The 50702-nt window shown below is 59.7% G+C and carries 41 protein-coding genes and 4 pseudogenes (1 of these 45 only partly in view); 14 read left to right on the plus strand and 31 right to left on the minus strand.

Annotated elements, in window-relative coordinates; genetic code table 11:
- Window positions 1-1218: the beginning of a UvrD-helicase domain-containing protein gene (locus tag A462_RS21075; RefSeq protein ID WP_008433793.1), read on the minus strand. 1251 nt of this gene lie to the left of the window's left edge; only the first 1218 of its 2469 coding nucleotides appear in the window; it begins with the start codon at window positions 1216-1218; its stop codon lies beyond the left edge, outside the window.
- Between the two features lie 218 nt (window positions 1219-1436).
- Here A462_RS21075 and A462_RS21070 point away from each other — a divergent pair, with 218 nt between their 5' ends.
- Window positions 1437-2132, plus strand: coding sequence for a pirin family protein (locus tag A462_RS21070; RefSeq protein ID WP_003217133.1), 696 nt, complete (start codon window positions 1437-1439; stop codon window positions 2130-2132).
- 121 nt (window positions 2133-2253) lie between these two features.
- On the opposite strand, the gene pgm is transcribed toward A462_RS21070, so the two are convergent.
- From pgm to A462_RS21050, 4 genes are all read right to left on the minus strand, one after another.
- Entirely contained in the window at window positions 2254-3900 is a 1647-nt protein-coding gene (pgm, locus tag A462_RS21065) for a phosphoglucomutase (alpha-D-glucose-1,6-bisphosphate-dependent) (protein ID WP_008433796.1), read from the minus strand.
- Window positions 3901-3999: 99 nt separating this feature from the next.
- Window positions 4000-5412, minus strand: a complete 1413-nt coding sequence (locus A462_RS21060; RefSeq protein WP_008433797.1) for an aminotransferase-like domain-containing protein — start codon at window positions 5410-5412, stop codon at window positions 4000-4002.
- Between the two features lie 24 nt (window positions 5413-5436).
- Window positions 5437-6858, minus strand: coding sequence for a hypothetical protein (locus tag A462_RS21055; RefSeq protein WP_032899197.1), 1422 nt, complete (start codon window positions 6856-6858; stop codon window positions 5437-5439).
- Between the two features lie 651 nt (window positions 6859-7509).
- A complete protein-coding gene (locus tag A462_RS21050; protein WP_003217140.1) occupies window positions 7510-8532 on the minus strand; it encodes a zinc-dependent alcohol dehydrogenase family protein in 1023 nt (340 codons plus the stop codon).
- Between the two features lie 248 nt (window positions 8533-8780).
- Here A462_RS21050 and A462_RS21045 point away from each other — a divergent pair, with 248 nt between their 5' ends.
- Window positions 8781-9695 (plus strand): LysR family transcriptional regulator, encoded by a 915-nt coding sequence (locus tag A462_RS21045; RefSeq protein WP_008433801.1) that lies wholly within the window; start codon window positions 8781-8783, stop codon window positions 9693-9695.
- Between the two features lie 263 nt (window positions 9696-9958).
- Here A462_RS21045 and A462_RS21040 read toward each other — a convergent pair whose 3' ends face one another.
- The 8 genes and pseudogenes from A462_RS21040 to A462_RS35205 all read right to left on the minus strand — a co-directional run.
- Window positions 9959-11011, minus strand: a complete 1053-nt coding sequence (locus A462_RS21040) for a hypothetical protein (protein WP_008433803.1) — start codon at window positions 11009-11011, stop codon at window positions 9959-9961.
- The gene (locus tag A462_RS21035) at window positions 11011-12501 is read right to left on the minus strand and encodes a hypothetical protein (RefSeq protein WP_008433805.1); all 1491 of its coding nucleotides are present in this window, start codon (window positions 12499-12501) and stop codon (window positions 11011-11013) included. Before A462_RS21035 ends, A462_RS21040 begins: the two co-directional genes overlap by 1 nt.
- Entirely contained in the window at window positions 12502-13308 is an 807-nt protein-coding gene (locus A462_RS21030) for a hypothetical protein (protein WP_008433807.1), read from the minus strand. It lies immediately after the preceding gene.
- Window positions 13308-14753 (minus strand): hypothetical protein, encoded by a 1446-nt coding sequence (locus A462_RS21025; protein ID WP_008433810.1) that lies wholly within the window; start codon window positions 14751-14753, stop codon window positions 13308-13310. Before A462_RS21025 ends, A462_RS21030 begins: the two co-directional genes overlap by 1 nt.
- A 541-nt stretch (window positions 14754-15294) precedes the next feature.
- Window positions 15295-15590 (minus strand): annotated as a pseudogene (locus A462_RS34850) (type II toxin-antitoxin system HipA family toxin); the annotation flags it as partial.
- Window positions 15591-15604: 14 nt separating this feature from the next.
- A protein-coding gene (locus A462_RS21020; RefSeq protein WP_085984638.1) for an IS3 family transposase occupies window positions 15605-16659 on the minus strand; the annotation gives its coding sequence in 2 pieces (ribosomal slippage) (window positions 15605-16413 and window positions 16413-16659; 1056 coding nt in all).
- 699 nt (window positions 16660-17358) lie between these two features.
- Complete coding sequence (locus tag A462_RS32895) at window positions 17359-19161, minus strand: P-loop NTPase fold protein (RefSeq protein ID WP_008433818.1); 1803 nt, start codon at window positions 19159-19161, stop codon at window positions 17359-17361.
- A gap of 316 nt (window positions 19162-19477) precedes the next feature.
- Window positions 19478-19662: pseudogene (locus A462_RS35205) on the minus strand (IS5/IS1182 family transposase); the annotation flags it as partial.
- 101 nt (window positions 19663-19763) lie between these two features.
- Here A462_RS35205 and A462_RS35110 point away from each other — a divergent pair.
- A pseudogene (locus A462_RS35110) lies at window positions 19764-19980 on the plus strand (type II toxin-antitoxin system RelE/ParE family toxin); the annotation flags it as partial.
- 370 nt (window positions 19981-20350) lie between these two features.
- Here A462_RS35110 and A462_RS21010 read toward each other — a convergent pair.
- Genes A462_RS21010 through A462_RS35210 form a run of 4 tightly spaced genes read right to left on the minus strand, consistent with a single transcriptional unit; the run spans window position 20351 to window position 23532 of the window.
- Window positions 20351-20536: a hypothetical protein gene (locus A462_RS21010; protein ID WP_003217145.1), complete on the minus strand. Its 186-nt coding sequence runs from the start codon at window positions 20534-20536 to the stop codon at window positions 20351-20353.
- A gap of 20 nt (window positions 20537-20556) precedes the next feature.
- Entirely contained in the window at window positions 20557-22425 is a 1869-nt protein-coding gene (locus A462_RS21005; protein WP_008433821.1) for an FUSC family protein, read from the minus strand.
- Window positions 22425-23333, minus strand: a complete 909-nt coding sequence (locus A462_RS21000; RefSeq protein WP_008433823.1) for an efflux RND transporter periplasmic adaptor subunit — start codon at window positions 23331-23333, stop codon at window positions 22425-22427. Before A462_RS21000 ends, A462_RS21005 begins: the two co-directional genes overlap by 1 nt.
- Before the next feature lie 10 nt (window positions 23334-23343).
- A complete protein-coding gene (locus tag A462_RS35210) occupies window positions 23344-23532 on the minus strand; it encodes a DUF1656 domain-containing protein (protein ID WP_032899212.1) in 189 nt (62 codons plus the stop codon).
- Between the two features lie 127 nt (window positions 23533-23659).
- Here A462_RS35210 and A462_RS20995 point away from each other — a divergent pair, with 127 nt between their 5' ends.
- Window positions 23660-24454: an AraC family transcriptional regulator gene (locus tag A462_RS20995; RefSeq protein WP_008433826.1), complete on the plus strand. Its 795-nt coding sequence runs from the start codon at window positions 23660-23662 to the stop codon at window positions 24452-24454.
- Here the strand turns inward: A462_RS20995 and A462_RS20990 are convergent.
- Window positions 24451-25374, minus strand: a complete 924-nt coding sequence (locus tag A462_RS20990) for a LysR family transcriptional regulator (protein WP_008433827.1) — start codon at window positions 25372-25374, stop codon at window positions 24451-24453. The two genes, A462_RS20995 and A462_RS20990, sit on opposite strands and share 4 nt — an antisense overlap.
- A 110-nt stretch (window positions 25375-25484) precedes the next feature.
- Here A462_RS20990 and A462_RS20985 point away from each other — a divergent pair, with 110 nt between their 5' ends.
- Window positions 25485-25703: a DUF2790 domain-containing protein gene (locus A462_RS20985; protein WP_008433828.1), complete on the plus strand. Its 219-nt coding sequence runs from the start codon at window positions 25485-25487 to the stop codon at window positions 25701-25703.
- Here the strand turns inward: A462_RS20985 and A462_RS20980 are convergent.
- From A462_RS20980 to A462_RS20945, 8 genes are all read right to left on the minus strand, one after another.
- Window positions 25700-26947, minus strand: coding sequence for an OprD family porin (locus A462_RS20980; RefSeq protein ID WP_008433829.1), 1248 nt, complete (start codon window positions 26945-26947; stop codon window positions 25700-25702). The genes A462_RS20985 and A462_RS20980 overlap by 4 nt on opposite strands.
- Window positions 26948-26977: 30 nt before the next feature.
- The gene (locus A462_RS20975) at window positions 26978-28312 is read right to left on the minus strand and encodes an MFS transporter (RefSeq protein WP_008433830.1); all 1335 of its coding nucleotides are present in this window, start codon (window positions 28310-28312) and stop codon (window positions 26978-26980) included.
- A 55-nt stretch (window positions 28313-28367) separates the two neighbouring features.
- Complete coding sequence (locus A462_RS20970; RefSeq protein ID WP_008433831.1) at window positions 28368-29129, minus strand: 1,6-dihydroxycyclohexa-2,4-diene-1-carboxylate dehydrogenase; 762 nt, start codon at window positions 29127-29129, stop codon at window positions 28368-28370.
- A gap of 10 nt (window positions 29130-29139) precedes the next feature.
- On the minus strand, window positions 29140-30162 hold the full coding sequence (gene benC / locus A462_RS20965; protein ID WP_008433832.1) for a benzoate 1,2-dioxygenase electron transfer component BenC: 1023 nt from the start codon (window positions 30160-30162) through the stop codon (window positions 29140-29142).
- Between the two features lie 10 nt (window positions 30163-30172).
- A complete protein-coding gene (gene benB, locus A462_RS20960; RefSeq protein WP_008433833.1) occupies window positions 30173-30661 on the minus strand; it encodes a benzoate 1,2-dioxygenase small subunit in 489 nt (162 codons plus the stop codon).
- Entirely contained in the window at window positions 30658-32034 is a 1377-nt protein-coding gene (locus A462_RS20955; protein WP_003210841.1) for a Rieske 2Fe-2S domain-containing protein, read from the minus strand. Before A462_RS20955 ends, benB begins: the two co-directional genes overlap by 4 nt.
- Window positions 32035-32119: 85 nt before the next feature.
- Window positions 32120-33079, minus strand: a complete 960-nt coding sequence (locus tag A462_RS20950) for an AraC family transcriptional regulator (protein ID WP_008433834.1) — start codon at window positions 33077-33079, stop codon at window positions 32120-32122.
- 118 nt (window positions 33080-33197) lie between these two features.
- Complete coding sequence (locus A462_RS20945; RefSeq protein WP_003210844.1) at window positions 33198-34598, minus strand: DHA2 family efflux MFS transporter permease subunit; 1401 nt, start codon at window positions 34596-34598, stop codon at window positions 33198-33200.
- A gap of 263 nt (window positions 34599-34861) precedes the next feature.
- Between A462_RS20945 and A462_RS20940 the strand changes: the two genes are divergently transcribed.
- The 4 genes from A462_RS20940 to A462_RS20925 are packed head-to-tail and all read left to right on the plus strand — an operon-like array spanning window position 34862 to window position 38781.
- The gene (locus A462_RS20940; RefSeq protein WP_008433837.1) at window positions 34862-35707 is read left to right on the plus strand and encodes an ABC transporter substrate-binding protein; all 846 of its coding nucleotides are present in this window, start codon (window positions 34862-34864) and stop codon (window positions 35705-35707) included.
- A 16-nt stretch (window positions 35708-35723) separates the two neighbouring features.
- Window positions 35724-37232: an amino acid ABC transporter permease/ATP-binding protein gene (locus A462_RS20935; protein ID WP_008433840.1), complete on the plus strand. Its 1509-nt coding sequence runs from the start codon at window positions 35724-35726 to the stop codon at window positions 37230-37232.
- 17 nt (window positions 37233-37249) lie between these two features.
- Entirely contained in the window at window positions 37250-37915 is a 666-nt protein-coding gene (locus A462_RS20930) for a GntR family transcriptional regulator (RefSeq protein WP_003210850.1), read from the plus strand.
- A gap of 14 nt (window positions 37916-37929) precedes the next feature.
- Window positions 37930-38781, plus strand: a complete 852-nt coding sequence (locus A462_RS20925; protein WP_008433843.1) for an urea carboxylase-associated family protein — start codon at window positions 37930-37932, stop codon at window positions 38779-38781.
- A gap of 30 nt (window positions 38782-38811) precedes the next feature.
- Here A462_RS20925 and A462_RS20920 read toward each other — a convergent pair whose 3' ends face one another.
- The 4 genes from A462_RS20920 to A462_RS20905 are packed head-to-tail and all read right to left on the minus strand — an operon-like array spanning window position 38812 to window position 43283.
- Complete coding sequence (locus A462_RS20920; RefSeq protein WP_008433845.1) at window positions 38812-39786, minus strand: ABC transporter permease; 975 nt, start codon at window positions 39784-39786, stop codon at window positions 38812-38814.
- Entirely contained in the window at window positions 39783-40775 is a 993-nt protein-coding gene (locus A462_RS20915) for an ABC transporter permease (protein ID WP_008433847.1), read from the minus strand. Before A462_RS20915 ends, A462_RS20920 begins: the two co-directional genes overlap by 4 nt.
- The gene (locus A462_RS20910) at window positions 40762-42297 is read right to left on the minus strand and encodes a sugar ABC transporter ATP-binding protein (protein WP_008433849.1); all 1536 of its coding nucleotides are present in this window, start codon (window positions 42295-42297) and stop codon (window positions 40762-40764) included. Before A462_RS20910 ends, A462_RS20915 begins: the two co-directional genes overlap by 14 nt.
- Entirely contained in the window at window positions 42297-43283 is a 987-nt protein-coding gene (locus tag A462_RS20905; RefSeq protein ID WP_008433852.1) for a sugar ABC transporter substrate-binding protein, read from the minus strand. Before A462_RS20905 ends, A462_RS20910 begins: the two co-directional genes overlap by 1 nt.
- 265 nt (window positions 43284-43548) lie before the next feature.
- On the opposite strand from A462_RS20905, the gene A462_RS20900 reads away from it, so the two are divergent.
- The 5 genes from A462_RS20900 to A462_RS20880 all read left to right on the plus strand — a co-directional run bounded on the left by A462_RS20900 (window position 43549) and on the right by A462_RS20880 (window position 50488).
- Window positions 43549-43935, plus strand: a complete 387-nt coding sequence (locus A462_RS20900; RefSeq protein WP_008433854.1) for a cupin domain-containing protein — start codon at window positions 43549-43551, stop codon at window positions 43933-43935.
- A 65-nt stretch (window positions 43936-44000) separates the two neighbouring features.
- Window positions 44001-44414, plus strand: a complete 414-nt coding sequence (locus A462_RS20895; protein WP_177325571.1) for a DUF3757 domain-containing protein — start codon at window positions 44001-44003, stop codon at window positions 44412-44414.
- A 225-nt stretch (window positions 44415-44639) separates the two neighbouring features.
- Complete coding sequence (mexE, locus tag A462_RS20890) at window positions 44640-45881, plus strand: multidrug efflux RND transporter periplasmic adaptor subunit MexE (RefSeq protein WP_008433857.1); 1242 nt, start codon at window positions 44640-44642, stop codon at window positions 45879-45881.
- A gap of 15 nt (window positions 45882-45896) precedes the next feature.
- Window positions 45897-49076, plus strand: a complete 3180-nt coding sequence (locus A462_RS20885) for an efflux RND transporter permease subunit (RefSeq protein WP_003210869.1) — start codon at window positions 45897-45899, stop codon at window positions 49074-49076.
- Window positions 49073-50488, plus strand: coding sequence for an efflux transporter outer membrane subunit (locus A462_RS20880; protein WP_008433861.1), 1416 nt, complete (start codon window positions 49073-49075; stop codon window positions 50486-50488). The genes A462_RS20885 and A462_RS20880 overlap by 4 nt, the downstream gene beginning before the upstream one ends.
- Window positions 50489-50494: 6 nt before the next feature.
- On the opposite strand, the pseudogene A462_RS34860 reads toward A462_RS20880, so the two are convergent.
- Window positions 50495-50702: pseudogene (locus A462_RS34860) on the minus strand (hypothetical protein); the annotation flags it as partial.

Below are 50702 nucleotides of genomic sequence, written 5' to 3' on the forward strand. Positions count from 1 at the left end.
TGGCTTACGGCAGAAAGCTTGAAATAGGGTTCGCTTTACCGCCCATTCGGCACGTACTGACAGCTTGGACCCGGGTCGACTGACCTGGGCATTTTCCCGCGGGTCGAAGCCCAGTACGACCCAGGCATCCAGTTCGGCAATGTAGCCATGGCAGTGAAACTTCGCGCCGTTGATATCGAACGTCTGGCGATTGGGCTCGATGCCCTTGATCGGCCAGGCGCCGGCACGAAACCACAGGTCTTCGATCACATCGCAGAGTTCTTCATCGCGCTTGGCCGCCAGTTCGGTCACCGCCACGCGTTTTTGCACGTCCGGGTGATCGCGCTCCAGCTCCTTGAGTTGCAGGGCATGGCGCGCCAGCGGGGCGATCAGTTCGCGGAAGCGTTCATGGCGGCCATGCAGCCGGTGATAGCAGGCATTCAGTTGCTGGCGCTGGGCGTCGTTGATCCGCAATTCGAAGGGGTTGCTGTCGGCCTCATCAAAGCCCGCTTCGGTCCGCGCATTGAGGTTCTCGAACGCCTGCAGCCGTTCAAGGCCCGGCAGGCTGCGCACCATTGGCAGGATGCGTGAGTGAAAGGTCCGCACCACCGCTTGCGCTTCTTTCATACCAAGGGGTTGGCCCCACAAGGCGAGAATTTCCATGAGCTTGTTGATGAAGTCCTTGCGCGACTCACGGGTGAAGGTCACCACCGTCATCGAGCTCAGCTCGAAGCCCAGGTAATGGGTCAGCAGCAGGATACGCAGCACCAGCGAGGTGGATTTACCCGCGCCGGCGCCGGCGATCACCGAGGTGGACGGCGTGTCGCTGAAGATCATCTTCCATTGCGCCGCACTCGGCTGGGCATGGGCCGGCAGCAGGCGCGCCACATCAGCCTTGATGCGTTTTTTCAACTCGGCGGTCAGCGGCAGGCGCCAATCATCGAACAGATTGTCGTCAACACCCGGCACAGTGTGCTCATCCGGCCGGAAGTCACGAATCAGCAGGACCTGGCGGCCTTCTTCGATACCATCCGCCTTGCCTTCCTTATAGCCATACTCCACGCCGGCCGTGTGGCCACTGCGAAAGCCGTCGGCCTGGCCATGCAGCCATGAGAAACGGTGCTGTGCCCGCAGGCGCGTCAGGCCGTGACCGAATAATCGGGCGGCGAGCCGTTTCAACAGGGGCATTTCGGCCAGTGGCCGCAGTTCGGGAGGCAGATCGGGGGTGTGTTGCGGCACGCGGACTCCTGCGATGCTTTAACTCGGACAAGAGCCCTATGGTCGCCGCAAATGCCCCACAGTTCCAGCCAATTGCTTTGCGCTCATGCAGTTAGGCGATGAAGTGAAGACAAGTCCTGAGCATCGGCATCGAAGCATTCGATAGGAATCCAGCATTTTTTACGCTTTTTATCGATCTGGCGCTGCTGGATGATGGCTCCCATCCACAGGAGACGATCATGCTTGAACTTCGACCTTTCAACACCCTGGGCGGCGCCAATCACGGTTGGCTGGACGCTCACCACCACTTCTCGTTTGCCGAATACCATGACCCCAAGCGCATGCACTGGGGCAACCTGCGGGTGTGGAACGATGACCTCATCGCACCGGGCACCGGCTTCCCGCAGCACCCGCACCGGGACATGGAAATCATCACCTATGTGCGTGAAGGCGCCATCAGCCATGCCGACAACCTGGGCAACCAGGGCCGCACCGAGGCCGGCGACGTCCAGGTAATGAGCGCCGGCACCGGGATCGCCCACAGCGAGTACAACCTGGAAGCTACGCCGACCAAGATTTTCCAGATCTGGATCATTCCCAATGAGGCCGGTTTGCCGCCGTCATGGGGCGCGAAGCCGTTTCCGAAGGGTGACCGCGAAGGGTTTGTGACCCTGGCCAGTGGCAAGGCCGGAGACAGCGAAAGCCTGCGGATTCGGGCCGATGCACGCTTGGTAGCGGCAAACCTGAAAGCCGGTGAAAGTGCCGAGTATCGGCTGGACAACGGACGCCGGGCGTACCTGGTACCGGCCACCGGGGTGATTGAAGTCAATGGCTTGCGTGCACAAGCTCGAGACGGTGTGGCGGTTGAGGATGAGCAGGTACTGCGGGTGACAGCGGTTGAGGACAGCGAGATCGTCTTGGTCGACCTCGCCTGACCGAGCTTGAATGTGGTGAGGGAGCTTGCTCCCGCTGGGGTGCGAAGCGCCCCCAAAAATGGGACTGCTGCGCGGTCCGGCGAGCTCCCTCGCCACAGGTTAATCAGTCATAGGTTGGGTATCAGTTAGCCGAGATCGCCCCGTCCACCAACACCTGGGCCTCTTCCACCAGTTGCTTGAGGTGATCTTCGCCGATAAAGCTCTCGGCGTAGATCTTGTAGATGTCCTCGGTGCCCGATGGCCGTGCGGCGAACCAGCCGTTTTCAGTCATGACTTTCAGCCCGCCGATCGCCTGGTCATTGCCCGGCGCGTGGCTGAGGATCTGCTGGATGCTTTCCCCGGCCAACTGCGTGGACGTCACCTGGTCTGGCGACAGCTTGCCCAACAAGGCCTTCTGCGCCGGAGTCGCCTTGGCATCCACCCGAATGGCGAACGGCTCACCCAGTGCATCGGTCAGCCCGCGATAAATCTGGCTTGGGTCCTGGCCTTTGCGCGAGGTCATTTCCGCCGCCAGCAGCGCCGGGATCAAACCGTCCTTGTCAGTGCTCCACACGCTGCCGTCCTTGCGCAGGAACGAGGCGCCGGCACTTTCTTCGCCACCAAAACCCAGCGAACCGTCAAACAGGCCATCGGCAAACCACTTGAAGCCCACCGGCACTTCGTACAGGCGACGGCCAATGCGCTTGGCCACGCGATCAATCAAGCCGCTGCTGACCACGGTCTTGCCCACCGCAGCATCAGCGCGCCATTCGGGGCGGTTCTGGAACAGGTAGTCGATGGACACGGCCAAGTAGTTGTTCGGCGCCAGCAAGCCACCGGACGGCGTCACGATGCCATGGCGGTCGTGGTCCGGGTCGCAGGCGAATGCCACGTCATAACGGTCCTTGAGGCCGATCAACCCCTGCATGGCGTAGCTGGAGGACGGGTCCATGCGGATCTGGCCGTCCCAGTCGACGCTCATGAAGCGGAAGGTCGAATCCACTTCGGTGTTCACCACGTCGAGGTTCAGGCGGTGATGCTCGGCGATGGCCGACCAGTAGCGCACCCCTGCTCCGCCCAGCGGATCGACGCCCAGGTGCAAGCCAGCGTTGCGGATGGCATCGAAGTCGATGACGTTGACCAGATCGGCCACGTAGGTGTTGAGGTAGTCGTGGCGATGAGTGGTGTCGGCCTTCAGCGCCTGGGCATGGGTGATGCGCTTGACCCCGGCCAGCTTATTGGCCAGCAGTTCGTTAGCCTTGGCTTCGATCCACTTGGTGATGTGGGTGTCGGCCGGGCCGCCGTTGGGCGGGTTGTACTTGTAGCCGCCGCTTTGTGGCGGGTTGTGGGACGGCGTGATCACGATGCCGTCGGCCAAACCACTGGTGCGGCCGCGGTTGTAGCAAATGATGGCGTGGGAAATCGCCGGTGTCGGGGTGTACTCATCGCCTTCGGCGAGCATCACGTGCACGCCATTGGCGGCCAGCACTTCCAGCGCACTGGCGCCCGCCGGGGTGGACAACGCGTGGGTGTCGAGGCCGACAAACAGCGGGCCGTTGATGCCCTGGGCTTCACGGTACAGGCAAATGGCCTGGCTGATGGCAAGCACGTGCCATTCATTGAAGCTCAGGTCGAACGAGCTGCCGCGGTGCCCGGAGGTACCAAAGGCGACGCGCTGGGTGGAGATCGCTGCATCAGGCTGGCCGGTGTAATAGGCCGTTACCAGTCGCGGGATGTCTACCAGCAATTGAGCTGGTGCCGGCTTGCCCGCAAAAGGACTGAGAGTCATGCATAAACCTCGGAAAGAGAAGGATTCGGAAAAAAGTGCAGTTTACTGGGACTTGGACTGCTCCGCGACGTTATAAATCCTACAGCAATCAGCGAAATTTCATTCAGTGCCGGTCTGTGCCTGCCTGAGCGCCAGAGCCAGCTCATCCAGGGCATTCTCCAGGTTATGGGCGCCGTCAACGGCATGGCTCAGCCGCAGATGCTGGCAGTGCAGGCCACTGAGGCTGAACAACTCCCCCGGCGCAATCACCACCTGCCGGGTGAGCAGGCGCTGGAACACCTGGCGCATATCCACCGGGGCCTCTGAGCGCAACCAGAAGGTCGCGCCAGCGGCGGGCATTCGGTAGCTCACCTGGTTGCCCAGATGCGTGTCCAGCCGCAGGCCCATGAGCCGGGCCTGCTCTTTGAGTTGCGGGCGCAACTCCCGCAGATGCTGGTCGATGCGCCCGCTTTGATAGAGCCGCGCAATCGCGCGCTGGCGGATAGAGGACAACCGGAATGCGCGCAACAGGAACTGGCGCTGCAGCTCGCCGCTGAGGTGGCGCGACAGCAAATAGCCAAACGGCGCTTCCGGCCCGAGCATCTTCTCGAACGTGGAAAACACCATCAGCCGCTCGGGATTGGCCAGGTCCCGTAACGCGGTGATTGGCTGCCCGAAGCCGAGGTCACCATGGCTGTCATTTTCTAACAACCAACAGCCATGCTGGTCCAGCAATCGCACTAGCTGCAGGCGATCATGGGTGGACAGGACTACGCCGGACGGCAGGCTGACACCGGATGACAGCAACGCCAGCTGCACCGGCTCGGTGCTGAGCAAGTGCTCGAACAACGCCAGGTCCAGGCCGTCGTCCGCCGTGAATGGCAATTCGAGAACCCTCACGCCTGCCCCCTGCAACAACCGCAGGATCAGCCAGTCACACGGGGATTCGACGATGATCGCAGCGCCCTTGAGACCCAGCACCTCGATCAGGATTTCCAGTACCCCGCGCAAGTCGGCGCCGATGTATACCTCGTCCGCCTGCCAGCAACGGGTCGGCGACGAGGTATAGCGCGCCGCGAGCGTCGCCCGCAGTTCCCACACGCCACAGGGCTGCGACCATGGCTGCAGATGATGCGGGTAATGCCGCAACAGTTCGCGCTCGAGCAGCAACAGCGCTGCATCCAGTGACGCCGCAAGTGCCGGCTCATCGGCGCTGAGCACGCGCATTCCCGGACGTCGCGCACTGGCATAGAGGCGCTCCAGCAGGTCGCCACCGCTGCTACCTGGCGGTTTATTCAACACCGGCCAGGCGTAGTAGCCCGACTTGGGCACCGAGTACACCCGGCCCTCCTTCTCGAGCAACGAATAAGCGTATTGAATGGTCGAGATCGACACATTCAGGCGCTCCGCCAGCTGCCGCAATGATGGCAGTTTTACCCGGGCATCCGTGCCCACCTCGCCGATGAGGTTGATCATGTAGCGATACACCGCCTGGTAGGCGAAGTCGGTTTGCCGGTCGTCCCTGAGGTTCATCGCTGGTCACCCGCCGCCACCCGCTTAACGCCCCGCCAGTTGGTAGGCTGCCAGGGCGGGCGCACCTTGCTGTGGCGTCTCGGCCATGCCCGGCACGCCGGTGGCTGGCCGCTTGCGATAGAGATGTTGCAGCAGGTCGATCGGCAACCCGCTGGTGTCGATTGCCCATTGCACCAGCATCTCGGCCACCGGCTTGCCTTGCAGCGCCTTGTGCAGCTCGGGGAGCGCCACCAGCATGCCGGGGTGGCATTGGCGCAAAAAGCTTTCGAGGCGCTCGCCGTGACGGATAAACGGCGAAAACATCAGGCAGTTCAGTTGGCTTTCATCCAATCCGAACAGCGCCTGGGCGTAGTCGGCCGCCAGCGCTCGACCATCCTGGGTCGCTGCCTGGGCAATCAGGTGTTCGGGAATCTGCTTGCGCCGCATGAACAGCGCGGCCTGCTGCATGAAGCCCTGTGCGCCCTCCTCGTAATCCAGTTCCCGCAGGCACTCGTCCTGCAGGCCCCGCAGATGGGCCATCAGCAACGGGTTCGCATAGCTCGCGTGGCTGAAATGAAAGCCAAACTCGTCCGGTTCATAGCCCATGAACTGACGCAACAGCGCCCCGGAGGTGTATTCGGCCGCGTCCTTAAGGTCGGCAGCGCCGATATAGGCCAAGTGGCGATGGTTGTCCGTGTCGGACTTATCGGCGACGGCGTAACGCTCGCCGTAAAGGTCGCAGTAATAGGCGTTGCTCCACTCATCCATGCGCGCGAACAGCCCGCTGAGCACCAGGGGCTGGCGCGGCGGGATCTCTGCACCGCTCGCCAGCGCAGCCTTCTTCAGCCACGCCAGGTACTCCCGCTGCTTGCGCGCGGAGTCACCGCTGACCAGCGCGTGCACGCCCCCATTGCAGGTGGTGACGCGCTGGTAAAAGTCACCGAGGGCCAGGTAGGCGTCGTTGCACAGGGTTTGGCGAAGATCTCCCGAGGTCAGGTGCCCCACCATCAGCATATTGCGCCGGCTGGTATCGCGCGCCGCACTGGAGGCCGGCCGCAGGTGGTTGAACGGCAAGACTTCCTGATTCTCGACCATCAGCAATTCGACACGCGCATCGTCATGCATGAACAGCGCGCTGTAGCCGCGATGCAGCGTGTCCAGGGCATTTTGCGACATGCCGGCATGGCGCAAGGTCGCGACCCGCAGTTGAAACGTCCGCGGCGCCCGGCCTGCAAGCGTCAGCTGGGCTGCGCGCAACAACGCCAGGACATAGCTGCTGCCGGCGCCTGCGCCGTGAGCGACCAGCACCTTGTATTCACCGATCCGCTCCATGCCGCCTGCCGCTACCACGATTCGTTGAATCAATAACTGGAGCGAGGTACGTTCTGTTCGAGAGAAATGCCCTATCAAGCGTTGCAATACTTGTTGATAGACATAGTTCATGGCTTGTTCGTGAATAGCGCTCATAGTTCTACTACCTGAGTTGAAATATCAGTTTCGGGCAATCGTTGACGGCATTTGCCTGACCTGTTGTTTCTGTAGGGGCGTTACAACATGTGACATTCAATGGAGATTAGCACCGGGCCCTACCTGCCAAGCCTGCCTTTGGGGGCTTCCAGTCCCGAAAAGGCGCCAAGCCAAGGGGCACGCAGCCCAAACCGAAAGTCTTAGGAACGCTCTGACAACTTCCTACGCTGCTTTAACTTACAAACTAGAGAAGCATCCGACATAACCCACTTCAATATTGATGTTCCGGCAAAACAGCCATGGGAAACATTATTGGGCTTGACGGATGTACGGGGTGATTTCATATATTCAATCATTGCTCAATCCTTGAGATAAAAGTGACGGGGCAATTATCGGCACTTGAATAATGATTAACAGATACAGAACGCCGGCTAAAACCGGTTCAGATGGGGGCTTGCATGGGGTATCGAGTGTGCAGACACGACAACGCCGCGCTGGGATTCAGGGCGGCGTCAGGGGCATACATCTGGTTTATCGGGCTGAAGTGCTGAAATCCCGATTCAAGCGGTGGGCAGGTTAAGTCCTGTCAAATGGCGCATTTGCCCCATGCGCCCGGGGGCAGGAATACTCGCTTGAGAATATTCCCACAGATCAAACAGTTTCTACCTGCAAGGCAACCCGTTCACGGCACGGACATTCGTCCATATAGCGGTGCGCTTCAACGAACTGGCTGAACGGAAATACCGTGGTTTTCAGCGGTACCAGCACCTTGTCGGCGGTCAGTTGGTTGATGTCACGCAAGGCTCGCTGCAAGGCCACCTGGTCCTGGATGATGCCCAGTTCCGGTTTGCCGGTGAAGTTGCCGATGCAGTGCACAAAGAACTGAATGTTCTTCTGGAACGCCGCACAGGCCGGGAATGGCGTCTGGTTGCCACCTTGCAGGCCGTACAGCACCAGGCTGCCACGCGGCGCCAGCACATCACCCAGCAACGACATCTGCGGGCCACCCAAGCCATCGAACACCACGTCTACGCCGCGGTTGTCGGTGAACTTGTTGACTTGCATCAGCAGGTCCTGTTCTTCGGTAACGATCACCTTTTCCGCCCCGAGGGACAGCAGGTATTCGCGCTCATCACTGGTCTTGGTGGCGGCAATCACCCGCACCCCCAGGGCTTTGCCCAGTTGCACGAACGATGGGCCGGCACAGTGGCTGGCGTCCGTTACCAGGGCGAATTGCCCGGGTTTGACCCGCGCCAGGTCCATGTACGCAAAGTAGGCAATCAGCAACGGCGTGTAGTGCACGCTGGCTTCGATCGGGCTCAGGACATCCGGGTAGCGGGTCAGGGCCGAGCGCGGCAGGACGATCTGTTCGCCGTACACCGGGTAGTCATTCGGGCTCTCGGCCGGGAAGCTGGCGACCTTGTCACCCACCGCCAGGTCGTCGACACCCTCGCCAACGGCCACAACCACGCCGGCCATTTCATGGCCAAGGCCGGAAGGCAAGCGGGCATGGGACGACGCCAGGTTCTGGCGCCACAGAATGTCGTACCAGCTGATGCCAATCGCCTCGACGCGCACCTGCACTTCGCCCGGTGCGGGCTTAGCGGCTGCATGCTCTTCGCATTTGAGCACCTCGGCCGGACCAAACTTGTGAAAACGGATCGTGCGGGACATCGCAAACCTCGTCAAAGTAACCTCTATTGCCATGAACTCTATCTGGGCTTTCGGGGCAAGACCACCGGTCGCCGTTAATAGTCGACATGCCTGTCATTGATTCCGCACATACGGAAAAGGTGCCAAGCCATGTAGGAAAACTGAATTAGCCGGTGCAGAGTACCAGCCTTTCCCCGTAAGATTCATGCCGGTCATTGTTCTTATATGACCGCTCCCGTCAAGTTTACTGACGCCGCCTGGGACACAAGATGAACCGTAACGACCTGCGTCGTGTCGACCTCAACCTGTTGATCGTATTCGAAACCTTGATGCATGAGCGCAGTGTGACCCGCGCTGCCGAGAAACTGTTCCTTGGCCAGCCGGCCATCAGCGCAGCCCTGTCACGCCTGCGCGGCCTGTTCGACGACCCGTTGTTCGTGCGTACCGGACGCAGCATGGAGCCCTCGGCCCGTGCGGTAGAAATCTTCGCCCTGCTCTCCCCGGCCCTGGACTCGATCTCCACGGCCGTCAGCCGCGCCTCCGAATTCGACCCGGCCACCAGCACCGCGGTATTCCGCATCGGCCTGTCGGACGACGTCGAATTCGCCCTGCTGCCGCTGCTGCTCAAGCGCCTGCGGGCCGAAGCCCCCGGCATCGTGCTGGTAGTGCGCCGCGTCAACTACATCCTGATGCCCGGCCTGCTGGCCTCCGGCGAAATCTCCATCGGCGTGAGCTACACCACCGATTTGCCGGCCAACGCCAAGCGCAAGGTATTGCGCCGCAGCAAGCCGATGCTGCTGCGGGCCGACAGCATGCCGGGTTCCATGAGCCTGGATGACTTCTGCGCCCGACCCCATGCCCTGGTGTCGTTTGCCGGGGATTTGAGCGGGTTTCTGGATGAAGAACTGGAAAAACTGGGCCGCAAGCGCCATGTCGTGCTGGCTGTGCCGCAGTTCAATGGGCTGGGAACATTGCTGGCGGGCACCGATATTGTCGCGACCGTGCCGGACTATGCCGCTGAAGCGTTGACTTCAGCGGGTGGCTTGCGGGCTGAGGAGCCGCCACTGCCGGTGCGCACATTTGAATTGCACATGGCGTGGCGTGGGTCACAGGACAATGATCCGGGGGAACGGTGGTTAAGGTCGCGGATTCAGATGTTCTTTGGCGACCCTGAGAGCCTTTAGGCGTCGTCGGGAAGCTGTTCAGCCTGATCATTTCCGGCTTTTCATAGGCCATGGAAATCTACCCATTGCCAGAGTACGAGGCATTTGGGGGCATATCTGAGGGCATGCTATGGATGGTTTGAAAAGGATGCCCCCAGGTCTAAAACAGGCGGACACCATCGACCTTAATTCTGGCGTTCAGTAGGCGTATCTACCGTTTGCTCAGGTAACGCCTACGTAGATACCTGCGCGGACGCACACCCCCTTACTTCGCCAACACGCCCCTATCGCCTGACTTCAACCTTGTAAAACAAATTCTCAACCATAAGTCGGCGCCGATCAGAGGTAACCGCATCTTGAATCTGGCTCACCAATCGCACGTAGTACTTGCACTCTTTTTGTGTGCCCAAATCGGACACCGGCTTGGCCGCTTGAGAAAAGCTTTCATACGTACGCGTGGTATTGGCCATCAGTTCTGTAATACCTGGCAACGCCATCGCATCCTCCTGACGCGCTGGCGGCCATGCGGGTTCGAATGAGAGATTGTTTTCACTCAGTTTTACCGTGAGAAACATCTCCGCTTTACCGGTGACTTCATTCACCCAACACGGCGGAAGGTCACCTCCCCGGCCCTTATTCAAGCGGTTCTGCAAGAACTGAACCTGGCCTCGTAAGTCTTTATTGGCCTTCTGTAATTCAATTGGACTCGTACCGCTTTTTTCCGCCTGTGCGATGGCAACGGCGTGCTTGATCGCCTCTTGGAGCTGGTCCTTCGTTTGGTCGACGTTTGTCCCGAATGCAGCCGCTAGCATGTCGTCCTGAGCCTTGAGCGCCGCGACGCGTTTCACCACATCCGTAGGCTGTACGTCGCTTTCATCAGCAGGATCGACGACCAGCTTTTTTAGCTGCTCAAACGACATCATCGTTTCTAAAATGAGCTGTTTGGCGTCGGCGCCTTTTTTCTGCCCAGCAACCTCTATCAAGGCCTTTTCGATTGCCGCGAGTGCAGTCAGCTCCTGATCTTTTTGGGTCATGAGTACTTTCAAGCGATCCAGCTCTGCAGTTGCTTTCGATGCGTCCACCAGCTTGCTGATGATCTCATCGGGCTTACGCACGCCTAACGCAGTCATCCGCGCTTTCAGTGCCTCGGCCGCCTTGTTGATCGCATTCTCACGTACATCCAGATCCTGGAAGGCCAACATTTTTTCATTCAACGCCTGATTTTTATGGGTTAACTTAAAAATCTGGTACCCCATCAGCAGCAGCAATATGAAGCAGACGATGATAAAGATCTCGGTAAGCGAGAGCTGAAACACTTGATCATTCTTTCCGCTCATCAGGCGGATCTCGCTTCAGCCAGGCTCTCTGGCTCAACGTAGTGAGTGGATGAGCCCTGCTCTACCGCAGTGAGATCATCAATCTTGTTAATCAGCGCATCCAACTGGCTGTGAGCGGCTTGGACTGAACGATTACTCTCCTCCATCCTCGCTGCAACCCCCTGGTGTTTCTCGTTACTTTCAACCAGAGCCCGAACCAGCGGCGCCAAACTCTGCTCAAGACTCTCCGCCAAAATCTCCCGATTGGTTTGACTGACTTCGCGCACACCTTTCAGAGCATCGGCGATGTCCCTGCCCAGGCGCTCTACAGTATCGGCGCTTTCAATACGGATATTCAAAGCATCCAGCTTATCTGCAATGCGTTCTACCGATTGCTGACGAACCTTGATTTCGTTGAGGTAATCCTCTTGCTGGTCGTCCAGCGAGTCCAGGTACTCTTTCTGTACGCGCTCAACACTCTCCATAACCTCTTTGCTCTGTAGTCTCATCGCATCCACCAGGCGCTCCTGGCTCGTCACAATGGCACCGACGGCTACCAGGTTCTCATCGAGTGTTTGAGTCTTAGCATTCAAGCTACGAATGGCGGTGGTGACTTGACGCGTAGCGGTTTTAACATCTTCTGCCAAGGACGCAACGCCTTCATTCACGCTGTCCGTTGTGCCTGCCAATGTTTCGATTGAACCACCCAGTTTGCGGGTGAACAGGTCATCAGGAAAGATCATTTGCTCCACACGATCACGTGCCATCGTGCCAAAATCCAATGCGTTATCTTCCATCTGCCGTAGCGTAATCGCGCTCTTTTCGGTCAGCTCATTGATCGTGCTCAACAAGTTGTCGCTGGATTGCCGGGTGTTTTCAAGTATCAGAGCAAAGGCTTCATTGCTCTGCTGCGTAGCATTGGCAAAGTAAGCGTCAGTGGCACTGATGTTGTGTTCGTAAAGTGCCTTGACCTGCTCCTTCACACTCTGCGCTGCTTCGCGAGAAGCGACGTCTACCTTGTCCCGGAAGACTTCAAGCTGTTGAAAAGTGTTGTCAAAGGAGATAGCCAGGTTTTCGGCCGCGTGAATCGCACGTTCTTCGACACTTCGGACCGCATCATTAGCGTCGATACGAAACCCTGTGTGAATAATCCGCGCCAGCATACCCAACGCGGTACTAACCATCGCCGCACCGAATCGCGTTGCCATACCATTCAGGTTGTCACCCATGCTCTCAATGTCGAGCAAGCAGATAATGATGCTGGCGACAGTGAACAGGAAGCCCAAGTAGTAAACCGAATCGGCAAACTTAGCTACGGTGAGTTGCTTGTCCCATTTTTCTCGAACGAGATAGCCGACAATCCAATATGCAATCATTACCGCCAGAGGAAAGACCAACCCTAGCCAAAAGGGGTCATTTAACTTCAGGCTGGCGACGGACAAACTGATTTTCAGCAGCACCGCGAGCGCAAAGTAGGTGCTGACGCGCTTGATCGATTTATTGACGTCCACTTATAGCCCCTCGACCCGGGAAAAACCTTCCACAGATACGCCGTTATCTTGAAAGTATTGCTCCCAGAACATGGAGAGCTTGGTGTTCTGTAGGGCTTTCTGATCAGCTGCCAGCAGGTTGATGGCTACACTGCTGCCTTGCAGGCCCGGTGCCACTGCATTTTGCCCATAAGCGGTCTTACGAAAATCCGCGTACGGCGGCAGGTTGGCCTTATACATGCTGAACTCCGGCATGTTCGCCAGCATGTCAGAGTAAATCACCAGCCTGCGCTCGCCCGACACATGCGCGCGCTCAAACCCATTGATGCCAACTAGCTGCAGCATCTGGAAAATGGGGGAGTTCTTGCTACGTTCTTCGAGCGAGATTTTGTGCACGATGTCGTCAAACGGCTTTACGAATTTCTGGTTGAAGTCGCGCTCGACAAATTTCTTGTTGCTCATCTGCTGATTCCTGTCCTTCCACTGACCAGGATTGCAGCGCTCAAATAACGGCTTCTCATTGCTCTTAAAATCTTCACCGAGAAGAAACACGGAGAGCAGGTAGCCTTCGGGGAGTTCCTCATTGACCATCGTTTTAAGCCGTTGGCCTAAAGCGATTTTCTGAGTAAACGGGAAAGGTGAGGTGTTATCAATAAGCACCACGTATTGCCCTTTGGGACCTGTGGACGGGCAAAGCGTCTCCTTATCGAAGGTTTCACGCGTGGCATTGAAATAAAACATCAAGGCAGCCGCAGCTACAGCGACACCACCAACCAGCAACCCGAAAGTTTTACCGGAAAGCCCTTTTTTCTGGGCATAAATTGCCATCATGCTCTCCCTAAAACGATTTGCTGCAGCGGCTGTACTTGATCGTATTTCTGATTAAACGACGATTGAATTCGCGCCCTTATCGTCTCCAGGCTGGCGATCATTTCGTTCATTAAGCGTTCCTGCTCAGCGAGCTTGATCTCATCCTTCTCGGTGCCGAAGTCAGGCATAGTGACCTCAACAAATGTCACCGGCTCGTCGAAATAGGCCGGCGGCGGATTATCGCGAGGGCGGGCCATCTCGTTTTCAATCCGATACTTACGGACCAAGTTAGTGAGCGTTTCGTCGGCCAGTACCATCCGCTCATCCACGACTTTCTTGATGACCGTTTTCTGGCTCATGCTGCGCTTGAAATTCTGGATGGCTGCCGCTGCACGATCAACGTTCTGATCGATCAGGAGTAGGGATTCAAGCTTGCGCTGTTCCAGCACATGCCGCAGCGCCTCAATAGCAAAGACATAGCGGCGTTGAGCGTCTTCGTAAGCCAGGTAAACCCTCGCGTACCCTGGATAACGATCAGTCCAGGTGTAGCCCTTATAGACTGCTGCCACTCCAAAAATGACCGTCAGCGCAAATAAGCCGCATGAGCTGATGTCCTGAAATGGAAGGATCGAATCATGTAAATAAGCACGAATCAACTCGACAGCTGATTGCGATTCATCTTCAAGTTGAGGCAGGACAAAACGGAAATAGGCAGTTCCTAAGCCAACAGTGACCATGCTGAGAACAGCCGCACTGAACGCAAAATAGCCTGCGAACATCCAGGACGGTTTGACATGGTTTTTATAGGCGCTGGCTCTGCCCAGAAAGAAGCATACAAGCACGTTGAGCGCTGACAGCATTAATGCGGTGACAAACCCACCCACATATCCGCTGGCCATACCCTCAGAAAACAAAAAGGCGTTTCCAAAGCCTTCGGCCACCGTCATCGCAAACAGCAAGCCACCGCTCTTCCATTTGGCATCCCCATCAGCAGCATCAGCAGTCCTGTGCTGCAACTTGTTTTGCTCACGAAAGGTTTCGAGCGCATGGGCCTTGTCTTCGGCGGCTTGCTGAAGCTCCGTCAACTCGCCATCCATTTTGGAAATGTCCTGATCGGCGTTTCGCTCAAACTCCTCGCCAAGTGCGATAGTGCGTTTGATGTCGCGGGTCACGTCAATGGAGTCCAAGCGGTTGTCGGCGCTTTTTAGGGATCGCTCACCGTACTTGAGTATCTGTTCACGCATTCCGCCCAATTTGCCCCGAATGCTGTGCTCGACATCTGAAAGCTGCGTCGCAGTACTGGAGGGGACTCCGGCAGCTCCGCGAAGCCGCGCCAGCTCAACGACGCGCAGCTCTTTTTGGATTTTCTCAGGATCAATTTTCGGCAATACATCGCTATCAGGCTCATCCTTCCGACTAAATAGTTGGACAATGAAAGCCAAGAGCTTTCGAAAGAAACTCATTTATAGAACCGCAAAAGGTTAGACATTGGGGGGTATGCAGAGATAGATGAGCACTAGGCTGGCGCCAAATTAGGCGCACAGAAATAGGCAGCGTGTCGCGGCCATCCCTGCGCCGGCATCGAGTGATGGCTAAATAATGCCAATGCGCACAGGTAAGGGCAACAAGTCAGTACAAAATTGTATTATTTTGGACAAATGGTCAGCGCCGCGATTGGCACATTGGGATAGCCACCCTAGCGTGGCTACCCAAAGATGCAGGAACATACTATGTCGCAAGGCGTGTTTGAGGTTCGCTTCCGATCCAACATTCGTGACTTCGGATCAGAGCTGGTGTTAGCCAAGGAATGAAGCGTCAACGGTAGCGGCGACGCTCACTGTGTGTACCAAGGCGATATCCCAACCCAATCAGGTGAGTTTAATGCTCAAATCAATACCAAGCCTTGGTCATCCGGCAACACCCACGTCTTCGGCGGCACAGGACCCTAGGTGCTTGAAGCACACGGCAGCATTGATTATGGGAGTCGCCCGTTCCTCCCGATCTTCAGCGGCGACTGCTGCCCGCATGACCGTGGTGTAACTGAGCTACGTTCTGATCGATGCGGCCTTGGATCGTGCGCAAGGTGTCTCGAGTAATAACCTGTGGGTATAGGTTCTCGGCGATGCTTGCAAGCGGCTCGCCACATCGCAAATGCCGTCAATCATTCTGCCGGCAACGTCCGGGGGCACCTCGGCTTCCTCGGCAAGCCGAAACATTTGCGCGCGAGAAATCGACAGGGCTTCCCCCACCACATCCATCTGGTGATATCCACTCGGCCCGTCGCAGAAGGTCACGTTGAATCGCCCCGGATTCTCTAGACACCTTGCAAGCTCATTGCGTAACGCTTTTCAAACTCTACCGGTGACAGCTGATTGTTGAAACCATGGCGGCGTTTTACGTTGTAGAACATCTCGATGTAATCAAACACATCACTCCGAGCATCTTCCCGCGTGGTGTAGATTTTTCGCTTGATCCGTTCCCGTTTCAGAAGCTGGAAAAAGCTCTCCGCCACGGCGTTGTCATGACAGTTGCCTCGGCGACTCATGCTGGCAATCAAATTGTTTGCCTTCAAAAAGCTGCGCCAATCGGAGCTGCTGTACTGGCTGCCTTGGTCGGAATGAACCATCACCTCTTGCTTCGGTTTACGCCTCCAAACCGCCATCAATAACGCATCAATGGCCAAATCACTGGTCATTTGCGACTTCATTGACCAGCCAATGACCTGACGAAAAAACAGATCCAGCACCACGGCCAAATACAGCCAGCCTTCATACGTACGAATGTAGGTGATGTCGGTGACCCAAACCTTGTTGGGTTCCACAACATCGAGACGCATCAGCCTCGCAACACGATGACGACCACAATCCTCACCGACCTCGCGCAGATCGTCATGAATTTTGCGATAGCCATAAACGCCGCCGCTCTCCAGCCACGAATGCTTGATCAAGCCCAGCAATCGCTGGTCGTCTTTAGCGCGTGCAGATTGCGGTTCAGACAGCCAGGCGTAATAACCGCTGGGATGGACTTTAAGCGTCAGGCAAAGCCGTCGAATCGAATAGTCGCCCGCGCGCTGCTTGATAAATGCGTACTTCAGCCGCACTCCTTGGCAAAGTACGCGGCGGCCTTTTTTAATATGTCTCGCTCTTCAGTGACGCGCTTGAGTTCCGCTGGCAGACGACGCAGTTCAGCATGCTGATCTTCATCCTGCTGCCGTTCTTCTTGAGGTTTGCTGTAGCGCCTTATCCAGGCATAGAGGCTATGCGTCGACACGCCAAGACGGGCCGCTACCTCAGCGACAGGCAGCTTCTTTTCGGTCACTTGATTGACTGCTTGAATTTTAAATTCTTCGGGGTAACGCGGGTTGCTCATAGCACCTCCTAATTGGCTTCAGTTTAAGGCAAAGAGGTGTCTACGAAACCCGGGGCGATTCACCCGATTAGCGTTGCGGCTATGCAGGTGGCCGCACCAAATCTTCAACTGCGCTTAGCATTACTAAACACGTGCTTCTCTGGTTCAAGGTCATCGCGCAATTTCTAAAAGAGGTTTCGTACGAGTGACTCTGCTGCATTACCTAACCTCTTTTTGCTCAATCGAAAAGCCATCGCGCTGGCTGGAACCTGGAAGATATCTGACACTGCATGTTTCACACTTACATACCTGGTAGGCGAAGGGCTCAAGCTCGGGCTTGAGCCCTCCATTGCGGTGGCGAGGGCGGTTGCGAAAGTTCGTATGAGCACGCTTACATCTGTGACCAGTATCCTAATAAATAACCTCCCTGCATCGCTTCATGCTGAGGCTCTCAAGCGGATATCAGGCGCTCCAGAGGTTGGAATGCTCTCCAGCCCTTATGTCACAGCAGGTTTCACCATACACGGCCTCCTATGACAGCGTTCACGGTTGCCGACCGCATGCTTGTCGTTTGGAAGCATCCAGCCGTTAGACATCGGATACCAACGCCAACCGGGTACACTAGACACCGTCAAAAAAGAACGTATTTCCGGGACAGGCCACTAGTGAGAACTGGCTGTAACCGCGGCCTGCCATGGATATTTCAGAGTGTGTATAGGGTTACTTCAGGTCCTCAAGCAGATTGATCAGGCGGGAAAGTGTTTGCCTGCTGAACTCATGGCGAATATATTTCTGGAAGCGACAGTCGATCGACTCTAAGTGAGCTTCAAATGCCACAGAAACGTCGATCCAAAGAGTCAATTCGCCGATCAAGTTTTCTGCGTAGCTTTGCCTGTCAATAAAATGATTGAGTGCGTACCGCTCGAACAGAATGGTTGAAACGTCTTGCAGCGTGGCGTTTTTTGAGGACAGCAGTGCATTGGCTAAGTCTTCGGGGTTGAAAGTTGTAAAGAAATGCTTGTGCGCGTGCTTTTTATGAAGCTCATGCCGGACGTAGGGGATGTCGCCTTCTATCAATGCGTTGTAGAAATCGCGCTCGCGGGTTTGTATTAGCTCGGCGGCTCGGTCTTGCTGTGCACGCTCGTACACGACTTGATTGGCTTGGATCAACTGGCTTTTGATTTTGTTGAACATCTCGCTTTTCAGGTCAAGCCGTGAGCCGTAGTAACTGCTATCCGAAGTGAGGTGAGTTTTCCAGTATTCGGAGTTTTTGTGAGTCTCTGTGTACTCATTTGCAAAATTCGTGATCTGGCTGTTTCTGATGCTTATGATGTTTTTTTCAGCCAGGAAGCAAAGCAGCAGCAGTTTGTCTAGGTAAACGGGAAGTCGTTTTTCATGGTGGTTTGTAATGTCGTCAATGAGCTTTGGGAGCTCTGCGTTGAGCTGTGTATGTTCCAGCCTTTTAAAGTCGCTAAGCGTTTCCCAGTAATCTGGGGTATCGTCAGATGAGTCTCGGAAGTAATTAAGTTCCAATGTGCGCTCATTGAGATTCGCGGTGATATTCCTGAACAAGATGTCTGCCCAAAGCGCACCATCAAAGATGAGGCTGTGTTTAACGAAGTATTTTTTCTCGAGCCAAGACTCCTTGCCCTTGCTGTACAGCGTTTCGGAGCGAAGCTGCTCTTCTTTTAGGTTGCCTGAAAGTTGTTCCAGGCTAAGGGCAAAGTAGCTACGAATAAATATAGGAATAAACTGTGAGTTGTTTAGTATCCTGTTTTCTAAAGTGCGACTCAGAGGTTCGAAGCTCTCGATGGCGGATCGTATGTTTCGAATATTCTGCTGGCCGGAGGTCAGGTATACATCATGAACATGCTGGTGGTGATCGCGGAGTTGACTTGCAGAGGTTTTGCCCAGTAATTCTTGGACGATGGTGTCGCTGTCGTGGGTAATGTCAAATGTCTTGCCAATTACCTTTTCCTTGAAGGTTATATACGTTTCTTTTTCGGTCAGTTTTTCTTCGTTGGCAATGACGATCGTTTTAATCTTTGAAATTTCAACAGCATGGCTGATATAGCCAAGAATATCCTCGAGTGGTATGCGTGTTCGTTCAAGGTCATCCAGTATCAGGCAGATGTCATTGTCGTTTTTGAAAAGAAATTCCTGAAGACTGAAGCCATTCGCGCTGATCTTGAATTCGGTTTCTCGGTCGCCGTCTCCGAAAATATCAACTTTCAGAGTGGAGCTAAGTGCGCCTTTGACTGTTGCAGTCAATAGCCTGGCGGCTTTCGAACCGAGCACTGGATGAAGCTCCTGAAAGATGGATTCTTCAATGTCCGAGACTTTTGAAAGGCCAAAAAGGCTGACTTTTACGAGTGTGCGACCCTTGCCGGAACGATGTTCAATGTACTGGTTGATAAAGTGTGTTTTCCCACAACCCCACCTCCCTCTCAGTAGTACAGCGTAGTCGGGCTCCGAACGTTTCAGGTAAAGGTCCAGGTTTTGGGTGACGTGTCCGTTTGTCATACTCTCAACTTACAGATGTGATGATTTTTTTGGGGGGGGGACAGCCTCAATGGCGTCGCAATTTAGTGTCCTGTCTAGGAAATACGTTCTCTCTTGGCTAGTGGCTTGGGTGTTCGGCCAGGGCGACACGACGAGTCATAGCAGGGCTATGGCGAGAAGTGGCGACGCTGGCCGGGCCCCCAAGAGGCCAACAAAATTGAACAGCTTATTTCCGAGACAGGATACTAGAAACTACAGGCCGATACATGAATGCATCAAGTGATGCGAGACGAGCCTGCCCTGTTTCGCTGGTTGATAGAGGTTTACAGACTGATGTCTAGGCTCTGTACGAAAAGTAATGTCGTAAACACCGCATAGCACAGCCAGCGAAACCATCGCCCCGTAACTTTTCGCGAGCTTGTCTAAGCACGTTACGATGCGGCGGTTCTCCTTTAGCCGGCCAAACATACGTTCGATGTTATTGCGCTGCCGGTACTTGGGACGGCCAAACAGCCTCGGCACCAGAAGAGACTCGGGTTGCTCTTACGGCAGTGGAATCAGTCATCCAGGTTTCCAGATCGTATAACCCTTGCCCGTTGAGCTTGCTGTGAAGGCGCTTAAGCATCGGCAGCCACGACCGTGATGACCTCAAACCTCGTCTTCGCAGCTATCACCTCATCTATTCACGTCAGCAAGCGAGCCCCCCCTGGAATGGTCAAAAGCCCACGCCATATCGTGTTTTATCGCGTGGCAAGCGACGACGTGATTGAGGTCATCAGACTCCTTCATGACGCAATGGACGTGCATCGGCACTTGCCAAACGACTGGCCAGCGACCTAGCCAAAACGCTAACTGACCAGCGAAAGCAAAGGTAATACGCCTCCTCGCCTACGGTATCGACACATACCCATGCCCTTTTCTGAACGGCTAAGGATTTGCCAGATACGGGTTGTCTCTAGCATGAGGAGGCTCGCTGAATACCAGCCACCCCCCCCAAAAAAATCGCCATCCGCGATCGCTCGTCTAAGGCGCGCGAGTGGGGACAAAACTGGGGGCACATTTGAATTTTCTGCGCTTGAAAACACGGTGCTAGAGCCAAGTCAAAATGTTCTTCGGCGACCCGGACAGCCTATAAAGCAACAGCACCGCCGGGCATCACACCGAACTCGTCACTTCGCTCCGAATAGATTGCAATCGACCGGGAACCGGCTCATCGCTGGCGATCGGCCTTGGGCCTTGAATCACGGCCAGGCGCCCGATGCTCAGCGAGCTTTTTTTGCTCTTGTTTGAATTGCTGTTGCCAGCGGGCCAGCGCCTCAGCCCCGTCCGATGCCTGCACCGCCATTGGCACAGACACGATCATCCCGAAAAGCGTCCAGATAAGGAGTTGCTTCATTTCATCTCACCTTCGTTGTTTTAGCTGAAACTGGTTCGGATATCGGCACGCTGGTATTGGTCGAGCAACCCCGCCAAATCCCGGTAACAAGCAGCCAGGTCGAGGGCACCAAGGCGGAACAGTGATCTCGACGTACGCCGGGCCTGGGCCGCGCTGATCGCTGAATCGAAGGCATATCTGGCAATACGCCGATCGCCCGCTTGCACACACCTGGCGATTGACGAATCAGGCTTCAGGTCGCGTGTCTTGCGGTGCAGCAACCTTAACTGTCGACCCAGTTGAAGCGAGACGGCACCGGCCTCATCGGCGCCCGACAGCGCTTGCAGGGCAACCATCCGGTGCTGTTGCGTGGCCTGCCACTTCAGAAGATCCATGCGGTGCCCGTGACGCAGTAACCGTCGCGTGTCTTTGTGCAGCGCGGTCCTCAGGACGTCGGCGTGGCTGGCGGGTTTCCCCGGCAGCAACTGGAAGGCCAGCAGGCAGATAGCGAGCGTCACCATCCAGGCCAGGGCTTGATTCACGAAGTCAGCGAAGTCGTATTGGGCGGTCCCGGCGGTGCCGACCAGGGTGTTGAACGTAATCAGGTAGGCGACGCCTTGCAGGGCATGGCGCGGCCGGGTCGTGGCATGAATCCCGACCGCCCAGAACGCAACCAGCACCACCGTGAGCAACCCGAACCCGCTGATGTGCGGCAACAGCAGGAACTTGCACCCCGCCGCTGCCAGGATTGCGTAGAAGGTTCCCCTGGCAAGGCTCGCAATGCCTTGCTCGGGCGCCGCGCTGGTGGCCAGCAAGGTGCAGAACGGACCCAGTACGGCCAGCAAGGTTGGCCCCTGGTCCCAGCCTGTGAGGTACCAGACAGCACCGGTCGCCAGCGTGGCCAGCAACGCTCGCACACCGTTACGCAGTGCAGCGCCGTAGTGTCGGTGAAACCCCACGGCGCGGGCCGGCGGCAGGGGCGCGCGCTCAAGGCAGGCAAAACTCGACAAGGCGCTGGCCAGTTCGGCCAATGGTTCATTCAGACGCCGCTGGCTAGCGCTTGGTTCAAGGCTGGCTTGCAGCTTCCGGACACGATCGGCCGCCACGCAAAACCCGGGCATGGCTTCAGCCAGCTGGCGCAACTGCGCGCCGATTCCAGCGTGCGAAGGTATCGCGCATTCGTCGAGCACCACGGCATGCAGATACGCAAGTCCTGCCTGCAGGGTCGCCAGCCTGGCGCGGATCAGCACCGACTCGCCCCGACCAATCCCGAGAAGGTCGTCCACTTTGCTGATATCGATGGCCAGCGGGTCCTGCGCACGCGCCGGCCCGCCGTCAAACCGCACGGCCAATAACCGCAGGGTGCGCGACGAGACGTCGCGAAGTGCCATGGTCAGTGTGCGCTCGACGGTCTTGCGGCTGAATAATGTGGCCACCAGGCACAGGCTCAACACCCCCAGAACAACGGCCGTGCCCCGCCCGACGATATGTTCGAAACCTTGCTGTGGCGCGACGATGGCGGGCCCCAGGGCCAGGCACACGGTGTAGCCGGCGACCACCGCCGCCGTGGCCTGGTAGTGCCGAAACACGGTCATGGCGCCGACACAAAGGCCCAGCCATATCCCGATCCCGAGGATAAACAGCAGCATTTGCTGGGCGAACAGGCTGGTCAGGACCAATGCCACAGCCAACCCCACCAGGGTGCCCAGTGCCCGGTGGAAGCCCTTGCCAACCACTGCCCCCTGCAGCGGATGGATCAGCAACAACACGGTTGAGGCGGCCGAGAACGGCGAATCCAGGTGTAATTGGAACCCCAGCCACAGGGCCAATGAGGCCGCCAAAAGACTACGCAGCACATAGCCCGAGGTAGCAGCTTCCCATGCCCCCAGCATGCGCAGTGCACGGAGCATCACATGAACGCCTGAAGCCATTGCACCAGCCTCCAGCGCGGCGCCGTGCCCTCCTCGGCAACGTCGATGCTGGCGGTCATCCCCGCCGCCAACTCCACACCGGGCGGCACCTTGTCCAGTTCAATCCGCACGGGCACGCGCTGGGCCAGGCGTATCCAGCTGAACGTAGGCGCCACCTGGGGCAAACCACTGTTACTGCGCAGCTCGTTACCGTCGGCAATGCCCCGACCAATGCTCGCCACATGCCCTTCGAGCAGCGGTGAAAAACCCATCAGCTTGATGGACGTCACAGCCCCCACCCGAACACCGGCCAGCTTGGTCTCCTCGAAGTAACCGGTGACCCAGAAGCTATGGCTATCGACCACAAAGATATTGGTCTCGCCCGCTGCCGCGTAGTCACCCGGCTGCAGCCGCAACTGGGTCACATAGCCGTCGACCGGCGAACGAATCGTCGTGCGGTCCAGATCCAGCCGCGCATGGGCCAGTTGGCTGCGGGCCGCATCCAGGCGCGCCCTGGCCACCGCCAGGTCCCGGGCTGCGTTGTCGGTTTCCTCCCGCGCAATCGCATCGCCGAGCTGGTTGCGGCGTTTGAGCTGTGCACTGCGCTGCTCGAAGACACTGCGCGCCTCGGCAAGCTCGGCCGTGCGCTGTTGCTGGGCAAGCAAGTAGCTGCTGCGATCGATCTGGTAGAGCAACGCGCCCTTGGCGACCCATTGGTTGTCGCCCACCAGCAGGTGTTCGACCTGGCCGGACACCTCGGGGGCAATACGGATGACTTGCGCGCTGACACGCCCGTCCCGCGTCCAGGGGGCCAACTCATAGGCGCGCCACAGTTGCGTGCAGAACAGCAATGCGGCCAGCCCGAGCACCAGGGTGACGAGGGTCTTGAGGATGTGTTTGATGATCATCGCGCTGCCCTCAAAAGCTCAGAACCAAGGTCGAGAGCACGATCAGCGACACAAAGAAACGCGCCAGGCTGGGGTGCCAGGCCCAATCCAGCCAGCGCCGCAGGGCCCGCTCCAGTAGCCCGTACACCAGGGCTGCAACGCCGACGTAGAGCAAGAACGGAGGAATGTAGAGGTGGGCAATCGTGATTTCGCTGAGCATCGGTTGAATCTCGCAGTCGGCAATCACCTTGATCGCCTTGATGAAGATGGTAGGGACTGCAAGGTCGTGCCGATATTGAGTATGCTGCCAGGATATAATCAATTTCAGACAATCGAGGCGGTGCAACATGGGCGAGATGAAGCTCCAGGGCGTTGATCAATTCGAACTGGACAGTTTTGATCAGCCCGCCGTCGCGTTGATGCTCGGCAGCCAGCGCAACGACACCGAATTCCCCGTGCACAGCCACCGCAAAGGCCAACTGGTGGTGGCATATCACGGCGGTATCGTGTGTACCGTAGAGGATGGCGTGTGGATGGTGCCGTCGGGCTTCGGCGTGTGGATTCCGGGCGGTATCGCCCACAGCAACCGGGTGACCGCCAACGGCAGGATCGGCTATCTGTTTGTCGAGCCCGGCGCCGCCGCGCTACCGGAGAAATGCTGCACGCTGGTGCTTTCGCCGCTGGTCCTGGCGTTGATCCTGCACCTGAGCGCCCAGCCCCAGGATTATCCGCCTGCCTCTGCCAATTCGCGCGTGGCGAGCGTGCTCCTTGAACAACTGGAACTGGCTCCTTCGGAGCAGTTGTACCTGCCGCTCCCCGCTGCTACGCAGTTGCGCTTCATCGCCCGCGGCCTGGCCCAGGCCCCGTCAAACCGTTGCACCATGGCCCAGTGGGCACGCCAGGTGGCCATGAGCGAGCGCTCCCTGGCCCGCCTGGTCAAGAGCGAAACAGGCCTGACTTTTGGCCAATGGCGCAAACAATGGCAAATCATCGTGGCCTTGCAGAGCCTGGCCGAGGGCGAATCGGTGCAACGGACCGCCGAGGCGCTGGGGTATGAGTCGGTCAGTTCGTTCATCAGCATGTTTCGCAAGACGCTGGGCTCGTCGCCGGCGCGTTATATCCGTCGTACTGCAACGCGCTAGCCTCGGGGAGCCTCAATCACGTTCACCTGCTCCGCCAGCAACACCGGCAATTGCACCTGCAAAAACGCGACCCACGTGCGCACCTTGGCATCCAAAAAACGCCTCGACGGATACACCGCGAAAATGCTGCGCTCCCTTAGCCGATAGTCGGGCAACAGCCGTACCAGCGAACCTTCCCGCAGTGCCGCGCTTGCACTGAAAAACGGCAACAGACTGATGCCCATGCCTTCCTGCGTCGCCTTGACCATCGCATCCGCGACATTGGTCCTGAAGGTGTCACCTGGCGAAATCGCAATCTCGCCCTCTTGCCCCTTGAACAACCACGCATCCTCCTGGAAATCCTGCAGATGCAACCGTCGATGCTGCATCAACTGCTGCGGATGCTCGGGCACGCCGTACCGGGCCAGATACCCCGGTGCCGCACAGGGCACACTGAACAACTGCCCGATCGTCTGGCTGACCAGCGCCGAATCCGGCAACGAATGGGCGATGGAGATCACCACGTCGTGACCCTCTTCAAGCGGGTCCGGGTTGTGCTGGGACAGGGTCAACTCGATGGACATGTCCGGGTATTGCTCGCTGTAGCGGGCAATCAGCGGCGTGATCAGCACCCCCAACCCGCTCATGCAATGCACCCGCAATCGCCCGCGCGGGTTGAGGTGCGCGCCGCTGGCTTCTGCCGTGGCCTCCCTGACGTCTTCAAGAATGTCGCGACAGCGCAACAGAAAGCGCTCGCCCGAATCGGTAAGGCCCAGGCGTCGGGTGGTGCGTTGCAACAGGCGGGTCTGCAGGTGTTTTTCCAGCTCGCAGATCAACCGTGATACGTGTGCCCCGGACAGGTCCAGCGCCTCGGCCGCTGCGGCAAAGCTGCCAGTGTCGACAACCCGGGCAAACACCCGCATGCCATTGAGCAAATCCATCAACATTGCCCCTCGATTGCTACGTGATACGTACGAGTCATTCACCTGTTCCTGTCTTTATCCCGCTGCGGCAATCACTAAAATGAACCCTACTCACAGAGGAACTCATCATGAATATCAAATGGCTCAGCCTGCTCCTGTTTTTCACCGCCGCCGGCGCCATGGCGGCCGGCAGCAATGAAGCGCTGGATATCCAACACGTTGTTTCAATCACGCCCGTGCCGGGCAGTTGCCAGGTAGAACCGGCGACCATGGTGTATCTCGACAGCCAGGGCGTCAGCCACACCCTCAACTACCAGGTCATGGGCACGTGCCAGGGCGGGGTTTAAAGCAGCTTCCAGGTGTAACTGAGGATCAGCCGGTTCTCGTCGATGTCGCTGCGGTAGTTTGAACGAGCCATGACGTTACGCACTCGGATGCCCAGGCCGCTCAATGTGCCGCTTTGCACCACATAGCCGATATCCAGGTCGCGCTCGCGATCCTTGCCTTCATAACCCGCGCCGGTGGTCACGTTGTTACCGGTGATATAACGCACGGTGGTGGTCAGCCCCGGAATGCCCAGCGCCACGAAGTCATAGTCGTACCGCACTTGCCAGGAGCGCTCGTCGGTGTAGGCAAACTCGTAGGTGGGTACTTCGTTGCCCAGCGGCGTGATGTTGGCGAAGACCCGCGGGAAGGCACTGTCGCCATACATGGCTTGATAACCGACGTAGAAGATATGGCCGCCATGCTTGGCCGACAGCAGCGAGAAAAACGCCTGGTTGTCGATCTTGCCGAGCAGTTTGTCGCCGTCTTCCCGGGCATCGTAGTAGCCGAGGTTGGCGCCGAGCGTCCACTCACCCATTGGCTGGCTGTGCTTGAGGCCGACAAAGTCCTGGCGGTAGATGTCCTTGAGTTGGCCATGCCAGTAGCTGACGCTGGTGCGGTTGGTGTTGAAGGCGTAGTCGCCGCCGACGTAGTTGAACCCATCACCTTCAGCGCCGCGTTGCGGCACATGGCCGAGCATGGCGATCATTTTCTCGTCGCCGGCTTCGTTGCGCAGGCTGGTGGTGGTCAAGTGCCCGGCCTGCAGCGCAAGGCCGGCGATTTCGCCGGAGCTGACACTCACGCCCTGATAGCTCGGCGGCAGCAAACGGATATCGCTGAAGGCCAGCACCGGCAGGTTCGGTTGCAGTTCGCCGACCTTCAATTCGGTCCTGGAAAACCTGGCTTTGAAGGTCAGGCCCAAACGGCTGTAATCATGCGGGGCGCTGCCGTCGCCCTTGACCGGGAGCAGGCCGGTATTGGTGCGGTCCGGGCTGCTGTCGAGCTTGAGGCCGAGGGTGCCCAGGGCATCCAGGCCAAAGCCCACGGGCCCCGGGGTGTAGCCGGATTTATAGGTCAGGATAAAACCCTGGCCCCACTCCTCTGCCTTTGATTGCTTGTTGGCGCCGACGATGTCCGAGAAATCGCGGCTGAAGTAATAGTTGCGCGCCTGCAAGGTGGCGGTGGAGTCCTCGAAAAACCCGCCCTCGGCCGCCGTCGCCGCAAGGGGCACGCCCAACAGGGATAGCCAGATACGTTGTGTGTTCATGTCGTTGCTCTTAGTTATTGTTATCGACAGTTACTGCGCCGGGGCGGCGATCACCTCCTGCCGGCCCCGACGCTCATTCAGCGCATACGCCGTCATCGCCAGCACGGCGATGGCCCCGGGGATGGCAAAGGCCATGAAGTTCAGGTGCAGCGGCAGTTCAATCCCCATCAGCGCGCCGCCCAGCAGCGGGCCGACGATGGCGCCGGTACGACCGATACCGGAAGCCCAGCCCAGGCCGGTGGCTCGAATGTTCAAGCCATAGAGTTGTGCGGCGCCGGCGTACAGCAGGATTTGCGTGCCGATGGTGGTGGCGCCGGCAAAAAAGATCAGCAGGTACAGGACCGGCATCGGGCTCTTGATACCCAGCAGGCTGATGGAGAGCAGCGCGGCGATAAAGAAACCGATCACCACCTTCACCAGGTTAAGCCGGTCACACAGCCAGCCACCGACAAGCGCCCCGGCGATGCCGCCAAAATTCAGCGCCAGCAGGAACGACAGGCTCGATCCCAGGCTGTAACCGGCACCCGCCATCAGTTTGGGCAGCCAGGAACTCAGGGCGTAGACCATCAACAGGCAGCAGAAAAACGCGACCCAGATCGCCGCCGTCCTCAAGGCCAGGCCGTGTCGGAACAACTCCAGCACCGAAGCGCCCTTGCCTTTACCGGCGCTGACGAGCAGTTGGTCTTGCGGGTCGATCCGGGTCTGCGGCGACAGGCGCTTGAGCAGCTCACGCGCCTGTTCCTTGCGGCCCTGGCGAATCAGGAACCCGATGGACTCAGGCAGCCAGTACACAATCAACGGCATCAGCAGCAGCGGGATCGCCGCGGCGAAGAACATGGACGACCAGCCAAAACGCGGCAGCATGAAAATCCCCACGCCGGCCGACAGCATGCCGCCCAGCGAGTACCCGCCAAACATCACCGCCATCAGGATGCTGCGCATTTTCTTCGGTGCGTATTCGGTAATCAGTGCGGCCGCATTGGGCATCAGGCCGCCACAGCCGAGCCCGGCAATAAACCGGCAGATTCCGAACTCAGTCGGGTTGCTGGCAAAACCGTTAATCACCGTGGCGACGCTGAACAAGGCAAAGCAGATGGCGATGCCTTTGCGGCGACCGAACTTGTCGGCCAGGCTGCCGAAGACCAGCGCGCCGAACATCATCCCGAACAGCGCATAACTGCCCAGAGCGCCGGCCTGCAGGGGCGATAGTCCCCATTCCTTCATGATCGACGGCAAGACCACGCCGTAGATGAACAAGTCATAACCGTCAAAGATCAACAGCACAGCACACAGGCTGACCACCAGCCAGTGGAAACGATTGAAATGGGCATTATCGATAATCGAATTGACGTCATGGGTACGCATGGCAGTGCTCTCATTATTGTTGTTGTGAGTCAGTGTCTGCAGGTACGGCGCTGGGTCAGCCGAGGTCGCCGCCTCCTACCGGCAAGGTAACGCCCGTGATGTAGGAGGCCTCATCAGAGGCCAGAAACAGAATCGCGCCGGCTTGTTCGTCGATGCTGCCGTAGCGCTTCATCGGGCTGCTGTCGAGGGTCTGGTCGACGATCTGCTGGTACCAGACGCGCTCCTGGTCGCTCTGGGGCTGGCTGTTGCGCGGGATCCGGCGCGGTGGCGCCTCGGTGCCACCGGGTGCGGTGGCGTTGACCCGAATGCCGCTGCCGGCGGTCTCCAGGGCCAGGCACGCGGTCAAGGCGTTGACGCCGCCCTTGGCCGCGCCATACGGCACACGGTTCACTCCGCGCGTGGCCACGGACGAGACATTGACGATGGCACCGCTGCCCTGCTCCAGCATGTAGGGCAATACGCAATGGCAGCACCACAGGGTCGGGAACAGCGAGCGGCGCACCTCGGCTTCGATTTCGTTCTCGGCGTAGTGCTCGAAGGGCTTGGCCCAGATGGTCCCGCCGACGTTGTTGACCAGAATGTCGATACGCCCGAACCGTGCCTTGGCAGCCGCCATCACACGGGCACATTCGGCATGCTGCTCCAGGTCGGCGGTGAGGATCAGCGCCCGCTCATGCTGCAATTCATGCACGAGTTCCGAGCGATCGACGGCCACCAGCCAGGCGCCCTCTTCCAGCAAACGCTCGGCAACCCGCCGACCGATGCCCTGGGCGGCGCCGGTCACCAGCGCAACCTGGGTGTTGAAACGTGGAGTCATGGGGGATTCCTCAGGCGGCGTCGCCGGTGACGATGGCGTTGGGGGTGAACTTCTCGTAGTGGAAGCTGGCGGGGGTGACGCCCTGGTTCTTGAAGTGCTGGCGTACCGCGTCGACCATCGGTGGCGGCCCGCACAGGTACACATCCACGTCGCCATCGTTCAGCACGTCAGCGGCCATGTGCTGGGTGACATACCCCTGCCGGGGGTGCGCGGTCTGGGGGTCGGCCACGCAGGTGACAAAACCGAAGTTGGGCAGGCGTTGGGCGAACGCCTCCAGCGCCTCGACCATCACCAGGTCCTGGTCCCGCGTCACGCCGTAGATCAGCGTGACCGGCCGGGTTTCCTCGCGCTCGGCCAACACTTCAAGCATCGACAGGAACGGCGCCAGCCCCGTACCACCTGCCAGCAACAGCAGTGGCCGCGCCACTTCGCGCAGGTAGAAACTGCCCAGCGGCCCGGTCATCGGCACCGCGTCGCCCGGCTGGGCACGCTCCAGCCAGCCACTCATCAACCCGCCGGGCACATGCTTGATCAGGAAGCTCGCGCGTTTGTCGCCGGGGCGACTGCTGAAGGAATACGCGCGGGTCTGCCCACTGTCGGGCACGCCGATATTCACGTATTGCCCCGGCAGGAACACCGGCGCCTGATCCAGTTCGAAGCTGACTTCCAACGCTGCATCGGCATGCCGGGTAATACTCGCCACCGTCGCGGCAAATTGCGCGGTGCCGGTCTTGCACGCACCGGAAGGCACCGGCACGGCAATCACGCAGTCCGACTGCGGCACCATCTGGCAGGTGAGCACCTGGCGCTCAGCGGCTTCATCCTCGCTCAGAGCGTCTTCGATGTAGTCGTCGCCCAAATCATAGGCGCCGGTTTCACAGCGGCATTTGCAGGTGCCGCACACACCGTCGGAGCAGTCCATGGGCAGGTTGATACGTTGGCGAAAGGCCGCGTCGAGGACCTTTTCACCCACCTTGCAGTCGATGAAACGGGTTACCCCGTCCTCGAAGTTCAGGGCAATGGAGTACGTCATGGGCGTGTCCTCAGATGTGGTAGATATCGATGACCTGATGGATGTAGTCGTTTTTCAGCACCACCTTCTTGCGCGTGATCAGCGGCTGTTCGGCGCGGATGTCGAGGCGATAGAACGAGGTACCGAAGTACGTATCCGTGGTCTTGTAGCGATGGCTGAGGGTTTGCCAGTTGAAACGCAACTCCACGTGCTGCCCGTCGTCGGCCAGCACTTCGAGGTTGGTGATCAGGTGCGCGGTGCGCGGCTCCGGGGTGCTGGCGCTGGAGCGCTCGGTCTTGATCCGGAACACCCGGTCTTCCAGGCCGTCGCGGCTGGGGTAATAGATCAGCGAGATTTCGCTCTGGGGGTCTTCGGTCAGCGTGTCGTGGTCGTCCCAGGCCGGCATCCAGTACTCGACCTTGGGTGAATAGCATTCGAGCCACTCATCCCACTGGCGGTCATCCAGCAGGCGGGCTTCGCGGTACAGAAAGTCCAGCAGGCGGTCACGGGAAGCACTCATGCCAGCACCTCCTTGTCCGTCGCGATCAAGCCTTGCTGCTCCCGTTCGATAGCGCGTTGCAGGCTCTGGGCCCAGTGGGCGTGCTGGCGCACGAACAGGCCTTCGTCCTCGGTCTTGACGCCACTGAGCTGCGGATTCATGCCCATGGCCCGGGCGTTTTCGTCAGGGCCTTCGACCCACTGTTTGGCGCCGCGGCTGAGGTCATTCCACAAGGTGGTCGCACCCTGGTAGCCGGTCTGGCAGGCGCGGAACTCTTCCAGATCGTCCGGTGTACCCATGCCGCTGACGTTGAAGAAATCTTCGTACTGGCGGATGCGCGTGGTGCGTTCCTCGGCACTTTCGCCCTTGGGCGCCATGCAATAGATCGTGACTTCGGTCTTGTCGACCGCGATTGGCCGTACCACGCGGATCTGCGTGGAGAACTGGTCCATCAGGTACACATTCGGGTAGAGGCACAGGTTGCGGGTTTGGTCGACGATAAAATCGGCGCGTTCCTGGCCCAGGCGCTCGGCCAGCGCCTCGCGATGGGCATGCACCGGACGCACTTCGGGGTTGAGCAGGCGCGTCCACAGCAGGATATGGCCATGCTCGTAGGCGTACACGCCGCCCAGGCTTTTCGACCAGCCATTGGCATCCACGGTGCGCGTGCCTTCGGCTTCGTAATTGCGCCGGCCCATGGTCGCCGAGTAGTTCCAGTGCACGGAGCTGACGTGATAACCGTCGGCGCCGTTTTCGATCTGCAGCTTCCAGTTGCCGTCATACACATATGACGAACTGCCCCGCAGCACCTCCAGCCCCAGCGGGGCCTGATCGACCATCTGGTCGATGATCACCCGGGTCTCACCCAGGTAGTCGCTCAGCTCCGGCACCGTCTCGCTGAGGCTGCCGAACAGGAAGCCGCGATAGTTTTCGAAGCGGCCAAGGCGTTTCAAGTCGTGGGAGCCGTCACAGTCGAAGCTGTCGGGGTAGGCGCCGGTCTTGGCGTCCTTCACTTTGAGCAGCTTGCCGGCGTTGCTGAAGGTCCAGCCGTGGAAAGGGCAGGTAAACGAGCCTTTGTTGCCTTGTTTACGGCGGCAGAGCATCGCGCCACGGTGGGCGCAGGCGTTGACCAGGCCGTGCAGCGTGCCGTGTTTGTCGCGGGTGATGACCACGGGCTGGCGGCCGATCCAGGTGGTGAAGTAGTCGTTGATCTCCGGCACCTGGCTTTCGTGCGCCAGGTAGACCCAACCGCCTTCGAAAATGTGCTTCATTTCCAGGGCAAACAGGTCGGGGTCGGTGAAGATGTCGCGGCGGCAGCGGAACACCCCAGTGGCGGGATCTTCCTGGACGGAGTCGCGCAATTGTCGGGCGAGTCGGTCGAATGTGCTGATCATGGGGTAGGCCCTCGGTTGTTCTTGTATCAGGCCCCCCCACCTTATGTGCTTGCCCTACCCCTCAATATCCGCTGACTGCAATTCGTTATCCGCCTGGCGCGAGCCGGCGCTTCCACGTTTGCGAGGGCAGCTCGCCAAAGCGTTTGCGATAGGCCTCGGAGAACCGCCCCAAATGCACAAACCCATGATCCAGCGCCACCTCCGTCACGCTGCGCGCCGTGGCCAGTTGCAGCATGGCGTGCACCCGCTCCAGCTTGCGCTGGCGCATGTAGTCACGGGGTGACAGGCCGACCTGGCGTTCAAACAAGGTATACAACGAACGCTCGCTGACCCTGGCGATGGCCATCAGTTGTTCGACGCTGATGTCGTCGGCCAGGTGCTCCTCGATGAACTGACGCACGGCTTCAAAGCCCCCACCCTGATCCGGTCGCGGAATCACCCGCAGGACGTTGCTGGCCAGCAGCGCCAACAGCTTGTTCGCCACAATGCGCTCGTACAGGCCCTGCACTTCGGGTTCGGCGGCGTTTTCGGCTTCATGGCAGATCAGCCCCAGCAATTGCAGGAACCCACCCATTTCGGCAAGTGCGTGGCGCGGCGCCGCAAAACGGATGCCCGGCTGCGGCAACGTCCAGTGCTGCTCAAGGCAGGCGTTTTCCAGCAGGCGCACGGGCACCTTGACGATGAATTTTTCGCAGTCGGCGGAATAGGTCAGGTCTACCGGGTCATCCGGGTTGATCAGCAGCACTTCGCCGGGGCCCAACACCTGTTCTTCGCCACGGGAGCTCGAGCGGCAGTGGCCGTGCAGCAGGATCTGCAGGTGGTAGATGGTTTCCAGCGCCACCGAGGTCACCCGCACCGGCGCGCCGTAGCTGATGCGGCACAGGTCCAGGCTGGAAAAGGTCCGGTGGCTGATGCTTGCCTGCGGGCGGCCCTTGGGCGGCAGGCGGATGCAGTGGCTGCCGACATGCTGGTTGACGTAGTCGGACACGGCATAGGCATCTGCACGGTCGAAAATCTGGCTGCGCTCACTCAATAGCACGGTCATGGTTGCGCCTTTTATTGTTATGGGCCCTGCGTATGTACTTCACCGCAGAGTGATGCGGGGGACGCAAGCCGTCCAATATTCAATAGGTGTTGCTTCATACCCCGAAGGTATCGTGGGTTCACTTTCGCTGCAAAACCGACTCACCGGCCCGGGGCGGCAGCCGCAGGTTATCCAGCAGCGCCACGCCGGCGATCACCGCCACTAGAAGAAACGTCAGCTGGAAATCGGCGGTGGCGGCCTGCCCGGTATTGCCGTGAAAATTCATGGCAAAACGTAACAACAGCGCGCCAATCGCCACGCCCATGGCCATGCTCAGCTGGAAGAACATGCTGAACAAGGTTGAGGCGTCGCTCATCTGCGCCTTGGGTATATCAGCGAACCCCAGGGTGTTGAACAAGGTGAACTGCATGGAGCGTGACAGGCCACCCACGAACAGAATGAACAGGATCAGCGCCCAGCTCATGCGCTCGTCCAGCAGCGCACAGGCCGCAATCGCGAGCACGCCAAGGATGCCGTTGATCATCAGCACCGAGCGAAAGCCCCAGCGCTGCATCACCGCCGTGGTGAACGGCTTCATCGCCAGGTTGCCGGCAAATACCGCGAGCACCAGCAACCCCGCATCGAATGCAGAAAGGCCGAACGCCAGTTGAAACATCAGCGGCAGCAGGAACGGCAAGGTGCTGATGGCCACCCGGAAAATCGACCCGCCGCACAGGCACACACTGAAGGTGCGCACGCTCACCACACCCAACGCCAGTAACGGCTGGGCATGCCGGCGCATATGGCGCCAGGCAAAAGCACCGAGCATCACGCCTGCAGCGCTGAGTAACAGGCCCTGCAACAAGCTGCCACGGCTTTGCCCGAGCAGTTCCACGCCGTACAACAGCGCCGCGCTGGCGACACCCACCAGCAGGAAGCCGCTGAAATCGAATGAGCGGGACGTGACCTCGTCGTGTTTGGGGATCAGTACCAGCGTGGCAATCAGCGCCAGCAGGCCCAGCGGCAGGTTGAGGTAGAAAATCCACGGCCAGGACGCGTGGGTAACGATAAACCCGCCCACCGGCGGCCCGAGTATCGGCGCCACCAGGCCGGGCCAGGTGATGAATGAAATCGCCCGCACCAGGTCTTTTTTCTCGGTAGCCCGCAGCACCGCCAGGCGCCCCACCGGCACCATCATCGCGCCGCTGATGCCCTGCAACACGCGCGCGGCGACGAAGGTCTGCAGGCTGTCGCTCCACCCGCACAGCAGTGACGACAGGCTGAACAGCACGATTGCCCAACCGAATACCCGCCGCGAGCCAAAGCGGTCGGCCAGCCAGCCGCTGATGGGAATGAACACCGCGACGGCGAGCATGTAGGCGCTCATACCGATGTTCACGTCCACCGCGCCCACGCCGAAGGTTTTGGCGATGTCCGGCAACGCGGTGGCGATCACTGTGGCGTCCAGGTTTTCCATGAAGAAGGTGACGGCGACCAACAAGGCAATCAGGGTTGAGCGGCGTTGGGAGGTCGACGTCATTGCTGTTCACTCATGGTTTCGAACCGGCACTTTATCAATAAGTGCGTCCTTTATGGTCCGCGAAATGCCTGCCTCACAACGTGGCGCCCGGTAACGAATTGCCCCGAATTGGGGTGCGCGCTTACAAAAAACGGCTGTCTCACGCGTCAAAACCCATCAAAAACCTGGAAAAGTCATTAGTTGGCACGATAACCGCTTATTAGACAATACAGGATTGTTGAACAATCCAAATTTCCCTGCATCCAGCAACCGAGGCGACGAACATGCAAAAAGGTCTGACGGGCAAGAACACCCTGCGCACATTGGCGCTAGCGATCACCCTGGCGTGCGTGACGCCGCTGCTGTCGGCTGCCGAAATCAAGGGCACCCTGAAACCGGGCGAGCTGTCCATCGGCTCCGACCTCACCTACCCGCCTTACACCTACCTTGAGCAAAAGACCCCGGCCGGTTTCGACCCGGAGTTCATGCAACTGATGGGCAAGCAACTGGGGCTCAAACCACGTTTTCTCGACACCCGTTTCGCCAACCTGATCCTCGGCGTCAACGCCCGGCGTTTCGACGTGGTGGCCTCGGCGCTGTACGTCACCCCCGAGCGCGCCAAACAGGTGGATTTCCTCAGCTACCTGAAGACCGGTTCTTCGCTGATGGTGCTCAGCACCGGCGACTTCAAGCCCCAGCGCCCGGAAGACCTGTGCGGCAAGCGCGTCGGGTCGATCAAGGGCGCGTCGTGGGTGCCAAAGCTGAACAAGGTTTCGGCGGACTACTGCCTCCCTGCGGGCAAGCCGGCGATCGAGTCGCGTGAGTTCCCGACGTCCCCGGAGGCCGCCCAGGCCCTGCTCGCCCAGGCGGTGGACGTGCAGATGGAAGACGCGGCGGTCGCCAAGATCACCGTGGAAAAACTGCAAGGCAAAACCGTGATCAGCTCCAGCGAGTTGATCTACCCGGTGGTGGTCGGCCTGGCCGTGCGCAAGGAAAACCCGGCACTGCTCCAGGCGCTGACCGGCGCCCTGAGCCAGATCAAGCAGGACGGCAGCTACGGCAAGCTGCTGGCGCGCTACAACCTGGCCGAGCCGAACGCCGCCGAGATCAGTGCGGCACTGGGTAACTGAAACGCGGAGCACCTTTATGCAATTCGATTGGCACTACACCCGGGGCTTGTTATGGAACGGCGACTTCTGGCGAGCCGTCGGCACCGTGGTCGAACTGAGCCTGGAAACCTGGCTGCTGGGCATTGTGCTGGGGTTTTTCCTGGCCCTGGCGCGGCAGTCGGAGCGCCGCTGGCTGCGGGACTCCGCTGGCGTCTACATCTGGTTCTTCCGCAGCCTGCCGTTGCTGGTGCTGTTGATCTTCGTCTACAACCTGCCGCAGGTGTTTCCGTCCACCAGCGTGGTGTTGTCCAACCCCTACTCCGCGGGCCTGATCGCCCTGGTGCTGAGTGAGGCGGCCTACATCGCCGAGATCCATCGGGGCGGCCTGCTAGCGGTGGTCAAGGGGCAGCGCGAAGCCGGCAAGGCGCTGGGCGTGGGTTATCGCGGCGTGCAGCGGTTGATTGTGGTGCCGCAGGCGCTGCGGGTTGCGTTGCCGACACTGGCCAACGAATACATCACCATCGTCAAGCTCACCTCGCTGGTGTCGGTGATTTCGCTTTCGGAAATTCTGCTGGTGGGCCAACAACTCTACACCCAGAACTTCCTGGTGATGGAGACCATGCTGGCCGTGGCGTTCTATTACGTGTTCATCGTGACGGTGTTCAGTTGGCTGTTGCGGGTGCTGGAGAATCACCTGGACGTGACCCGGCGCAAACCCAAGGCCATCGCCCCCGCCGTGCTCGACCAAGTGGCGACGCGTCGTGCCCCCGGCCAGGCCGAGCCCGGTGAGTTTGCCTTGCAGGCTCGCGGGGTGCGCAAGGCCTATGGCGAGCTGGAAGTGCTCAAGGGCGTCGAACTGAATGTGCGCTGGGGCGAGGTGGTGTCGATCATCGGCCCGTCAGGCTCTGGCAAGACCACGCTGATTCGTACCATGAACGGCCTCGAAAGCCTCGACCGTGGCGAAATCACCCTGCAAGGCCAGCCGTTCCTGCGTGGCAGCCAGGAGCCGCAAGGCGCGCTGGGGCACAAGGTGCATATGCGCGGCATCGTGCATGTCGGCATGGTGTTCCAGGGGTTCAACCTGTTCCCGCATAAAACCGCCCTTGAGAACGTGATGCTCGCGCCGGTCTACCATGCCCATGGTAGCGGCGAAGAACTGCGCCTGTTGAGCCTGGCCCTGTTGCGCAAGGTCGGCATGCTGGAGCACGCCGGCAAATACCCGCACCAGCTATCCGGCGGGCAACAGCAACGGGTGGCGATTGCCCGCGCCCTGGCGATGCGGCCCTCGGTGATGCTGTTCGATGAACCCACCTCGGCCCTCGACCCGGAACTGGTGGGCGACGTACTGGCGGTAATCGAGGAATTGGCTCGCGAGGGCATGACCATGGTCATCGTCACCCATGAAATGAACTTCGCGTTCAAGCTTTCCGATCGTGTGGTGTTCATGGAAGGCGGCGAGATTATCCAGGACGCCGCACCGCGTGACATGCTCGAGCAACGCAGCGAACGCATGACCAAGTTCCTCAAAGACGTCCAACTGGCGTGAGCCCAAGGAGCCCCGACGTGAGCCAAGCCAAGGAACCCAGCCTGTCGCTGGCCGACCAGGTTGCCATCGAACTGCGCGAAGACATCATCGGCGGCCGCCTGCTGCCCGGCATGCCGCTGGTGGAAAGCGAACTGGTGAACGCCTACAACGCCTCGCGCAACACGGTGCGTGAAGCCTTGCACCACCTGGGCCGCGAAGGCCTGACCAGCTACGTGCGCAACAAAGGCGTGATCGTGCGCCGCCTGGGGGTGGAGGAAGTGCGTGACATCTTCAAGGTGCGACGCACCCTGGAGCTGCAGGCCATCGCCGCCAGCAAGCCGCTGCGCGAATACCAGTCCGACCTGATGCTGGAGTCCATCGAGGCTGCGCAACTGGCCCAGGACCGCGAGAACTGGCAAGCCTTCGGCACCCACAGCCTGCGCTTTCATCAACACATTGTCGGGCTGATGCGCAGCCCGTTGCTGGACGAGTTTTTTACCCATATTGCAGCCCAGATGCGCCTGGTGTTTTCCAACGCGCCCAGCGAGGAAACCTTCCAGAAGCCCTGGCTTGAGCGCGACCGGCAGATTCACGACTTGCTGGTTGACGGCCACAAGCAAGCCGCCGGCGAAGCCCTGGCCAGCTACCTCAATGACTCCGAATCGCTGCTGCTGGACATCCTGAGCAGCATTCCAAAACCCTGAAGCGAGGACCCACCATGTACAAGGACTACCCAGCGGCCTACCAAGTCAGCAAAGGCGCTGCCTTGCAGGTCGACAAAGCCTTCTATGACCGCGTGCGCGAGTCCCGGGACGGCCGCACCCTGATCGAGCAATTCGAAGTGCCGATCCGCACCGGCCGAGCCTGGAAAGTACCGGCAGGCCATGTGTTCCGCGTGACCACGCCGGTTGGCCCGCAGGTTGGCGACTTCAACGTGTGGAGCGCCAACGACCCCCGCGAACGCATGTGGGCGGCACGCACCCGCCAGCTGCAAGGCGCGCACGTCACCACCTACGACCGCCTGTGGTCGAACCTGCCGTTTTTGCGGCCGATGGTCACCATCACCGACGACAGCCTGGCCGACTATGGCATCGACGAACACGGCGGGCGCCTGCATGACTTGCTGGGCACGCGCTGCGACCCTTACGTGAACAAGATGCTCACCGGCGAAGACTTCCACCACCACTGCCACTCCAACCTGACCCGCGCCGTGCTGCCCCATGGCCTGACCGAGTTCGACGTGCACGACGTGCTGAACATTTTCCAGTGCACCGGCCTCAATCACGACGACATGTACTTCATGAAAGCCTGCCCGGCCAAGCAGGGCGATTATTTGGAGTTCTTCGCCGAAATCGACCTGCTGTGTGCCCTCTCCACCTGCCCCGGTGGCGACCTGTCGCTGCCGATGTGGGGTCCGGATGCGGAAGACCCGTTGAAGGTCTGCCGTCCGCTGGGGGTGGAAATCTACCGCCTCGACGACGCGCTGCTGGAGGGCTGGAAACAACCCGAGCGCGCGGCCTATAACGGCAACCATGGCCTGTTGATTGCCAAGGCCGACTGGGAAAAGTAAAGGGCAGACCCACACCTGGGGCGCGGCGCCTCAGGTGTTCTGCGCAATCCTGCGGCTGACAAAACTGAAGGCCAGCACGATAAAAATCAGCACGCCGGTTGCCACCTGCTGCCAGTAGAAGTTCCAGCCGATCAACAGCAAGCCATTGGCGATGACGTTGATGAACAGCACCCCCAGCAACGTGCCCGGAATATTCGCCCGGCCCTGGCGGTTCAATGTGGTGCCGATAAACACCGCACCAATCGCATTCAGCAGGAACGCATTGCCCGACAGCGGCACGTAGGCGCTCACCGTCGAACTGAGCAGGATCCCCGCCACCGCGCACGCCAGCGCCGCCGCCAGCACCGTGGTGGTGACGATGCGCCGCACCGACAACCCCGAGTAATACGCCAGCAGCGGCTGGGTACCCTGGGCCAGCAGTTCGCGCCCCAGGCGTCCACGGGCCAGCAACAGGCCGTAGACCACGGCCAATACCAGCAAGATCAACAGCGGCAAGGGCACGCCCAACGGGCTGAAGCTCGCCAGTTCCGGCTTGAAACCCTGGGCGATATAAATTGGCTGGCCGCCGTCCGAGAGCAGTTGCTGGGCACTGGTGCCGATAAACAAGGTGCCGAGGGTGGCCAGGAACGGGCTGATCCGCAGCCCCGCGATCAAGCCGGCATTGAACAGTCCTACCAGCAGCCCGGCGGCCAACGCACCGGCAATCGCCACACCCAGCCCGTGCCCGGCGTTAAGCAACACCACGAAGCTGAAGCTGGCGAAATCCAGCGCGGTGCCTACCGACAGATCGATGCCACCGGCCGCCACCGCATAGGTCATGCCGATCGCAACAATCGCCAGCAGCACGAAGTTATTCAGCACCAGGCTTTTCAGGTTGCCGCCACTGAGAAACCCCGGGGCCTGCCAGGCAAACACCACCACGATGGCCACGAACACCAGCGGCAACGTCAGGGGCAACAGCGAACGCCAGCCGCCATGGGCTTGCAGGATGGATACCTGACTCATGAATGTTCTCCCCGGTTCAATGCGCTGGAAGCGGCGACCACCAGCAGAATCAGCACGCCCTGGACACCGTTGACCCAGAAGCTCGATACGTTGAGCAACTGAAACCCGTTGATCAAAAAGCCGATCAACAGCGTCGCGAGCAAGGTGCCGGGGATGCTTGCCACCAGTCGCCGGGAAAACACCACGCCAAGAAAGGCTATGGCGACCACCGACAACAGCATGTCACCGGAGCCGGTGGTGCTGCCGCTGAAAAATGCCGCTGAACACAAAGCCGCCACCGCGGCACACAGCCCAGAGAGCAAATAACTGGAGAGTACGTAGGCCGGCACTCGAATCCCGGCGGCCTCGGCGGCGTGCGGGTACTCGCCGACGGCATGCAGGCGCAGCCCATAGGCGGTGTGCTGGATCAGCAGCGTCAACACAAAGGCCGTCACCAGCAACACCCAGGCGAGTGCCGGCACGCCCAGCCAGGTCCCGCCACTGAGCAGGTCGAGCAACGGTGAGTCAGTCGAGACCACGGTGTTTTCGGTGAGGACCAGCTCCAGCCCGGCCAGTACATTCATGCTTGCCAGCGTTGCGAGCAACGGTGGCAAGCGCAGCACCACCACGGCCAGGCCATTGAGCAGGCCCACCGCCAGGCCGCAACCCAAGGTCAGCAGCAGGCTTACCCACAGGTCGAGGCCTGCGTTGTTGAGTCGACTGAACACCGCCGCGCACAAGCCCAAATTGGCCGCCAGCGACAGATCAAGCCCGCCCGCCACCACGTTGGAGCCGCCGCCGATAATCACGCAGGTCAGGCCGAAGGCAAGTACGCCGAGGATCGCCGACTGGCTGAACACATTCGCGATATTGCCGACTGAAAAGAAGTTCGGCGCGGCGACGGCAAAGCCCAGCAAAATCGCGAGGAATACGCCCACCGAGCCGCGCCGCAACAGCAGTACCCATAACCGTTGGGACAAGCCAGGAGTAGCAGCTTCAAGCAGGGACATGCGCCACCTCCTGTTTCACCTGCACAGCCACTGTGGACTGCACCGCACCCGTGGCACACGCCAACAGTTGATCACTGTCCGCCTCACCGGCATGGAACTCCCCGGCTATTTCACCGCGATGCAACACCAGGATGCGGTCGCAGATCCCCAGCAGCTCGGGCAAATCCGAAGACAGCACCAGCACCGCTGCGCCCTCTTCCACCAGCCGCCCGATCACGCGATAAATCTCGACCTTGGCGCCGACGTCCACACCTACGCACGGTTCGTCCAACAGGTACACCGCCGAGCGCCGGCTCAGCCATTTGCCCAGGGCGACTTTCTGCTGGTTGCCGCCGCTGAGCTGGCTGACGGCAGCCTGCGGGCCCGGCGTCTTGATCGCCAACTCGTCGATCAGCCGCAGGCTTTCGGCCTGCTCCTTACGCTGGCTCAGTAACCCCCAGCGACTGAAACGCCCAAGCCCGGCGAGCGTGAGGTTTTCCAGCACCGACAGCAGCGGTGAAATCCCCTGGCTGCGGCGTTCTTCCGGCACCAGTGCAATCCCTTGGGCAATGGCTTCTCCGGGTGAACGCAGGCGCAACAAGCGCCCCTCCAGATGAATGCTGCCGCTGTCGGCGCGCACCACACCGAACAGGGTCTTGAGCAGGTCCTTGGCGCCCGACCCGACCAGCCCGGTGAGGCCGACGATCTCGCCCCGACGCAATTCCAGGTCGATCTGCCGATAGCGCCGGGCCAGGTTCAGCCCACGCACCTGCAGCAATGGTTCGCCGAGCTCGACCTGCGCCTTGGGGTACATCTCCTGGACCTCGCGGTTGACCATCAACCGCGCAATCTGCGCGCTGGAGGTGTGCCGTGGCTCAACCACGGCCACATCTCGACCATTGCGCAACACCGTCACTTCATCGCACAGGCTGTCGATTTCCTGCAGGTAATGGGAGATGTAGAGAATCGACAAACCCTGGTCCCGCAGGCGCTTGACGATCCGCAGCAGCTGGTCGACTTCGCGCTTGACCAGCGCCACGCTGGGCTCGTCGAACACCAGGATCTTCGGCTTGCGAATCAACGCCCGGGTGATTTGCAGCACCTGGCGCTCGGCGCTGTTCAGCTCGCCTACCAACGCGTCGGCGGGCAGTTGCAGCTCAAAATATTCCGCCAGCAAACGTTCTGCCTCGCGCTGCTGCCGGCGCCGGTCGACAAACGGACCACGGCGTAATTCATGGCCGAAAAACAGCGCTTCACCCACGGTAAAACTCGCCGGCAACAGCCGCTCCTGATGGATGAACTGCACGCCCAGCGCGTCCACCTGGCGCGGCGACAGTGCGGCATACGGCTGGCCGTCAATGCTCACCTGCCCCGAGTCCGCTTTGTGGATCCCCGCCAGGACCTTGATCAAGGTCGACTTGCCGGCACCGTTCTCGCCCACCAGGCCGTGAATGGTGCCGCGCTCGACTTTCAGGCTCGCATCCTCCAGCGCCAGGGTGGCGCCGAAGCGTTTGCGCAGGTGCTGCAAGTGCAACGCGGCCATCAATCACCCCGCAGTTGCTGGACCTGCGCCAGGTTGGCGGCGGTGGTCAGCAGCGTCGGCACATGGGTTTCCTTGGGCAGGTCACGCTGCCCGGCCAGGTAGCGGGCCACGTTCTGCACAGCAGTCTTGCCGATCAGCGCCGGTTGCTGGGCGACTACCGCGCCCACCGGCGAATTGGCCTGGCCGAGCAGCTCCAGCACCTCCGGCGTACCGTCCACGCCGTAGGTCTTGATCTCGGTGCGCTTGGCGTCGATCAACGCCTTGCTTGCCCCCAGTTGCGGAATGTCCCACGCCGCCCAGATCGCCGAGACACTGCCGGCCGGGTACTTGTTGAGCAATGCGGACACCTGGGAATAGGCATCCTGCACGGTGTTGGGGATCACATCCCGCAGCTGCGGCTCGATGATTTCCAGTTGCGGGTGATCCTTGAGCGCCAGCTTCAACTGGTCGTAGCGAATCGCGCACACCGGCACGCCGTAGAAGCCGTTGAACACCAGGATCTTGCCCTTGCCGCCGGCATCCTTGATCAACTGATCGGCCAGGGCCTTGCCGGTGGCGACGTTATCCGAGGTGGTGTTGTTGAGGCTGTACTGCGACGGCGCGTCGATGGTGAACAGCGGGATGCCGGCCTTGCTGATGCGCTTGAGCCACGGGTCGATCACGCTCAGGGTGCCGAGGGTCTGGATCACCGCATCGGGTTTCTGGGTGACCACGGTTTGCAGTTGGGTCACCAGGTTCTTGTCGTTGCGCCCTGCATCCAGGGTGATCGGCGTGCCGCCGAGGCGCTTGATCTCGTCGACCTGGGCCTGGAAGGCCTTGATATCGAAGTAGTGACTGGTGCCGGTCATGCTCACGGCAATGCGCTTGCCGGCCAGGGACGGCACCGCGTCATCGCCCTCGGCGGCCTGGGACACGACGGCGTGGCCCAGCAACAACGCTGCGCCGAGCAAGATGTAACGTGAACGCGAGAAAAAGGTGCAAGGCATACAGGGCTCCGCTGAGCAACGGGTGAAAGGGTTCACCTGTGTGCATTGCAGAGCCCATGCCATAAATTATTTTCAATAAAATCAACGCGATAAAAACAATGGACAAGGCCTTGCTGTCTCGAGCAAACCACAACTGTCCGACTGCTGTTGCCCAGCCAACAGTTGCACACACCCAGGACCGTCGCGCGCTGCACGATCATTCAATATCCGGCGGGCCGTTGGGCCTAACTTAAGGCTCCAATGTCCTGAAACCCTGGAACCGACAATGCCCGCCTCCCACACTTCGACGAATTACGCCTCGATCAACTTCGCCCAGAAATACGCCCTGTTCAGGGAGCAATGGGCGCCCAAGGTCGTCGCGCAGATGAACGACTACCAGTTCAAGGTGGTGAAGATCGAAGGTGACTTCATCTGGCACGACCATGCCGACACCGATGAAACCTTTATCGTCCTCGAAGGCACCCTGCGCATCGACTTCCGCGACGGCGCGGTGACCATCGGCCAAGGGGAAATGTACGTGGTGCCCAAGGGCGTCGAGCACAAGCCGCACGCATTGGGTGAGGTGAAGTTGCTGTTGATCGAACCCTGCGGCGTGCTGAACACCGGCAGCGAGGGTGGCGAGCGCACGGCAATCAACGACGTGTGGATTTAGCACCTTCCGGCGTTGCCTGTTTGGGCTAGTCTTTACCTCACAGTTACTCCAGACCAGGAGCACGCGTGAAGAACAGGCAGCTCAGGAAAACCTCAGCCCTCGTGATTACCCTGATGGCATTGATGGGAAACGTCTACGCTGGCACTGGTGCCTGCCCGCCCACCCATGCCCTTAAAGACGCGTTCAAAAAGACGCCGACCGGGGAAGTGGTCGCCTACACCGCGTCCGGCCCGGACGGTCGGCAATGGACCGGGCAAAACCCGATGACAGAGCAGAAGGACCTGCACCAGGTCCACTTTGAAAAGGCGGTGATCCAAAGCAGCCAGGGCCAGTCGTCTGTGGCATGCCACTACCTGGATCAGAACCATGAACCGGTAAGCATGACCCTGAAAAACCAGGTCAATGCCAGGCCTCTGGGCAGCGCATGGTCAGGCAACGAATGCACGGCAACCAACCCGGCGCTCTGTACATTTGAATAGCAGACACGCCCGACAATTTATTCGGCGCGCTGTTCCTTGCATCTTGCGCAACAGTCCTTTGTCATCAACAGCATTGATAGCTCCCTAACGAAAGCCCCATGCTAGAGGGCTCGCTTTACGCTTATATCATTCCGAATGATAGTTACCTTTGTTTCATTCGATTCGTGAGATAGCACCCTGCCGAGCATGATCCGCCCATCTTAAATACATTGGCGGATGCACCTCATGGAACAGTCACTCAAACATTTGCGCTATCCCTTGGCCATTTTGGCCGTGATGGTGATGAGCGCCTGCGGCAAAGCGCCCGAACAGGCAGCCGCCATGCCACCAAGCCACGTCAGCGTGGCCAAGGTGCTGGAACAACCGGTCAATGAGTGGGACGAATTCACCGGCCGGCTCGAAGCGCCGGAAACCGTGCAGATCCGTCCGCGCGTGTCGGGCCAGATCGATCAGGTCGCCTTCACCGAAGGTGCCTTGGTCAAGAAAGGCGACCTGTTGTTCCAGATCGACCCACGCCCATTCCAGGCCGAAGTGCGCCGCCTCGAAGCACAACTCGCACAAACCAAGGCCGCCGCCACCCGCAGCGATAACGAAGCCCAGCGCGGCGAACGCCTGCGCCAGAGCAATGCGATCTCCGCCGAACTGGCCGACTCGCGCACCACCGCCGCCCAGGAAGCCCATGCGACTGTCGCCGGCATCCAGGCGCAGTTGGACCTGGCCAAGCTGAACCTGAGCTTCACCCGTGTCAGCTCGCCCATCAGCGGCCGCGTCAGCCGTGCCGAGATCACCGCCGGCAACCTGGTGACCGCCGATGTCACCGCGCTGACCAGCGTGGTGTCCACCGACAAGGTCTACGCCTACTTCGACGCCGATGAACGTGTGTACCTCAAGTACACCGAACTCGCGCGCCAGGGTCGCCGTGGCGCGACCACCCCGGTGTACCTGGGCCTGTCCAATGAAGACGGCAACCCGCACCTGGGCCAGATGAACTTCGTCGACAACCAGGTCAACCCGGCCACCGGCACCATTCGTGGTCGCGCCGTGTTTGATAACAGCAAGGGCGAATACACCCCAGGCCTGTATGCGCGCCTGAAGCTGGTAGGCAGTGGCACCTACTCCGCCGTGCTGATCAGCGACGAAGCCGTGGGCACCGACCTGGGCAAGAAATTCGTGCTGGTGATGGACGGCGACAAGCCTGCCTACCGCGCGGTGGAGCTGGGTCCGAAGATCGAAGGTTTGCGCATCGTGCGCAGCGGCCTGACCAAGGACGACACGATCATCGTCAAGGGTTTGCAGCGCGTTCGCCCGGGGTCGCCGGTTGCACCGGAAACCATCCCGATGGCCAGCAAGGAAACCCTCGCCGCCTTGGCACAACAACGACAAGCGCTTGAAGCCAGCAACCTGGAGCAAGTGGCGCCGGATAAAGCCGCGCCCAAGCTCGCAAGTACAGCGACTCCACGCGGTTAAGGGATACGACTCAAGATGAATTTTTCCAAGTTCTTCATTTCGCGGCCGATCTTCGCAGCGGTGCTGTCGCTGTTGATCCTGATCGCCGGCGCGATTTCACTGTTCCAGCTGCCGATCAGTGAATACCCGGAAGTGGTGCCGCCGACCGTCGTGGTCCGTGCCAACTTCCCGGGCGCCAACCCCAAGGTCATCGGTGAAACCGTGGCCGCGCCTCTGGAGCAAGCCATCACCGGCGTCGAGAACATGCTGTACATGTCCTCGCAGTCGACCGCCGACGGCAAGCTGACCCTGACCATCACCTTCGCCCTGGGCACCGACCTGGACAACGCGCAGGTGCAGGTGCAGAACCGGGTAACCCGGACTCAGCCCAAACTGCCCGAGGAAGTGACGCGCATCGGTATTACCGTGGACAAGGCCTCTCCCGACCTGACCATGGTGGTGCACATCACCTCCCCCGACCAGCGCTACAACATGCTCTACCTGTCCAACTACGCGATCCTCAATATCAAGGATGAGCTGGCACGGCTGGGCGGCGTGGGTGATGTGCAGCTGTTCGGCATGGGCGATTACTCCCTGCGTGTGTGGCTGGACCCGAACAAGACCGCCTCGCGCAACCTGACCGCCACCGATGTGGTCACGGCCATTCGCGAACAGAACCGCCAGGTGGCGGCCGGTGCCTTGGGCGCGCAACCTGCGCCAAATGACACCAGCTTCCAGCTGTCGGTCAACACCCAGGGCCGACTGGTCACTGAGGAAGAGTTCGAGAATATCGTCATCCGTGCCGGCGCCAACGGCGAAATCACGCGTTTGAAGGACATTGCACGGGTTGAGCTGGGTTCCAGCCAGTACGCCCTGCGCTCGTTGATCGACAACCAGCCGGCCGTGGCGATCCCGATCTTCCAGCGCCCGGGCTCCAACGCAATCGACATCTCCAATGAAGTGCGCGCCAAGATGGCGGAGCTGAAACAGAGCTTCCCGGAGGGCATGGATTACCGCATCGCCTATGACCCTACCGTCTTCGTACGTGGCTCCATCGAGGCCGTGGTTCACACCCTGTTCGAAGCACTGATCCTGGTGGTGCTGGTGGTGATCCTGTTCCTGCAGACCTGGCGTGCGTCGATCATTCCATTGGTGGCGGTGCCGGTATCGTTGATCGGTACCTTTGCGGTGATGCACCTGTTTGGCTTCTCGCTCAACGCCCTGTCGCTGTTCGGGCTGGTGTTGGCGATCGGTATCGTGGTGGACGACGCCATCGTGGTGGTGGAGAACGTCGAACGGAACATCGAATTGGGCCTGGAACCGTTCCCGGCCACTGAAAAGGCCATGAGCGAAGTAACCGGCCCGATCATCGCGACCGCGTTGGTACTGTGTGCGGTGTTCATTCCAGCGGCATTTATCAGCGGCTTGACCGGCCAGTTCTACAAGCAGTTCGCCTTGACCATTGCGATCTCGACCGTGATCTCGGCGTTCAACTCGCTGACCCTGTCGCCCGCACTGGCAGCGGTATTGCTCAAAGGCCACAACGCTCCGAAAGACGGGTTCTCCAGATTCCTCGACAGGATGCTGGGCGGCTGGTTGTTCAAACCGTTCAACCGCTTCTTCGACAAGGCCAGCCATGGTTACGTCGGCACGGTACGCAGGGTGATCCGCGGCAGTGGTATCGCGCTGTTCCTGTACGCCGGCCTGATGGTCCTGACCTGGATGGGCTTTGCCCACACGCCGACCGGTTTCGTACCGGCCCAGGACAAGCAATACCTAGTGGCCTTCGCGCAATTGCCGGACGCCGCGAGCCTGGACCGTACCGAAGACGTGATCAAGCGCATGTCCGACATCGCCATGAAACAGCCCGGCGTGGAAAGCGCGATCGCCTTCCCCGGCTTGTCGATCAACGGTTTTACCAACAGCCCGAACAACGGCATCGTGTTCGTGACCTTGAAGCCGTTCGATGAGCGTAAAGACCCGAGCCTGTCTGCCGGTGCGATTGCCGGTGCACTGAATGGCAAGTACAGCAGCATCCAGGAAGCCTACATGGCGATCTTCCCACCGCCGCCGGTACAGGGCCTGGGTACGATCGGCGGGTTCCGCCTGCAGGTCGAAGACCGTGGCAACCTGGGTTACGACGAGCTGTACAAAGAAGTGCAGAACATCATTACCAAGAGCCGTGGCGTGCCTGAGTTGTTCGGCCTGTTCACCAGCTACACGGTCAACGTGCCCCAGGTCGATGCTGCCATCGACCGCGAAAAGGCCAAGACCCACGGCGTGGCGATCAGCGACATCTTCGACACCCTGCAGATCTACCTGGGCTCGTTGTATGCCAACGACTTCAACCGCTTCGGGCGCACCTATCAGGTCAACGTGCAGGCTGAGCAACAGTTCCGCCAGGATGAAGACCAGATCGGCCAGCTGAAAGTGCGCAACAACAAAGGCGAGATGATTCCCCTGGCGACCTTCATCAAGGTCAGCGACACCTCGGGCCCGGACCGCGTGATGCACTACAACGGCTTCATCACCGCCGAGATTAACGGCAACGCCGCACCGGGCTACAGCTCCGGCCAGGCCCAGGCGGCGATCGAGAAACTGTTGAAAGACGAACTGCCCAACGGCATGACCTACGAGTGGACCGACCTGACCTATCAGCAAATCCTCTCGGGCAACACTGCGCTGTTCGTGTTCCCGCTCTGCGTACTGCTGGCGTTCCTGGTACTGGCCGCCCAATACGAAAGCTGGAGCCTGCCACTGGCGGTGATCCTGATCGTACCGATGACCCTGCTGTCGGCCATCACCGGGGTGATTATCTCTGGCGGCGACAACAACATCTTTACCCAGATCGGCCTGATCGTCCTGGTGGGCCTGGCCTGTAAGAACGCGATTCTGATCGTCGAGTTCGCCAAGGATAAACAGCAGGAAGGCCTCGATCCGCTCGCTGCGGTACTGGAAGCCTGCCGTCTGCGTCTGCGGCCGATCCTGATGACCTCGTTCGCCTTCATCATGGGTGTAGTGCCTCTGGTGATGTCCAGCGGTGCCGGTGCCGAGATGCGCCATGCCATGGGTGTGGCGGTGTTCTCCGGGATGATCGGCGTGACCTTCTTCGGTCTGCTGCTGACGCCAGTGTTCTATGTACTGATCCGCCGGTTTGTTGAACGCGGTGAAGCGCGCAAAGCGGCCAAGGCCTTGAAGCTGGAGACACAGCAATGAGCGTGAAAGTATTTTTGCCGAGCTTGCTGGTACTGGCGCTGAGCGCCTGTGCCGTGGGCCCGGACTATAAAACCCAGCCACTGGAGGCGGCCAACGTAACGGCCGCCGCCGACGCCAAGCAGTACGACCACGCGAAGTTCGAAGGCATCTGGTGGCAACAGTTCGAGGACCCGACCCTTAACCAGTTGGTGACTCAATCCCTGCAAGGCAACCGTGACCTGCGGGTGGCATTTGCCCGCCTGCGGGCAGCCCGGGCGATTCGTGACGACGCTGCCAATGACGTGATGCCGGTGATCACCAGCCGTGTCAGCAGCGATGTGGGCAAAGGCCAGATCCCCGGCCAGACCACCCAACGTGTCAACAGCGAGCGTTATGACCTGGGCCTGGACATGGCCTGGGAAGTGGACTTGTTCGGCCGCATCCGCCGCAACCTGGAGGCCAGCGACGCTGACCAACAGGTTGCCGAAGCTGACTTGTATCAGCTGCAAGTGACGATGATTGCCGAGCTGGTGGACGCTTACGGTCAACTGCGGGGCGCGCAACTGCGCGAGAAAATCGCGGTGGCCAACCTGAAGAACCAGGAAGACTCACGCGGTATCACGGTCAGCCTGCGGGATGCCGGTGTGGGCGATCAGCTCGATGTGGTGCGGGCCGATGCGCGTCTGGCGGCTGTAGAAGCCAGTGTGCCGCAGCTGCAGGCCGAGGAAGTTCGCGAGCGTAATCGTATCGCTACCCTGCTCGGTGAGCGGCCGGACAAGTTGAGCGTGGATTTGAGCCCGAAAGATTTGCCGGCGATTGCCAAGGCGTTGCCGATTGGTGATCCGGGGCAACTGCTGCAACGTCGTCCGGACATTCTCAGTGCCGAGCGTAAGTTGGCAGCGGCCACGGCGCGGATTGGGGTGGCCAAGGCTGATCTGTTTCCGCGGGTGAGCCTCAGTGGGTTCCTCGGGTTTACCGCTGGGCGGGGTTCGCAGATTGGGTCGGCGGCGGCGAATGCCTGGTCGCTGGGTCCGAGCATTACCTGGGCGGCGTTTGACCTGGGCAGTGTGCGGGCAAGGTTGCGTGGTGCGGATGCCGAGGCGGATGGCGCCCTGGCGACTTATGAGCAGCAGGTGTTGCTGGCGCTGGAAGAATCGGAGAATGCCTTCAGTGATTACGGCAAACGCCAGCAGCGGTTGGTCTCGCTGATTCGTCAGAGTGAGTCGAGCCGGGCTGCTGCGGATCTGGCGGAGATTCGTTACCGCGAAGGGACGGTGGACTTCCTGGTGTTGCTGGACGCGCAGCGTGAGCGTTTGGCCGCCGAGGACTCCCAGGCTCAGGCCGAAGTGGATCTGTATCGTGGGATCGTCGCGATCTACAAGGCCTTGGGCGGTGGGTGGCAGCCGAGTACCACGATTGCCAGTGCCAAGTGATTTGACTTAAAGAGCTCCTTTGGTTGGTCGCATCCAGCCAATTTTTAGCCCCGTGCCGTCATTCGGTCGCGGGGCTTTTTTTTGCTCGCTTGTGGTGTGTGCATATCCGTTATTTGGGTGATGGCTTATATCGGTTCCGCTCTTACAGCGGCTCACTTTTGAAAAGCGCAAAAGTAAGCAAAACGCTCTTGCCCCACCACTCGGCACCTCGCCT

It is taken from the genome of Pseudomonas sp. Ag1 (assembly GCF_000278565.1).
Lineage (GTDB): Bacteria > Pseudomonadota > Gammaproteobacteria > Pseudomonadales > Pseudomonadaceae > Aquipseudomonas.

What these genes read in the sequence shown, in the direction of transcription:
- A462_RS20915 (WP_008433847.1), bottom strand. Translation starts at nt 40,775, where the DNA reads ATGTCCCTGCTTGAAGCTGCTACTCCTGGCTTGTCCCAACGGTTATGG.
- mexE (WP_008433857.1), top strand. Translation starts at nt 44,640, where the DNA reads ATGGAACAGTCACTCAAACATTTGCGCTATCCCTTGGCCATTTTGGCC.
- A462_RS20950 (WP_008433834.1), bottom strand. Translation starts at nt 33,079, where the DNA reads ATGACCGTGCTATTGAGTGAGCGCAGCCAGATTTTCGACCGTGCAGAT.
- A462_RS35210 (WP_032899212.1), bottom strand. Translation starts at nt 23,532, where the DNA reads ATGCTCAGCGAAATCACGATTGCCCACCTCTACATTCCTCCGTTCTTG.
- A462_RS20980 (WP_008433829.1), bottom strand. Translation starts at nt 26,947, where the DNA reads ATGAACACACAACGTATCTGGCTATCCCTGTTGGGCGTGCCCCTTGCG.
- A462_RS20880 (WP_008433861.1), top strand. Translation starts at nt 49,073, where the DNA reads ATGAGCGTGAAAGTATTTTTGCCGAGCTTGCTGGTACTGGCGCTGAGC.
- A462_RS21005 (WP_008433821.1), bottom strand. Translation starts at nt 22,425, where the DNA reads ATGCTCCGTGCACTGCGCATGCTGGGGGCATGGGAAGCTGCTACCTCG.
- A462_RS21030 (WP_008433807.1), bottom strand. Translation starts at nt 13,308, where the DNA reads ATGGCAATTTATGCCCAGAAAAAAGGGCTTTCCGGTAAAACTTTCGGG.
- A462_RS20985 (WP_008433828.1), top strand. Translation starts at nt 25,485, where the DNA reads ATGAATATCAAATGGCTCAGCCTGCTCCTGTTTTTCACCGCCGCCGGC.
- A462_RS21070 (WP_003217133.1), top strand. Translation starts at nt 1,437, where the DNA reads ATGCTTGAACTTCGACCTTTCAACACCCTGGGCGGCGCCAATCACGGT.
- benB (WP_008433833.1), bottom strand. Translation starts at nt 30,661, where the DNA reads ATGAGTGCTTCCCGTGACCGCCTGCTGGACTTTCTGTACCGCGAAGCC.
- A462_RS21040 (WP_008433803.1), bottom strand. Translation starts at nt 11,011, where the DNA reads ATGAGCGGAAAGAATGATCAAGTGTTTCAGCTCTCGCTTACCGAGATC.
- A462_RS21025 (WP_008433810.1), bottom strand. Translation starts at nt 14,753, where the DNA reads ATGAGTTTCTTTCGAAAGCTCTTGGCTTTCATTGTCCAACTATTTAGT.
- benC (WP_008433832.1), bottom strand. Translation starts at nt 30,162, where the DNA reads ATGACGTACTCCATTGCCCTGAACTTCGAGGACGGGGTAACCCGTTTC.
- A462_RS20905 (WP_008433852.1), bottom strand. Translation starts at nt 43,283, where the DNA reads ATGCCTTGCACCTTTTTCTCGCGTTCACGTTACATCTTGCTCGGCGCA.
- A462_RS20970 (WP_008433831.1), bottom strand. Translation starts at nt 29,129, where the DNA reads ATGACTCCACGTTTCAACACCCAGGTTGCGCTGGTGACCGGCGCCGCC.
- A462_RS20975 (WP_008433830.1), bottom strand. Translation starts at nt 28,312, where the DNA reads ATGCGTACCCATGACGTCAATTCGATTATCGATAATGCCCATTTCAAT.
- A462_RS20940 (WP_008433837.1), top strand. Translation starts at nt 34,862, where the DNA reads ATGCAAAAAGGTCTGACGGGCAAGAACACCCTGCGCACATTGGCGCTA.
- A462_RS21060 (WP_008433797.1), bottom strand. Translation starts at nt 5,412, where the DNA reads ATGAACCTCAGGGACGACCGGCAAACCGACTTCGCCTACCAGGCGGTG.
- A462_RS20900 (WP_008433854.1), top strand. Translation starts at nt 43,549, where the DNA reads ATGCCCGCCTCCCACACTTCGACGAATTACGCCTCGATCAACTTCGCC.
- A462_RS21000 (WP_008433823.1), bottom strand. Translation starts at nt 23,333, where the DNA reads ATGATCATCAAACACATCCTCAAGACCCTCGTCACCCTGGTGCTCGGG.
- A462_RS20920 (WP_008433845.1), bottom strand. Translation starts at nt 39,786, where the DNA reads ATGAGTCAGGTATCCATCCTGCAAGCCCATGGCGGCTGGCGTTCGCTG.
- A462_RS20885 (WP_003210869.1), top strand. Translation starts at nt 45,897, where the DNA reads ATGAATTTTTCCAAGTTCTTCATTTCGCGGCCGATCTTCGCAGCGGTG.
- A462_RS20990 (WP_008433827.1), bottom strand. Translation starts at nt 25,374, where the DNA reads ATGGATTTGCTCAATGGCATGCGGGTGTTTGCCCGGGTTGTCGACACT.
- A462_RS20945 (WP_003210844.1), bottom strand. Translation starts at nt 34,598, where the DNA reads ATGACGTCGACCTCCCAACGCCGCTCAACCCTGATTGCCTTGTTGGTC.
- A462_RS21045 (WP_008433801.1), top strand. Translation starts at nt 8,781, where the DNA reads ATGAACCGTAACGACCTGCGTCGTGTCGACCTCAACCTGTTGATCGTA.
- pgm (WP_008433796.1), bottom strand. Translation starts at nt 3,900, where the DNA reads ATGACTCTCAGTCCTTTTGCGGGCAAGCCGGCACCAGCTCAATTGCTG.
- A462_RS20925 (WP_008433843.1), top strand. Translation starts at nt 37,930, where the DNA reads ATGTACAAGGACTACCCAGCGGCCTACCAAGTCAGCAAAGGCGCTGCC.
- A462_RS20955 (WP_003210841.1), bottom strand. Translation starts at nt 32,034, where the DNA reads ATGATCAGCACATTCGACCGACTCGCCCGACAATTGCGCGACTCCGTC.
- A462_RS20910 (WP_008433849.1), bottom strand. Translation starts at nt 42,297, where the DNA reads ATGGCCGCGTTGCACTTGCAGCACCTGCGCAAACGCTTCGGCGCCACC.
- A462_RS32895 (WP_008433818.1), bottom strand. Translation starts at nt 19,161, where the DNA reads ATGACAAACGGACACGTCACCCAAAACCTGGACCTTTACCTGAAACGT.
- A462_RS20995 (WP_008433826.1), top strand. Translation starts at nt 23,660, where the DNA reads ATGGGCGAGATGAAGCTCCAGGGCGTTGATCAATTCGAACTGGACAGT.
- A462_RS21050 (WP_003217140.1), bottom strand. Translation starts at nt 8,532, where the DNA reads ATGTCCCGCACGATCCGTTTTCACAAGTTTGGTCCGGCCGAGGTGCTC.
- A462_RS21055 (WP_032899197.1), bottom strand. Translation starts at nt 6,858, where the DNA reads ATGAGCGCTATTCACGAACAAGCCATGAACTATGTCTATCAACAAGTA.
- A462_RS20935 (WP_008433840.1), top strand. Translation starts at nt 35,724, where the DNA reads ATGCAATTCGATTGGCACTACACCCGGGGCTTGTTATGGAACGGCGAC.
- A462_RS21010 (WP_003217145.1), bottom strand. Translation starts at nt 20,536, where the DNA reads ATGAAGCAACTCCTTATCTGGACGCTTTTCGGGATGATCGTGTCTGTG.